Below are 56,355 nucleotides of genomic sequence, written 5' to 3'. Positions count from 1 at the left end.
CATCGAGTCCCAGTGGGCGCAGCAGGCGCCCCCGCCGCCGGCCTACCCGTCCGCTCCGGCGCCCGCGTGGGGCGCCCCGCAGCACCACGGCGGGCACCACGGCCACTACCGGCAGAAGAGCTTCGGCCGCATGCTCTTCTCCTCCTGACCGGGGGAGCACGACGAAGCCCCGGTCGCCGAGACGACCGGGGCTTCATGACAGTGCGCGATACTGGGATTGAACCAGTGACCTCTTCCGTGTCAGGGAAGCGCTCTCCCGCTGAGCTAATCGCGCAGGTGAACCTGCGTGTACTGCGTGCGCGATACTGGGATTGAACCAGTGACCTCTTCCGTGTCAGGGAAGCGCTCTCCCGCTGAGCTAATCGCGCGGGGATCCTTGCGGACCGATGATCCTTGCGGATCAGTGGACGATACTGGGATTGAACCAGTGACCTCTTCCGTGTCAGGGAAGCGCTCTCCCGCTGAGCTAATCGTCCTTGGAGGTGGAGACGGGATTTGAACCCGTGTAGACGGCTTTGCAGGCCGTTGCCTCGCCTCTCGGCCACTCCACCAGGGGCGGGAGTTCCGGAAGATCCCCCACCTTCTGCGAGCGGACGACCAGGTTCGAACTGGCGACCTCAACCTTGGCAAGGTTGCGCTCTACCAACTGAGCTACGTCCGCTTGTCGTTTCCGGTTTACTCGCGTGTCCCGGCGACGTGTTGAACTCTAGCGGATTCCGGGGCCAGTACAAAAACGCGTTTGTGCAGCGTGCTGAGGTGCACCGCCCCGACGCAGGTCACCGCGCGCCGTCCTAGACTCGCGAACGTGCACGACCTCGCTCCCATGGCCCGCTTCGGCGGCCTCGTCGCCTCCGGTCTACGGGATGTGACCAGTGATCCCGCCGCCCTCGGTTCCTCCGGCTTCTGGGCCGTGTGTGCCGGTTTCGAGGGCTCCTTCCTCTGCGCCCGCTTCGACACCGTACGCACCGCCGAGGTGCCCGCCCCGGTGCCCGGCGCCTGGCACGGCCCGGCGACCGGGGACTGGACCTCCTCGCTCGACCGCGCCGCGTACACGGCGGGCGTGCGGGGCATCCGCGCGTACATCGCGGCCGGCGAGGTCTACCAGGCCAACCTCTGCCGCGTGCTGAGCGCCCCGCTGCCCGACCCGGCCAGGGCGGACGTGGACGCCCTCACCGCCCTGCTGGCGCGCGGCAACCCCGCCCCGTACGCAGGAACGATCCGCCTCCCGGCGTACGGCGTCGAGATCGCCACCGCGTCCCCCGAGCTGTTCCTGCGCAGGCACGGCCGCACCATCGAGTCCGGGCCGATCAAGGGCACCGGACGCACCGAGGCGGACCTGCTGGAGAAGGACCACGCAGAGAACGTGATGATCGTCGACCTGGTCCGCAACGACCTGGGCCGGATCTGCGCCACCGGATCGGTCAGCGTCCCCGACCTGTGCGCGGTCGAGAAGCACCCCGGCCTCGTCCACCTCGTCTCCACCGTGCGCGGCCGCCTCGCCGACGACGCCGGCTGGCCGGAGATCCTCGCCGCCGCCTTCCCGCCCGGCTCGGTCACCGGCGCCCCCAAGTCCAGCGCGCTGCGGATCATCCGCGAACTGGAGACCGCCCCGCGCGGCCCGTACTGCGGTGGCATCGGCTGGGTGGACGCCGACCGGGCCACCGCCTCGCTCGCCGTAGGCATCCGGACCTTCTGGACCGACCGCACCGGACCCGCCCCCCTCCTGCGCTTCGGCACCGGGGCCGGCATCACCTGGGGCTCCGATCCGGAACGCGAATGGGCGGAGACCGAACTGAAGGCGTCCAGGCTGCTCGCGGTAGCGTCGGGCACCTACGAAGCGACCGGAAGGACCGCACCATGAGGATCTGGGTCAACGGCGAGCTGCGCCCCGCCGACGACGCCCGGCTGTCCGTGCTCGACCACGGGCTCACCGTCGGCGACGGCGTCTTCGAGACGCTCCGGGTCTCCCAGGGCCGGCCCTTCGCCCTCACCCGGCACCTGGACCGCCTCACCCGCTCCGCCCGGGGCCTCGGCCTGACCGCCCCCGACCTGGACGAGGTGCGCCGCGCCTGCACCGCCGTCATCGAGGCCAACCCGGTGGAGCTGGGCCGGCTGCGCATCACCTTCACCGGCGGCGTCTCGCCCCTCGGCTCCGACCGGGGCACCGACGGGCCCGGCCTCTTCGTCGCCCTCGGCGAGGTGAAGCGCCGCCCCGACACCACGGCGGTCGTCACCGTGCCGTGGACGCGCAACGAACGCGGCGCCCTCACCGGCCTCAAGACCACCTCGTACGCGGAGAACGTCGTCGCCCTCGCCCGCGCCCACGAGCAGGGCGCGTCCGAGGCCCTGTTCGCCAACACCGCCGACCGGCTCTGCGAGGGCACCGGGTCGAACGTCTTCGTCGTCCTGGACGGACAGCTCCACACCCCGCCCGTCGCCTCCGGCTGCCTGGCCGGGATCACCCGGGCGCTGGCGGTGGAGTGGACCGGCGCGCAGGAGACCGACCTGCCGTTCGACGTCCTGGACCGGGCCGAGGAGATCTTCCTGACCTCCACCCTGCGTGACGTCCAGGCCGTCCACCGGGTCGACGGGCGCGATCTGCCGGGTGCGCCGGGGCCGGTGACCGCCAAGGCGATGCGCGTGTTCGACGAGCGGGCCGCGGACGACATCGATCCGTGACGGTGGCGTCCGCAGCCCGGTCCACGGGCGCAAAAGAGGGTGACGGGCCCGTGCGCAGGGGGTAGAAACCCTCTGATGACGACGACACTGCGGCCGTCCGGGCCGATCCGGTCAGGCGCCGACGGCGCACAGCGGCGCGCGTACGACGTGTGCGACAACGGCCGCCCCGTCGGCTCCGTCGCGCTCGCCGTCGAACCGGGGGCGGGCGGTGCCACGGGGGTGGTCAAGGACCTGCGCGTCGACGAGGCCGTCCGCCGGCGGGGCAGGGGCACCATCGCCGCGCTGGCCGCGGAGGAGATCCTGCGCGGGTGGGGCTGCTCCCAGGTGTGTACGGAGGTGGTCGCCGGTGACACCGCCGGGCAGCGGCTGGCCGCCGCACTCGGCTACACCGAGCGCAGCAGGCACATGGTCAAGACGCTGCCCGAGCGGCCGCCGGCCCTGGCGGACGGGCTCACCGCGCGCCCGATGACGCCGCAGGAGTTCGGCGCCTGGAAGGACGGGGCGCTCGCCTCGTACGCGGAGAGCCTGGTCAGCCGCAGCGTCCCGCAGGAGGCGGCGCTGCACAGGGCCCGCGACTCCTTCGCCCGGTACCTGCCGGACGGCCTCGCCACCGAGGGGGCGCGGCTGGAGTACCTGTTCCACGAGGACGAGACGGTGGGCTACGTCTGGGTGTCACCGTTCGAGATGCACCCCGGTCTGCCGGTCGGCTACGTGTTCGACGTGGAGGTGCAGGAGGGGCACCGGGGCCGGGGCTACGGGCGGGCGCTGATGCTCCAGGCCGAGCGGATCGCCCTCGCGGCGGGCGAGACGCGGATCGGCCTGCACGTCGTCACGGCCAACACCCCGGCCGTGCGGCTGTACGAGTCGCTCGGCTACGCACCGACCAAGTGCTATCTGGACAAACCGCTGTAGCGCCGCCCGCGCGCCCTCAGCCCTGCTCGGCGAGCAGCCGGTCGGCGATCTCCTCGATCCGCTCGCGCAGCCCCTCCTGGCTCTTGCCGCCGTCCAGCCGCTCCCCGCCGATGACGTACGTCGGCGTGCCGGTCACTCCGATCGCCTTGCCCTCGGCCTGGTCCGCGTCCACGATCAGCATGTGCCGGCCGTCGATCAGCGCGGTGTCGAACTCCTCGGCGTCAAGATCCAGTTCCCGGGCCACCTCGACCAGCAGCTTCTCGCCGCCGCCCGCCAGATCGGCGGTGCGGGCGAGAACCGCCTCGATGTACGGCCGGCCGCTGCCCTGGGCCACGGCCTCCTCGGCGGCCTGGGCGGCGGCGTAGGCGTGCCGGTTCTTCTCCAGGGGGAAGTGCCGGAGCCGCACGTCGATCCGGTCCCCGTACCTGGCCCGCAGGGCGTGGACATCGGTGAGGGCGCGGTGGCAGTCGGGGCACTGGAGGTCGCACCAGACGTCGAGGACGACCGGTGCCGCGGAGGAGGAATCGCTCATGGGGCCAGTCTCGCAGGGTGCGCGGCACGGCCGCCGCCCGGCACCTGGGGAGGACTCCGGCCCCTGAGATGTCCCTGATGTGAGCCCGGGGCGTGGCCGCCCACCCGGTGGCCGGTGCAGGATGGAAGGGACGTTTCCCCTGCGCCTGGAGGCCCGATGCTTGCCGAGACCATCTGTTCCGCGGTGTCCGCGGCGGGCCTGGGCATCGCCGCCGTTACCGCGTACCGCAAGCGGTTCCTCACCGCGACGAGGATCGCCGCCTACTCGCTGGTGCCGGTCGGCCTGGTGCTGACGGGTGTCGTGAAGTGGGTGTCGGACATCGCCTTCAAGCCGAGCGTCTGGCTGGGCTTCGGCATCCTGGGCCTGGCCTGGCTGCTGTTCATGATCACCCGCGCGATCGAACGCCGGGGCGGCGGCAGCCGCAAGGAGCGCAAGGCGGCCGCCCGGGCCGCGCAGGGCGAGGCCGTGGCCCCGGCCGCGTCGCCCCACTCGCTGGCCGCCGGCTCCTCGGCCGGCGACGCGCGCTCGCGGCGCAAGCCGGACAAGCAGTCCGCGTCCGCCGGAGCCGGTGACGACTTCAGCGACATCGAGGCCATCCTGAAGAAGCACGGCATCTGACACCAGAAGGCGTCTTTGCCCCTCAGCCCCGCCGCGTGCACGCGGCGGGGCTCGCGTTCCGTCGGCCGCTGAATCGATTCCTCCAAGATCCCTTGCCCCTGCCCGGCGAGGCCGCATAACGTCCCGATGGGCTGTGGGCCTGTGCGGTCAGGCACTCAGCACCAGGGGGCGGGACGCGTGGCGCGTGCTGCTCCTTTCGCCTGCCCGAAACGGAGAAGCCATGGCCCTGTTCGACCTGCCCCTGGACCAGCTGCGCGCGTACCGCCCGGACCCCGACGAGCCGGAGGACTTCGACGCCTTCTGGGAGCGCTCCCTCGACGAGGCTGCCGCCCACCCGCTCGACGCGGAGTTCATCCCCTACGACGCCGCGATGACCGCGGTCGACTCCTACGACGTGTCGTTCGCCGGCTGGGGAGGGCACCGCATATCCGCCTGGCTGAACGTGCCCGCGGGCGCCGAAGGGCCCCTGCCGGCCGTCGTCCACTACCTCGGCTACGGCGGCGGACGCGGACTGCCGCTCGACCACCTGGTGTGGCCCGCCGCCGGCTGGGCCACGCTGCTCGTGGACACCCGGGGCCAGGGCGCGGTCAACCACCACTCGGCGGGCTCCACCCCCGACCCGCACGGTGCCGCCAACCCGCAGTCGCCCGGGTTCATGACCAACGGCATCCTCGATCCCGAGACGTACTACTACCGCCGGGTCTTCACCGACGCGGTCCGCGCCGTCGAGGTCGCCCGCAGCCACCCGTCCGTCGACCCCGCCCGCATCGTCGTGAACGGCGCCAGCCAGGGCGGCGGCATCGCCCAGGCCGTCGCGGCCCTCAGCCCGCACGTGAAGGCCGCGTTCGTCGACGTACCGTTCCTGACGCACTACCGGCGGGCCGTCGAGATCACCGACGAGGACCCCTACCAGGAGATCGTCCGCTTCCTGGCCACTCAGCACGGCACGCAGTCCCAGGTGTTCCGGACCCTGTCGTACTTCGACGGCGTCAGCTTCGCCGCCCGCGCCCCCGTGCCCGCGCTCTACTCGGTCGCCCTGATGGACTCCATCTGCCCGCCCTCCACGGTCTTCGCCGCGTACAACCACTGGGCCGGTCCCAAGGAGATCGAGGTCTACCCCTGGAACGGCCACGAGGGCGGCACCGGCGTCCACCGCCAGGCGCAGCTGAGGATGCTGCGCGACCTGGCCTGATCCGGCGGGTTCGGCAGGGGGAGCGGGGGAGTGGGCGAAGAGTTTCGAAAACATGCTGGGCGCTCGGACGCCGGAGCGATTACGACCGCCCCCATGACGGGTGAACTCCCGTCATGAAAAGCGATGTTGGTACGCGGCACGGCCCGGACTGCGTCATGATCGTCCCGAAATGGTGGACACCTCCCGGGGCGACGCCCCCGCACCCCCTGGCGAAGAGCCGCGCGGCTGCCTCTTCGCGCTTTCCCAGCCCCCTCTGATGATCTTCCTCACGGTCATCGGCAGCCTGCTGCTGATGGCCGCGTTGCACGATCTCTTCGTGCTGTGAGCGGTCAGCCGGCCGCTTCCCTGCGGCGCGCCCGGTACGCGGCCACGTGCAGGCGGTTACCGCAGGTGCGGCTGGAGCAGTAGCGGCGGGAGCGGTTGCGCGAGAGGTCGACGAAGGCGTGCCGGCAGCCCGGCGCCTCGCACCGCCGCAGCCGCTCCGTCTCGCCCGCCACGATGATGAAGGCGAGGGCCATGCCGCAGTCGGCCGCCAGGTGGTCGGCGAGCGAGGCGTCCGGCGAGAAGTAGTGCACGTGCCAGTCGTAGCCGTCGTGGTCGCTGAGCTGCGGCGTGGTGCCCGCGGCGGCCACCAGGGCGTTCACGAGGGCGGCGGCGGTCCGGGCGTCCGGCGCGGCGAACACCTCGGCGAACCGGGCGCGTACGTCGTGCACGGCCCGCAGGTCCTTCTCGTCCAGTTCGCCGACCCCGCTCACCCGGTGGCGCGCGGCGAACGTGTGGAGCGCCGCGATGTCGCCGAGCCCGTCGGCCGGGGCCCCGCCCCCTTCCGGCTCGCTCTCCGGCGCGGTGTTCACCAGATCGACCACTACGTCGAGGGCGATCCGGGTGTCGTGGGGGATCAGCACGCTTTCGCTCCCTGGCCTCCGGCGGGCGGGCGCCCGCCGATGCCGCTCGACTCTACTGGCTCGGCGGGGGCGCACCGGGGCGTACGGGGGCGTGCGGGGCACACCGACGCGCACCGGCGCCGGTCACCACGGTGGATTCCGTGATCACCGGCGCCGGTGCCAGCCGTATGAGGTTGTCCGCGCGACGCCGTCTCCCCGAGTCGGACGGCGCCGTGCAGCTCTCGGCCTGGCTCAGCTCTCGGCCAGGATGTGGGAGAGCTCCGTATCGAGGTCGAAGTGGCGGTGTTCGGTGCCCGGCGGAACCGCGGCGTCGGTCCTCTTCAGGAACGACTCCAGGGCCCTTGCCGGGGCCTCGAGCAGTGCTTCGCCCTCTGGGGAGCTCAGCGCGATACAGACGACGCCCTGGCCGTGACTACGGGATGGCCAGACGCGGACGTCTCCGGTGCCGGTGGGCCGGTGCAGCCCCTCGGCAAGGAGGTCACGGGCGAATACCCACTCGACCGTCTCCTCCGCTCCGGTGTGGAAGGTGGCGTGCACGGCATACGGATCGGCCGTGTCATACCGCAGGCCCGCGGGTACAGGCAGTGAGGACTCGCTCGACACAACGAGGCGCAGGTGCAGCTCGCAGCTGACCGTGGTGTTCATAAGCGCCAGGGCCTTTCGCTCAGTGTGCGCTCGGGGATTCGCACGTCGGCGAAATCGACATGCCACCTACGGTGGCGTTGTAAACCCCTCTGACCGTTTTGTGGCCCTTCAGGTAGCTCGTACAGCGGTGTGTAACTTTGGGTCATACGGCCATTCCAGTGACGGAGGGCGGTCCGGTAGGTTGACCTCATGAATGCGGAGAGTGACGAGCGGGACGGGAGCGCCGCCACGGCCGAACCGCTTCCCGCGGCGGGGGAAGCGCCCCGTGACGCGACGGGGGACGTCATACCGGAAGTGGCCAAGGAGGACCCGGCGCTCGGCTCCAGAGCGCCCGGCTTCATCAAGTCCTCCAGAGCGCTGCACCTGAGCTGGCAGGTCGGCGTCTTCGTGGTCGGCCTCGCCGTGGTGGTGGCCGGCATCATCATGCTGCCGCTGCCGGGCCCCGGCTGGCTGGTGATCTTCGGCGGCATGGCGATCTGGGCGACGGAGTTCGTCTGGGCCCAGCTGGTGCTGCGCTGGACCCGGCGCAAGGTCACCGAGGCCGCCCAGCGGGCGCTCGACCCCAAGGTCCGGCGGCGCAACATCATCCTCACGGCGACCGGCCTCGTCATCATCGCGGTGCTGGTCGGGATCTATGTGTGGAAGTTCGGGATCGTCATGCCGTGGAAGATCCACGAGTGACCCGGTGATGGTCGTGGGGCGCCGCTGACATGGGGTAATGTTTGGCGTGCGCCCGGGCGATTAGCTCAGTGGGAGAGCGCTTCGTTCACACCGAAGAGGTCACTGGTTCGAACCCAGTATCGCCCACCCCGGACCGACGGCCCGGAAGCTTCCAGAGCTTCCGGGCCGTCGGCGTTCCTGGGGGGTGTCTTGTCGATCAGGGCCGGATCACGCCGCGGACCCGGCCAAGATCGGCAAGACACCCCCCAGGCCACCTCACCGCATCCGCCCCAGCGCCTCCTTCAGCCGCCGGGCGTCCCGCAGCCGCTTCTCGTACGTCGCTCCCACCGCCAGCAGCAGCACCCCGGCCAGCGCCGGCGCCACCCAGCGCGGCAGCGCGCCCGCCACCTGCACCACGTACGGCGCCAGCTCGTGCAGCGCGTCCAGCGCCAGCACCGCCCCGCCCAGCACCAGCAGCGCCTGGAGCCGCAGCCGCGCCCCCAGCAGCGTGATCACCAGCGCCGCGGCCCCCAGCAGCAGCGGCCGGAGCCAGTGCGGGTCCGTCCAGGCCGCGAAGAGCGACGGCACCAGCGTCACCGCCAGCCCGGCCCCGTACGCCGTCCACGACGACGCCGAGGCATCGCGGCGCCGCCGCAGCACCCCGATCACGAGCGCTGGCACGGTCACCGGCAGGGTGTACGCCTCCGGGGCGGACACCCCGGACACCGAGAGCCGCACCCAGGCCGCCAGCACGAACAGCCCGGTCGCCAGATACCCGGCGAGCGGACGCCGCTCCGGGCGCAGTGCCGTCCCCGAGGCCAGCACCCCGCACAGCGCCAGCACCAGGGCCAGGAACCGCGCGTCGCCCAGCGCCATGGCCACGGCCACCGGACCCGCCGCCGCACCGGTCACCTCGACCGGCAGCGCCACCGGGTGGCCCTTCAGCCGGGCGCCCAGCAGCGCCGTCACCGCCGGGACGGCCAGCAGCAGCGGAGCCGTCTCGTGCACCGCGAGCCCCAGTGAGGCACCCAGCGCGGCCGTCGGAACCAGCGCGCACCCCACGGCCGCACACGCGGACGCCGCCCGCACCGCCACCGGCCCCGGCGTCCGCGCCCCGGCCGCCCGCGCCTCCAGGGCGACCGCGACGGCCGTGAACACCACCACCAGCAGACCGAACGCCGTGTACGTGGCCGCCTCCGTCGCCAGCGACAGCAGCCCCGCCCCGACCGCACCGGCCGACCCGGTCACCCCGGCCGTCAGCGCCACGCCCGACGCGCCGACCCGAAGCCCGCCCACGGCGACGGCGAACGCCGCCACCACCAGCACGAGCTGCCCCGCGAGGGCCGCCGCGAAGGACAGGTCGAGCGCGGCCGGCAGCACCGTGAGCCCCGCCCAGGCCAGCGCCACCGCCGCCGAACCCGCGGCACCCCGCCACGCGGGCCGGGCACCGAGGCCGGCCCACCGCACCAGGTCCTCCCACCACCGGTACGCCGCCCCGAGCGCCACGGCCACCAGCAGCAGCACCACCGGGGCCGCCACCATCTCCCGCCACGGCAGCTCGCCCGCGCCCACCGCCTCCCGGGCACTGTCCGGAACGCCGGACCACACGCCGCCCAGCCGCGTCACCGGGCCCGCCGCCACCACCGTCACCGGCGGCAACGAGACCAGCACCGCACCCGCCGTCACCACCCCGGAGGCCCGGACCAGCCCCCGAGCCGCCGCACGCCCCAGCGGAGCCCGCACACCGGCGAGCAGCGCCCCACCGCACAGCAGGTACACCAGCACCGGCCAGCCGTCCGGCACCCCGGCGGCCGCCACCCCGCCCACCGCCGCCACGGCCGCCAGACCGGCCACCGTGCCGCCGGCCGCCCCGAACGGCTCCGGAGCGGTACGGGCCCCCGCCAGCGCGAGCCCCGCCCCGGCCAGCAGCAGCGCCCCCGGCGCCACCGCGCCCGCGGGCCCACCCGCCGTCAGCGACTCCACCAGGGCCACCAGCAGCCCCGCCCCGCCCGTCACGCACAGACCGACGCACGCCGTGATCCGTACCGAGGCCCGCCCGAGCCGCAGGGCGAGCGCGCCGTCCAGCGCGGCCGTCACCAGCAGCGCCCCGGCGAACCACAGCGGCCCCGCCCCCTCGGCCCACGCCCACAGCACCAGCGGCAGCTGCGCGGTGCACACCGCGAGCGGCAGCGGCAGCCGCAGCCGGTCCAGGAGCAGACCGTAGGCCGCCCACAGCACCGCCAGCACCGCCGATGCGGTCGCCGCGTAACCGGCCCCGTCCGCCTCCGGCACCGCCACCTCGTACACCGCGTACGCGTCGAGCACCATCAGTACCGAGGCCAGCCCCGCGAGCGCCTCGGCCGTCGAGGACAGCCCCCGGCGAAGCAGCGCGGCCGGCGCGACGAGCGCCCCGGCCGTCACCGCCGTCAGCACCGCGCTGCGGCCGCCGATCCCCATGTCCCCCCAGCTCACCAGCGTGAACGCGAGCGCGGCGACCGTCAGCAGCAGGCCGCCGAGGACGAGCAGCACGTTCTGCGCGCTGTGGGCGCGCGGTGCGGAGGCCGGCGGACCGAACGCCGGAGCCGGCTGCCCCGGGGCCGGACCCCAGGGCGCGACCGGGGCCGGACCCCAGGGCGCGACCGGGGCCCGCCCCCGGGGCGGACCCCACGGACCGGGAGCGGGGGCCGGCGCGGCGCCGGCGGTCCCCAGCACACTCAGCAACCAGGTGCGACGCGTCAGCAGCTGGGACCGGCGGGCGTCCAGCCGGGCCAGTTCACGGTCGAGGAGCACCAATTCCTCGGCGGGTGGCGGCACATGTTCCATGAACGGGAGTGTGCTGCGCGCCACGCCGGGCGGACATGCGCACACGTACTCAGATCTCCCGCTGAGTACGTGTGCCGCACCCTTCGCGGACGGGCGTCCGAAGCCGCGCCGCAAGCGGTTTGAACCACAGCCGCCGAGCCCTGTATGGTTCAATCCGTTCCCGGGCGATTAGCTCAGTGGGAGAGCGCTTCGTTCACACCGAAGAGGTCACTGGTTCGAACCCAGTATCGCCCACCCCGACAGAGGCCGGTCCGTCAGCACCACCGACGGACCGGCCTCTGCGTCTCCTCGCGCGGCGGTACCCAGCTCCGGGCGCAGCGGCCAGGCCGGGTCCACCGTCTCCGGGGTCCCGCTCCGCGCGAACCATGCCTGAAGTCCCCGCGCCTGGGCGGCATGCCAGACCGCCTGGAGCGTGTGCAGCTCCGCCGGCGTCAGCCGCTCCAGCCGGGTCGCGAACCTGCGCCCCACCGCCCGGACCAGCTCCAGCGACGCCGTGGCGTCCGCCGCCGCGTCGTGCGCCCCGTCCAGCACCACCTCGTACAGCGCGCACAGATCCGTGAGCGTGCGCCGGCCCTTGCGGTAGCGGTCCAGATGCTTGTCCAGCACCCGGGGGTCCAGCACGCACAGCGGCGATCGCTCCAGACAGGCGCCCAGCGACGACGCCCGGTGCCGCTTCAGCTCCCGGTCCAGGAGCGTCAGGTCGAACGGCGCGTTCATCACGACCAGCGGCCGGCCCGCCGCACTCTGCCCGGCCAGAGCCCGGGCCATCTCCTCCACCGCGGGCGCCGGCCACCGCCCGTTGCGCCGCAGGTGGTCGTCGGTCAGGCCGTGGATCTCGGTCGCCCCCTCGGGCACCGGCACCCCCGGATTCACCAGCCAGCGCGTGACCCGCACCGGACCGCCCGCCCTGTCCTGGACCACGAGGGCGGCCGACACGATCCGGTCCTCCTCGACGTCCACACCCGTCGTCTCCGTGTCGAAAGCGGCCAGCGGCCCTTCGTACCAATGAGTCATCCCCGAACTCCTCGTGCCCGCACGGCAGATGGCGTGATTCCCCTGCCCGGTTCGGTGATACCCGCACCCTTTGCCTGATACGCCGTTTGCGGACCGCCCCGTGCGGTGACAGCACAGGCACCAGGGCCGGGAGTTGACGGCCCGGCACCCGGAGATCCCCATCGGTACGGCCCGGAAGGTCCAGGGAGCCATGGCGCTCGCCCAGCCCGAACCGAGCGGGCTGCTGCCCCAGCGGGCCGCCCCGCTGCGCGGCGCACTCGCCACCACCGCCTGCATGGAGACCCTCCAGGTGGGCTACCTGCACGCGGTCGCCGCCGCGGCGGGCTGCTCGCTGTCGCAGCCCTTCCCCGACAACGGCATCGACTGGCACGTCAGCCACGGGGCCCCCGGCCATGTCGTCGACGACGAGGTGACCATCAAGGTCCAGCTGAAATGCACCTACCGGATACCGGCCCGGCCGCCCGGCCCGGCCTTCTCCTTCACCCTCGACAACGCCCACCTCGTCAAGCTCGCCCGGACGCCCGTCTCGGTGCACAAGATCCTGGTCGTGATGCTCGTGCCGCGCAGCCGGGACGACTGGCTGCGGGCCGGGCCCGACAGCCTCGACCTGCGGCACCGCTGTTACTGGACCAACCCGGCCGGCCACCCCGTGACAGGCCGCCACCGGACCACCGTGCGGCTCCTGACCTCGCGCATCTTCGACGACCGGGCGCTCTGCGAGATCATGACCCGCGTCGGGGCAGGAGGGAGACCCTGATGCACCGGCCCATGGACGAGCCCGTCACCCGCGCCGGCGAAGCCGCCGCGCACCCCTGGCCCCTGCCCGACCCCGCCCGCGTCGATCCGGCGGTGCTCGGCGCCCTGCTCGCCCGGCACGGCTGGCACCGGCGCGGCGGGGGCGCCGGACCGTACAGCCGCTGGGCACCACCAGCCTGCTCCTGCCCCGCACCACCGCCTTCTGTGACAGCGAGGACCTGCTGGGCGAGGCACTGACCGCCCTCGCCCGCACCGCCACCCCCGCCGCCCGCGAGATTTTGATCGCCCTCACCGTCCCCAGCGACGAGATCCGCTGGTGGCGCGAGGTCCCGGAACCCGCCGCCGGAGCGGCCGGCTGGCTCGGCGCGGAACGGCTGCACGGCGCCGCCCGGCAGATCCTGCTGGCCGGCGCGCTCGCCGCCCGGGGCAGGGCCGGCCACCACGGCGCCCGCCACCGCCGCCGCGCCCTCGCCGCCCTAGGCCCCGTCGGAAGCCTTCGACACCGCCGTCGCGGCGGGTGTCAGCCGCGAACTGACCGAGGCGCTCGTCGCCCTCGTCCGGGGCTCGGAGGAGCCGGGATAGCACTGGACTGGGCGCCCGCCGCAGGTACCCCTGACGGCTGCCCCGCCCGCCCCGAGCCCGTGGAGTTCTCCCCGGGCGGCCTGCCCGCCCTGCGCCGCGCGGGCGCCCGCTACCTCCGCGACGAACCCGCCGTCACCGTACGGATCACCGGCGCCGTCGTCCGCCTGCGCCGCTCGGGGCCGCGCGGCGCCGGGATCGTACGGCTGCGGGTGCTCGCCGGGGCCGAGGTGCCGCACGTCCGGATCGAGTTGGACGAGGAGGCGTACCGGATCGCGGGCCAGGCCCACCTCGTGGGGCTGCCGGTCCGGGTGGAGGGCAGGCTGGAGAACCGGGGCGGCTTCCGGCGGCTGACCGGCGCCTCGCAGGTCGTCCCGGTGCAGGTGGACGACGAGGAGCGGGACCGGTTGATGAAGTCGCTCCAGGAGAACGTGGACTCCTTCGAGGAGGCGTGCGCGGGGGAGTAGGCCGGAAACCGGCCCTTTCGCAATGGGGGCCGTCGGCTCGGTACGATTCCTTCTGCACGCGCTAGAGGAATGCGGTGCGCCCCCTGAGTCAGGAGAGACCGGTGTCAGACGTCCGTGTGACCATCCAACGCGATTCCGAGCGGGAAGAGCGCGTGGTGACGACGGGCACTACGGCAGCCGAGCTCTTCCCCGGCGAGCGCACCGTCGTCGCCGCCCGTGTCGCCGGAGAGCTGAAGGACCTCGCCTACGAGCTCAAGGACGGCGAGACCGTCGAGCCCGTCCTGATTTCCTCCGAGGACGGCCTCAACATCCTGCGGCACTCCACCGCCCACGTGATGGCCCAGGCCGTGCAGGAGCTGCACCCCGAGGCCAAGCTCGGCATCGGCCCGCCGGTCAAGGACGGCTTCTACTACGACTTCGACGTCGAGAAGCCGTTCACGCCCGAGGACCTCAAGGCCATCGAGAAGCGGATGCAGGAGATCCAGAAGCGGGGCCAGAAGTTCTCCCGCCGGGTCGTGACGGACGAGGCTGCCCGCGAGGAGCTGGCCGACGAGCCGTACAAGCTGGAGCTCATCGGCATCAAGGGCTCCGCCTCCTCGGACGACGGCGCGGACGTCGAGGTGGGCGGCGGCGAGCTGACCATCTACGACAACCTCGACCCGAAGACCGGCGAGCTGTGCTGGAAGGACCTCTGCCGGGGTCCGCACCTGCCGACGACCCGGTTCATCCCGGCGTTCAAGCTGATGCGGAACGCCGCCGCGTACTGGCGGGGCAGCGAGCGCAACCCGATGCTCCAGCGCATCTACGGCACCGCCTGGCCGACCAAGGACGAGCTCAAGGCGCACCTGGAGTTCCTGGAGGAGGCCGCCAAGCGCGACCACCGCCGCCTGGGCGCCGAGCTGGACCTCTTCTCCTTCCCCGACGAGATCGGCCCCGGCCTCGCCGTCTTCCACCCCAAGGGCGGCGTCATCCGCCGGGCCATGGAGGACTACTCGCGCCGCCGGCACGAGGAGGAGGGCTACGAGTTCGTCTACTCGCCGCACGCCACCAAGGGCAAGCTCTTCGAGAAGTCCGGCCACCTGGACTGGTACGCCGACGGCATGTACCCGCCCATGCAGCTCGACGACGGGGTGGACTACTACCTCAAGCCGATGAACTGCCCGATGCACAACCTGATCTTCGACGCGCGCGGCCGTTCGTACCGTGAACTGCCCTTGAGGTTGTTTGAGTTCGGCACCGTGTACCGGTACGAGAAGTCGGGCGTCGTGCACGGCCTGACCCGCTCGCGCGGCTTCACGCAGGACGACGCGCACATCTACTGCACCCGTGAGCAGATGGCGGAGGAGCTGGACCGGACGCTCACCTTCGTCCTGAACCTGCTCCGCGACTACGGGCTCACCGACTTCTACCTGGAGCTCTCCACCAAGGACGAGACCAAGTTCGTCGGGTCGGACGAGACCTGGGAAGAGGCCACCGAGACGCTGCGCCAGGTCGCCGAGAAGCAGGGCCTGCCCCTGGTCCCGGACCCGGGCGGTGCCGCGTTCTACGGCCCGAAGATCTCGGTGCAGGCGCGGGACGCCATCGGGCGGACCTGGCAGATGTCGACCATTCAGCTCGACTTCAACCTGCCGGAGCGGTTCGACCTGGAGTACACCGGTCCGGACGGCTCCAAGCAGCGCCCGGTCATGATCCACCGCGCGCTGTTCGGCTCCATCGAGCGCTTCTTCGCGGTGCTCCTGGAGCACTACGCGGGCGCGTTCCCGGTGTGGCTGGCCCCGGTCCAGGCGGTCGGCATCCCGATCGGCGACACCCACATCCCGTACCTCCAGGAGTTCGCGGCGGAGGCCCGGAAGAAGGGCCTGCGCGTCGACGTGGACGCGTCGTCGGACCGGATGCAGAAGAAGATCAGGAACCACCAGCGCGCCAAGGTGCCGTTCATGATCATCGTGGGCGACGACGACATGAACGCGGGCACGGTGTCGTTCCGGTACCGCGACGGGTCGCAGGAGAACGGCATTGCCCGTGACGAAGCGATCGCCAAGCTCGTTGACGTGGTGGAGCGTCGCGTTCAGGTGTGATGCGGTCCCCGCGCGAGCGGGGATGACCCGCGGGATCACCGCAAGCTTGGCAACGAGCTTGACCACTGCCCGCGCAAGCGGGGATGAGCCCCCGGCCGAGCTACCCGCTCGCCGGGGGCTCCTTCTCGTCCTCCCGGCGGAACACCTGGATCAGCCACGACGAGAACGCGCCCGTCACCGCCCCCAGCAGCCCGAGGCCGCACACCATCAGCCCCGCCGCGATGACCCGGCCGCCCGCCGTCACCGGCACGGCATCCCCGTACCCCACCGTCGTCAGCGTCGCGCACGCCCACCAGACGGCGTCACCGAACGTGCGGATCGAGGCGCCCTGGGCGGCGTGCTCCCAGCGGTACAGCGCACGCTCATGGGCTCAGCATCGCGGTGCGTGAACGGGATCGGCCCCGGCGACACGCTCCGCACAGGTGAAGCAATATGCTGATCGGCATGACGAGTGAGCCGGAGCAGCAGATCGGAGTGGGGACGCCCGACGCGTTCCAGCGCCTGTGGACGCCCCACCGGATGGCGTACATCCAGGGCGAGAACAAGCCGACCGGCCCGGAGGCCGGGGACGGCTGTCCGTTCTGCGGCATTCCGGCGCTGTCGGACGAGGACGGGCTCGTCGTGGCGCGCGGTGAGAAGGTCTACGCCGTGCTGAATCTGTACCCGTACAACGGCGGGCACCTGATGGTGGTGCCGTACCGGCATGTCGCGGACTACACCGAGCTGGACGGTCCGGAGACTTTGGAGCTGGCCGATTTCACCAAGCGGGCGATGGCCGCCCTGCGGGCGGCCTCGGGGGCGCACGGCTTCAACATCGGGATGAACCAGGGTGCGGTGGCGGGGGCCGGGATCGCCGCGCATCTGCATCAGCACCTGGTGCCCCGGTGGGGTGGTGACGCCAACTTCATGCCGGTGGTGGGGCACACCCGGGTGCTGCCGCAGCTGCTGGCGGACACGCGGAAGATGCTGGCCGACGCCTGGCCGGCCGCCGCTGCCTGATCGCAGGGCTCACCGTGCGGGGCACACCGGAACGTTCCGGTGTGCCCCGCACGCGTATGTGCGTGGTCACGCGTCGTACAGGTCGGCCTTGCGGGGAGAGGGGTCCTGGACGAGGCCGCTCAGTATCGAGGAGCGGTTGGTGAAGCGTTCGGTGTCGACGCCGTTCTCGTCCAGGACCTTCACGGCGGCGTTGTGCACGACGCGCAGGACGGGGGCGGCGGCGCGCATGGCGTCGTCGGCCATGAAGCGGTGGCGCCACGGCTTCTCGGCCCAGGCGTGCCGCAGGCCGAAGGGCTCGGGGAGGGCGATCTTGCCGCCGAGGTAGTCCAGCAGCGGCGGGTACCAGGTGAAGGGGGCGCGCAGGGCGAGGCGGGTGACTTCGTGGGCGTCGACCAGGGAGAGGGTGATGTCGCGGGTCTCCCAGAACCTGACGGTCTTGTTGACCGTCCTGGTCTTGGCGGCGGGCTTGCTGGTGAAGAGGGAGTGGACGGGGCCGAGGGCGTGTCCGGTGACCTCGATGCGCAGGGTCTCGAAGAGGACGGTGACGGTGATCATCATGGTGATGACGAGCTGGCCGTCCCAGAGGGTGAACTGCACGCCGAGGTAGTGCCGGTCGCCGCCGCCGAACTGCTGGTGGTTGCAGATGCGCTGTATCTCGTGGGGCTTGATCTGGAAGGTGGCGACGTCCTCGCCCTCGCGGCGGGTGACGGAGTCGGCGTTCTCACCGACGGGCGAGACGATCCAGTGGGTGACCGAGGGGGTGGGGAATCCGCCGGTGTTCAGCGGGCCGCGCTCCAGCATCTTGAGCTGGTCGTGCATGACGCGGATCAGGTCCCAGCTGCGGAACTGGTGGAATTCCTTCCCGGGGTCCTTGGCGACGAGGTCCTCGGCGAGCTGCCAGCTGCCCCAGCGGGTGCCCATGCCGAGGATGCCCTTGGGGCCGGCGTAGAACACGGAGTTGGACTGCTGTTCGGCGGAGAGCTTCTCCAGGCCCTGGCGCAGCGCCTCGCGGGAGGTCTCGCTGGGGTTCTTCGGGACCGCTTCGGGGATCTTGGCGGTGACACCGCCCCCGGAGAGCAGGCCCTCCCATCGGGTGCGCAGGTCCTGGGCGGATTTCTCCGCGATCCGTTTGGCGAGGAACCAGCCGATGACCGGGGCGACGACCATGGCGCGAAGGTAGAGCCCTAGGAATCCGGTCAGCGGGAGCTTGATCAGGAGGAAGATCACGCCGATGCCGACGAGGGGCAGCAGGCTGTTGCCGAGGGTGGTGAGGAGCTTGTCCTTGGTCTTGGCGAAGCTGTCGCGCACACGGAAGGCGATGACCCACATCAGCATGCCGGGCAGGAACACGAACCCGAACAGGGCGGTGATGGCGGTGAGTTTGGTGTCGCGGGCCTTGCGCAGGCGGGACGCGGACAGGCAGTGCTCCACGACGGTCTGCGGGTCGCTGCCGAAGGACTGGATGAGGGCTTTGCGCGCCCCGCCCAGCATGCGTTCCTGGACGGCGCGGGAGAACGCCTCGCCGAGGTTGGGCTTGAAGTAGTCCGACTTCAGGAATTTCGAACGGCCCGCCTTCACCTCGGACTTGTGCCACTCGCTGTTGGCTTTGAGGATGTCCTCCACCGGGCTGTCGCGATACGCCGCGGAGGCGAGGGCGTTGGTCGCCACCGCCGCGCCTGCCGACCCCTGGAGCGGAATCTGCGCTCCGGGAGAGAAATCGAATCCGTTGCTGGCCACTGTCGCCCCCACTCGCCACCGAGGAACCGCTCCTGCGGCTGTTTCCCAACTGCCGTGCCCGGCACACTTTCTGAGCTGGGGTCCCAGCGTATCGTCCGGATACGTACGCCGTCCGGCCCTGTGGACAACGCGCGGGGGAGCGGTCCTTTCCGGTCACCCGTCCTGGGCGCGGACGCGGTCGGCGAGCTGCGCGGGCATGGATGCGTGGCCGGCGACGCCCCGGGGGCCTGGGCGCGGCGCGAGCGCCTCGACGAGGGTGGTCTTGCCGGACCCGCTGTGGCCGACCAGTGCCACGTTGCGCAGGGTGCGGGGGGTGGCCGGCCACCGTCGTTCCTCCGGCGGCTCCGGCGGCTCCGGCGTGTGCGTGTGCCTTGTCGCCCATGGTTCGTGCCTTCCATCGGCCGGCGCACGGGCACGGGGGGAGCCGCGGCGGCGCCCGCGGGGCCCTGGGCCACGCGCACGCGCGCGGGCCGGGGAGCCCGGGCGGTAGGGGGCCTCGGGCGTGACTACGATGGGCTCGGAGGGTGCTGAAGGCCCTGGCTGGGCTCGCGGCGTCCGGCACGCGCGTCTGCGGCGTTGCCGAAACGCCGTCATGGCTCAGCCATGGTGACGCTCCGGCGCCTCGCAGCCGCACGCACCGGACGCCGCTCCCTGATCCGGCCGGGACCTTCAGCACCCTCCAGCCGGTGGCCGATGGGGCCACGCGGCCCACCGACCCCTCGGGAAGGCCATGCTGAACAAGTACGCGCGTGCCTTTTTCACGCGTGTCCTCACGCCGTTCGCCGCACTGCTCCTCCGCCTCGGCGTGAGCCCCGACGCGGTCACCCTGATCGGGACGGCCGGGGTGATGGCCGGTGCGCTGGTCTTCTTCCCGATGGGGGAGTTCTTCTGGGGCACGATCGTCATCACGATCTTCGTGTTCTCCGACCTCGTCGACGGGAACATGGCGCGCCAGGCCGGTATCTCCAGCCGGTGGGGGGCGTTCCTCGACTCCACGCTGGACCGGGTGGCGGACGGGGCGATCTTCGCCGGCTTCGCCCTCTGGTACGCGGGCAGCGGCGACGACACCATCCTGTGCGCGGTCGCGATCTTCTGCCTGGCGAGCGGTCAGGTGGTCTCGTACACCAAGGCGCGCGGTGAGTCGATCGGGCTGCCGGTGGCGGTCAACGGGCTGGTGGAGCGCGCCGAGCGCCTGGTGATCTCGCTGGTCGCCGCCGGTCTCGCGGGTCTGCACAAGTTCGGTGTGCCGGGCATCCAGGTGCTGCTGCCGATCGCGCTGTGGATCGTCGCGGCGGGCAGCCTCGTGACGCTGGTGCAGCGGGTCGTCACCGTGCGCCGCGAGTCCGCCGAGGCCGACGCGGCCGCGCAGTGAGCGGCGCCCGCGGGGAGGCGGAGCCCGGCCCCGGGGAGCGGCTGAGCGACGCGCTGTACGGGCTGGGCTGGGCCGCCGTCAAGACGCTCCCCGAACCGGCCGCCCGGGCCCTGTTCCGTACCCTCGCCGACCAGGTGTGGAAGCGCCGCGGCAAGAGCGTGCTGCGTCTGGAGGCCAACCTCGCGCGGGTCGTGCCGGACGCCGGCCCGGCCAGGCTCGCCGCCCTGTCGCGGGCCGGGATGCGCTCGTACATGCGCTACTGGATGGAGTCGTTCCGGCTGCCCACCTGGAGCCCGGAGCGCATCAAGGCGTCCATCGACGTGACGGACGCGCACCGGCTGACGGAAGGGCTCGACGCGGGGCACGGGGTCGTCCTCGCCCTGCCGCACCTGGGGAACTGGGACCTGGCCGGGGCGTGGGTGACCACGGACCTGAAGGTGCCGTTCACCACGGTCGCCGAGCGCCTGAAGCCCGAATCGCTGTACGACCGGTTCGTCGCCTACCGCGAGGGACTGGGCATGGAGGTGCTGCCGCACAACGGCGGGGCCGCGTTCGGGACGCTGGCGCGCCGGCTGCGGGCGGGCGGTCTGGTCTGCCTGGTCGCCGACCGCGATCTGTCGTCGTCGGGCATCGAGGTGTCGTTCTTCGGCGACACGGCCCGGATGCCGGCGGGCCCCGCGCTGCTGGCCCAGCAGACCGGTGCGCTGCTGCTGCCGGTGACCCTCTCGTACGACGACACGCCGGTGATGAAGGCGCGAGTCCACCCGCCCGTCGAGGTGCCGGAGTCAGGTGACCGGGCCGTGCGGACGTCTGTGATGACACAGGCCCTCGCCGACGCGTTCGCCGTGGGCATCGCCGAGCACCCGGAGGACTGGCACATGCTGCAACGGCTCTGGCTCGCCGACCTCGAACCCCGCGGAGACCAGAAGTGAAGATCGGCATCGTCTGCCCCTACTCCTGGGACGTACCGGGCGGTGTGCAGTTCCACATCCGCGACCTGGCCGAGCACCTGATCCGGCTCGGCCACCAGGTGTCCGTGCTGGCGCCCGCCGACGACGAGACGCCGCTGCCGCCGTACGTCGTCTCCGCGGGCCGGGCCGTGCCCGTCCCGTACAACGGCTCGGTGGCCCGGCTGAACTTCGGCTTCCTGTCGGCGGCGCGGGTGCGGCGCTGGCTGCACGAGGGCACCTTCGACGTCATCCACATCCACGAGCCGACCTCGCCGTCGCTCGGGCTGCTGACGTGCTGGGCGGCGCAGGGCCCGATCGTCGCCACGTTCCACACGTCCAACCCGCGCTCCCGGGCGATGATCGCCGCGTACCCGATCCTGCAGCCCGCCCTGGAGAAGATCAGCGCGCGCATCGCGGTCAGCGAGTACGCGCGCCGGACCCTGGTCGAGCACCTGGGCGGCGACGCCGTGGTCATCCCGAACGGCGTGGACGTCGACTTCTTCGCCGGCGCCGAGCCCCGGCCCGAGTGGCAGGGCGGCACGATCGGCTTCATCGGGCGCATCGACGAGCCCCGCAAGGGCCTGCCCGTGCTGATGCGGGCGCTGCCCGCGGTCCTGGCCGCCCGCCCGCAGGCCCGGCTGCTGGTGGCCGGCCGGGGCGACGAGGAGGAGGCCGTCGCCTCGCTGCCCGAACCGATGCGCTCACGCGTGGAGTTCCTCGGCATGGTCAGCGACGAGGACAAGGCGCGGCTGCTGCGCAGCGTCGATGTGTACGTGGCGCCCAACACCGGGGGCGAGAGCTTCGGCATCATCCTGGTCGAGGCGATGTCGGCGGGCGCCCCGGTCCTCGCCAGCGATCTGGACGCCTTCGCGCAGGTCCTGGACCAGGGCGAGGCGGGCGAGCTGTTCGCCAACGAGAACGCCGAGGCGCTGGCCGCCGCGGCGGTCCGCCTGCTGGGCGACCCGGAACGGCGCACGCAGCTGCGGGAGCGCGGCAGCGCCCATGTCCGGCGCTTCGACTGGTCGACGGTCGGAGCGGACATCCTCGCCGTGTACGAGACGGTGACGGACGGCGCCGCCTCGGTCGCGGCGGACGAACGCACGGGACTGCGCGCCCGGTTCGGGCTGGCCCGGGAGTAGGCCGGGGCTCGGCCGGAGGGCGGGCGTTCCCCCGGTAGCCTTGCCGCCCGTGACCGTAACCCTCATCATCTGGGCCGTCGTCGTGCTCGTCGCGATCGGCCTGTACCTCAGCTGGACCGCCGGCCGGCTCGACCGGCTGCACACCCGTATCGACGCGGCCCGGGCCGCGCTCGACGCCCAACTGCTGCGCCGCGCCTCGGTCACCCAGGAGCTCGCCACCTCCGGGGTCCTCGACCCGGCCGCGTCCATCGTGCTGTACGAGGCGGCGCACGCCGCGCGCCAGTCGCCCGAGGACCATCGCGAGGTCGCCGAGAGCGAGTTGAGTACGGCGCTGCGCGCGGTGTTCGGCGAGAGCGCGCAGGTGGAGGCGGTGAAGGAGATCCCGGGGGGCCAGGACGCGGCGTCCGAGCTGGCGGCGGCCGTGCGGCGAGTGCCGATGGCGCGCAGGTTCCACAACGACGCGGTGCGGGCGGCGCGGGCGCTGCGCCGCCACCGCACGGTGCGCTGGTTCCGGCTGGCCGGGCACGCCCCGTTCCCGCTGGCCTTCGAGATGGACGACGAGCCACCGGTGGCCCTGGCGGACCGCCCTGGGAGCTGAAACGGGCGGTCCGGGCGGGTGCGGCCCGCTCGTGCGGCGGGCCGGTGCGGGCCAAAACGATCCACCGGCCTCTCATTGGCCCTTGCTGTGGACTGGTGCGGGGGAGTTTGCTCGGCGGTGCGCCATTGAGCACGTTCCGCATCCCTTTCCCGCAGTGAGGTCATCCGTGTCCACGCTTCCCAGCACCCCGCAGTCCGCCGACACCCCCGCCACCGGCACCGCTCGCGTCAAGCGCGGCATGGCCGAGCAGCTCAAGGGCGGCGTGATCATGGACGTCGTCAACGCCGAGCAGGCGAAGATCGCCGAGGACGCGGGCGCCGTGGCCGTCATGGCCCTGGAGCGGGTGCCGGCCGACATCCGCAAGGACGGCGGCGTGGCCCGGATGTCCGACCCGAACATGATCGAGGAGATCATCGAGTCGGTGTCCATCCCGGTGATGGCCAAGTCCCGCATCGGGCACTTCGTCGAGGCGCAGGTCCTGCAGTCCCTCGGCGTCGACTACATCGACGAGTCCGAGGTCCTCACCCCGGCCGACGAGGTCAACCACAGCGACAAGTTCGCCTTCACCACCCCGTTCGTCTGCGGCGCGACCAACCTGGGCGAGGCCCTGCGCCGCATCGCCGAGGGCGCGGCCATGATCCGTTCCAAGGGCGAGGCCGGCACGGGCAACGTCGTCGAGGCCGTCCGCCACCTGCGTCAGATCAAGAACGAGATCGCCCGGCTGCGCGGCTACGACAACAACGAGCTGTACGCCGCCGCCAAGGACCTGCGCGCCCCCTACGAGCTGGTCAAGGAGGTCGCCGAGCTCGGCAAGCTGCCCGTCGTCCTGTTCTCCGCGGGCGGCGTGGCCACCCCGGCGGACGCGGCGCTGATGCGCCAGCTCGGCGCCGAGGGCGTCTTCGTCGGCTCCGGCATCTTCAAGTCGGGCGACCCGGCCAAGCGTGCCGCCGCCATCGTGAAGGCCACCACCTTCTACGACGACCCGAAGATCATCGCGGACGCCTCCCGGAACCTGGGCGAGGCCATGGTCGGCATCAACTGCGACACCCTGCCCGAGGCCGAGCGCTACGCCAACCGCGGCTGGTAGTCACCGATGAGCGACACCCCTGTGATCGGCGTCCTGGCCCTCCAGGGCGACGTACGGGAGCACCTGATCGCCCTGGCCTCGGCGGACGCCCTGGCCAGGCCGGTCCGGCGGCCCGAGGAGCTCGCCGAGGTGGACGGCCTGGTCGTTCCCGGCGGGGAGTCCACCACCATCTCCAAGCTGGCCGCCCTGTTCGGCCTGCTGGAGCCGCTGCGGGAGCGGATACGGGCGGGGATGCCGGTCTACGGCACCTGCGCCGGGATGATCCTGCTCGCCGACAAGATCCTCGACCCCCGCTCGGGCCAGGAGACGCTGGGCGGCATCGACATGATCGTGCGCCGTAACGCTTTCGGGCGGCAGAACGAGTCGTTCGAGGCGGCCGTCGAGGTCGCCGGGATCGACGGCGGACCGGTCGAGGGCGTCTTCATCCGCGCCCCTTGGGTCGAGTCGGTGGGCGCAGGCGCCCGGGTGATCGCCGAGCACGGCGGCCACATCGTGGCGGTACGGCAGCAAAACGCCCTCGCCACGTCATTCCACCCGGAACTGACCGGAGACCACCGGATCCACGCCTACTTCGCCGAGATGGTGCGCGCCGTGGGGTGACTCGATCCCGGTAGGATCTCTCGGGTTCGTACGGAATTTGGTGACGCGAAGGAGAAGGCAGATGTCCGGCCACTCTAAATGGGCTACGACGAAGCACAAGAAGGCCGTGATTGACGCCAAGCGCGGCAAGCTCTTCGCGAAGCTGATCAAGAACATCGAGGTCGCGGCCCGCACCGGTGGTGTGGATCCCGAGGGCAACCCGACCCTCGTGGACGCGATTCAGAAGGCGAAGAAGAGTTCGGTCCCGAACAAGAACATCGACTCCGCGGTCAAGCGCGGCGGCGGTCTTGAAGCGGGCGGCGTCGATTATCAGACGATCATGTACGAGGGTTACGGCCCGAATGGTGTCGCGGTGCTCATCGAGTGCCTCACCGACAACCGCAACCGCGCCGCCTCCGACGTACGTGTCGCCATGACCCGCAACGGCGGCTCGATGGCCGACCCGGGCTCGGTCTCGTACCTGTTCAACCGCAAGGGCGTCGTCATCGTCCCCAAGGGCGAGCTGACCGAGGACGACGTGCTCGGCGCGGTCCTGGAGGCGGGCGCCGAGGAGGTCAACGACCTCGGCGACACCTACGAGGTCGTCAGCGAGGCCACCGACATGGTCGCGGTCCGCACCGCGCTCCAGGAGGCGGGCATCGACTACGACTCGGCCGAGGCCAACTTCCTGCCCACCATGCAGGTCGACCTCGACGAGGAGGGCGCCCGCAAGATCTTCAAGCTGATCGACGCGCTGGAGGACAGCGACGACGTGCAGAACGTCTTCGCCAACTTCGACGTCTCCGACGAGGTCATGGAGAAGGTCGACGCCTGAGCCGCGCCCCGCGCGCAGCTGTCGTGGACGGGCCGACGGGGACACACCCCGTCGGCCCGCCGCATTGTCGGTGCCGCCCGATAGCCTGCTGGAACAAGTGACCGATCGGCAGGGAGGGGCGGACCGTGCGGGTACTCGGCGTGGACCCGGGACTGACCAGGTGCGGGGTCGGCGTCGTCGAAGGCGTCGCGGGCCGGCCGCTGACCATGCTCGGCGTGGGCGTCGTGCGCACCTCCGCCGACGCGGAGCCCGGCCACCGCCTGGTGGCCATCGAGCGGGGCATCGAGGAATGGCTCGACACGCACCGCCCCGACTGCGTCGCCGTGGAACGGGTCTTCGCCCAGCACAACGTGCGTACGGTCATGGGTACCGCCCAGGCCAGCGCGGTCGCGATGCTCTGCGCCTCCCGGCGCGGCCTCCCGGTCGCCCTGCACACGCCCAGCGAGGTCAAGGCCGCCGTCTCCGGCAGCGGGCGCGCCGACAAGGCGCAGGTGGGGGCCATGGTGACCCGGCTGCTGCGGCTCGACGCCCCGCCGAAACCGGCCGACGCCGCCGACGCGCTGGCGCTCGCCATCTGCCACATCTGGCGCGCCCCCGCGCTCAACCGCCTCCAGCAGGCGCACGCGGCGGCCGCCGCCCGCCCCGCGCGCGTCCCGCGCACCGCAGCCGTTCCCGTCCGGAAGGTCCCCCGATGATCGCCTTCGTCAGCGGCCCCGTCGCCGCGCTCGCCCCGACCACGGCCGTCATCGAGGTCGGCGGCATCGGCATGGCCGTCCAGTGCGCGCCGGGCACCCTGGCCGGCCTGCGCATCGGCCAGGAGGCCAGGCTCGCCACCTCCCTCGTCGTACGCGAGGACTCGCTGACGCTCTACGGCTTCGCCGACGACGACGAACGGCAGGTCTTCGAGCTCCTCCAGACCGCCAGCGGCGTCGGCCCCCGGCTCGCCCAGGCGATGCTGGCCACGCACACCCCCGACGCCCTGCGCCTCGCCGTGGCCACCGGCGACGAGAAGGCCCTCACCGCCGTCTCCGGCATCGGCAAGAAGGGCGCCCAGAAGCTTCTGCTCGAACTGAAGGACCGGCTCGGCGAACCGGTCGGCACCCACACCGCCGCACAGGGCGTCGGCACCCCCGTGTCCGCCTCCTGGCGCGACCAGCTCCACGCCGCCCTGATCGGCCTCGGCTACGCCACCCGCGAGGCGGACGAGGCGGTCGCCGCCGTGGCACCGCAGGCCGAGGAAGCCCTCGCCGCCGGCGGCCGGCCGCCCGTGCCGCAGCTGCTGCGCGCCGCCCTGCAGACCCTCAACCGCGCGCGCTGAGCGGGCCCGGGTCCATCCTTCACATCCGGCCGGGCACCGTACGGCCGCGCACCGAGACATCCGAGGCGGGACAGACGAGATGAACTGGGACGACACCGGAGCCGACACCGGCGAGCGGTTCGACGACCGGCTGGTCGACGCCGGCGCGGACGGCGAGGACACCGCGGTCGAGGCGGCGCTGCGCCCCAAGGACCTGGAGGAGTTCGTCGGCCAGGAGAAGGTCCGCGAACAGCTCGACCTGGTCCTCAAGGCCGCCCGCGCCCGCGGCGCCACCGCCGACCACGTGCTGCTCTCCGGCGCCCCCGGCCTCGGCAAGACCACCCTCTCGATGATCATCGCGGCGGAGATGAACGCCCCGATCCGGATCACCTCCGGCCCCGCCATCCAGCACGCCGGCGACCTCGCGGCGATCCTGTCCTCGCTCCAGGAGGGCGAGGTCCTCTTCCTGGACGAGATCCACCGCATGTCCCGGCCCGCCGAGGAGATGCTCTACATGGCGATGGAGGACTTCCGGGTCGACGTGATCGTCGGCAAGGGCCCCGGCGCCACCGCCATCCCGCTGGAGCTGCCGCCCTTCACCCTGGTCGGCGCCACCACCCGGGCCGGCCTCCTGCCGCCCCCGCTGCGCGACCGGTTCGGCTTCACCGGGCACATGGAGTTCTACGCCCCCGCTGAACTGGAACGGGTGATTCACCGCTCGGCCCGGCTGCTCGACGTCGAGCTGGACGTCGAGGGCGCCGCGGAGATCGCCGGACGCTCCCGCGGCACCCCCCGCATCGCCAACCGGCTGCTGCGCCGGGTGCGGGACTACGCCCAGGTCAAGGCGGACGGCAGGATCGACCGCGAGATCGCCGCGGCGGCCCTCAGGGTCTACGAGGTCGACGCCCGGGGCCTGGACCGGCTGGACCGGGCGGTGCTCGGCGCCCTGCTGAAGCTCTTCGGCGGCGGCCCGGTCGGCCTGTCCACGCTCGCCGTCGCCGTGGGGGAGGAACGCGAGACGGTCGAGGAGGTCGCCGAGCCCTTCCTCGTACGCGAAGGACTGCTGGCCAGGACGCCGCGCGGGCGGGTCGCGACACCGGCCGCCTGGGCCCACCTCGGGCTCGTACCTCCGCAGCACGGCGGAAAGGGACAACAGGGCCTGTTCGGGGCGTGATGCGTCACAGGTTGACCCGAAGCGGAACCACGGTGCCATGCTGGGCGTTGTTCCATCGATGCGGACTCGCTTAGACTCCGCCGATGCCGCCCTTAAGGGCCGGTGTACCCACCCCCGTAGACCAGGCCGCAGTCCTCTGTGGTCGTGCGAAGGAAACTCGTCCCGTGAATCCCGTGACTCTCCTCCCCTTCATCGTGCTCATCGGGGCCATGTTCCTGATGACGCGGTCCGCCAAGAAGAAGCAGGCGGCGGCTGCGAACATGCGCAATGAAATGCAGCCCGGCACCGGCGTCCGGACGATCGGGGGCATGTACGCCACCGTCAAGGAGCTTCACGACGACACGGTCACCCTCGAAGTCGCCCCCGGCGTGCACGCCATCTACGCCAAGAACGCCATCGGTGCCGTCCTCGACGACGCGGAGTACAACCGCATCGTCCACGGCGACGAGCCGGAGCTCGACGTCGACGGCGCCATCGTGCCCGACGACGCCTCCTCGCTGACCGAGCTCGACACCGCCGACGAGGCGAAGACCGACCTGGTCAAGAAGACCGGCTCGGACGAGGGCGGCGAGCCGGCCGAGGCCCAGGACGACAAGAAGCCCGAGGGCAAGGGCGACGGCGAGACCGACGCGAAGTAGCACACGACCCGGGGGTGCCGTGAGTCCGCAGGCATCCGGCCATCCCCGGTCCGTGCGCTCCTTCACGGGGGCGGGTCCCCACTAAACTTCGTGGCCGCTTGGGCGCATACCCGGCGCGGGGCGGTTGGACTAGGGAGAAACGACAAGGTGGCAGCACCGAAGAAGGGCCGGGGAGCGACCGGCGGTCAGGGGAGGCCGGGGCGTTCCCTGGCTCTGATCCTGATCGCCATGGTCGCCCTCACCGGCGGGATGTTCCTGGCCCACCAGCCGACGCCGCGACTCGGCATCGACCTGGCGGGCGGCACGTCCATCACGCTGGAGGCGAAGGCCGAGCCGGGCCAGGAAAAGGCGATCAACAAGACCAACATGGACACCGCGGTCGAGATCATGGAGCGCCGCGTCAATGGTCTTGGTGTCTCCGAGGCCGAGGTCCAGACCCAGGGCGCTCGCAACATCATCGTCAACATCCCCAAGGGCACGAACTCCGCCCAGGCCCGTGAGCAGGTCGGTACGACCGCCAAGCTCTACTTCCGGCCGGTGTTGACCGTCGCCCAGGGCACGCCCACCCCCGAGCCCAGCGCCTCGTCCACCGGCAAGGCCAGCTCCTCCCCGTCGCCGAGCGCCTCGGCCTCCGAGAAGGCGACGGGCGACAAGGCCACCGGCTCCACCCCGTCGCCGAGCGCGAGCGCCACCACCCAGGGCCGCGCGGTCACCGGCGCCCTGAAGGCCGACTCCTCGCCGTCGCCCGGGGCGAGCAGCTCCGCCTCCGCGGAGGACGAGGCAGCCGCTGCGAAGCTGCAGAAGCAGTTCGAGGAGCTCGACTGCTCCACCAAGGCATCCCGCTCCAAGGCGGCCCAGGGCTCCAAGGCCACCGACACGGTGGTCGCGTGCGAGCAGGACGGCTCCGCCAAGTACGTGCTCGGCCCGGCCGAGGTGGACGGCACGGACGTGGACAGCGCCAAGGCGGCCATCGACCAGAACGGTCAGTGGATCGTCCAGATGGAGTTCACCGGCGGCGGCGCCAAGAAGTTCCAGAAGATCACCGGCAAGCTCGCCGCGCAGCAGTCGCCGCAGAACCAGTTCGCCATCGCGCTCGACAACGAGGTCGTCTCGGCTCCCTCCGTCCGTACGGCGCTGAGCGCCAACGCGGAGATCTCCGGCAGCTTCGACCAGCAGTCCGCCGAGGACCTGGCCAACGTGCTCTCCTACGGTGCGCTCCCGCTCTCCTTCAAGGAGCAGAGCGTCACCACCGTCACCGCCGCGCTCGGCGGCGAGCAGCTGCGGGCCGGCCTCATCGCCGGCGCCATCGGCCTGGCGCTCGTGGTCATCTACCTGGTGGCCTACTACCGCGGTCTGGCGTTCATCGCCCTGCTCAGCCTCCTGGTCTCCGGCATCCTGAGCTACACGATCATGGCGCTGCTCGGCCCGGCCATCGGCTTCGCGCTGAACCTGCCGGCCGTCTGCGGTGCCATCGTGGCGATCGGTATCACCGCGGACTCGTTCATCGTGTACTTCGAACGCATCCGTGACGAGATCCGCGAGGGCCGCACGCTCCGCCCGGCCGTCGAGCGGGCCTGGCCGCGCGCCCGGCGCACCATCCTGGTCTCCGACTTCGTGTCGTTCCTGGCCGCGGCCGTGCTCTTCGTGGTCACCGTCGGCAAGGTCCAGGGCTTCGCGTTCACGCTGGGGCTCACCACCCTGCTCGACGTCGTCGTGGTCTTCCTCTTCACCAAGCCGCTCATGACGATCATGGCCCGCAAGAAGTTCTTCGCGAGTGGTCACCCGTGGTCCGGACTGGACCCGAAGCGGCTCGGCGCCAAGCCGCCGCTGCGTCGTTCGCGCCGTGTCAACGCTCCCACCGACCCGAAGGAGGCGTGAGATGTCGCGACTCGGCAATCTCGGCGCCCGTCTCTACCGCGGAGAGGTCGGCTACGACTTCATCGGCAAGCGCAAGATCTGGTACGGCGTCTCCGTCCTGATCACCATCACGGCCATCGTCAGCCTCGCGGTCAGCGGCCTGAACATGGGCATCGAGTTCAAGGGCGGTGCCGTCTTCACCACCCCGAAGACGAGCGTGTCCGTGGCCGAGGCCGAGGACCTGGCGACGGAGGCATCCGGGCACCAGGCGATCGTCCAGAGGCTCGGCAACGGTGGCATGCGCATCCAGATCACCGAGGTCGACACCGCGAAGTCGGACGAGATCAAGGCCAAGCTCTCCGAGGACCTGTCCGTCCCCTCGGAGAAGATCGCCGCCGACCTGGTCGGCCCCAGCTGGGGTGAGCAGATCGCCAACAAGGCGTGGACCGGCCTCGGCGTCTTCATGGTCCTGGTGGTCATCTACCTGGCCATCGCCTTCGAGTGGCGGATGGCCATCGCGGCCCTCATCGCGCTGATCCACGACATCACCATCACGGTCGGCGTCTACGCCCTGGTCGGCTTCGAGGTCACCCCGGGCACCGTGATCGGTCTGCTGACCATCCTCGGTTACTCCCTCTACGACACGGTCGTCGTCTTCGACAGCCTCAAGGAGGGCACGAAGGGGATCACCAAGCAGACCCGGTGGACCTACAGCGACGTGGCCAACCGCTCCATCAACAGCACGCTGGTCCGCTCGATCAACACCACCGTCGTCGCCCTGCTCCCGGTCGCCGGCCTGCTGTTCATCGGCGGCGGCGTCCTCGGCGCCGGCATGCTGAACGACATCTCGCTCGCCCTGTTCGTCGGCCTCGCGGCCGGTGCCTACTCCTCGATCTTCATCGCCACCCCGCTGGTCGCCGACCTCAAGGAACACGACCCGCAGATGAAGGCCCTGAAGAAGCGGGTCCTCGCCAAGCGCGCGGCGGCCGCCGCCAAGGGCGAGGCCACCGAGGCCGAGCAGGCCGAGCAGGGCGACCAGGGCCAGGACCCCGAGGACGCCGCACCCGCCGGCGCGGTCGTCGGTCAGCGACAGCAGCCCCCCAGGGGCCACGGCCGGACCCAGGGAAGGCGCTGATGACCAGCACCACCGAGAGCACGAGGGAACTCCTGCTCAGCCGCATCCGTGACGTGGCCGACTACCCGAAGCCGGGCGTGATGTTCAAGGACATCACCCCGCTGCTCGCGGACCCGGTCGCGTTCACGGCCCTCACCGACGCCCTCGCGGAGCTGTGCCTGCGGCACGGCGCCACCAAGATCGTCGGCCTGGAGGCCCGCGGCTTCATCCTGGCCGCGCCCGTCGCGGTCCGGGCCGGCCTCGGCTTCGTACCCGTCCGCAAGGCCGGGAAGCTGCCGGGGGCCACGCTCAGCCAGGCGTACGAGCTGGAGTACGGCACCGCGGAGGTCGAGATCCACGCGGAGGACCTGTCCGCCGACGACCGGATCATGGTCATCGACGACGTCCTGGCCACCGGCGGCACCGCCGGCGCCTCCCTGGAGCTCATCCGCAGGGCCGGCGCCCAGGTCGCCGGGGTCGCCGTCCTCATGGAACTGGGTTTCCTGGACGGCCGGGACCGTCTGAAGGAGAGCCTGCGGGGCGCTCCGCTGGAGGCCCTGATCACCGTCTGAACGCCTGCCGTGCCATAGCCGGCACAGCGACACGTGCACCGAAGAGGGCACCCGGAGCCATCCGGGTGCCCTCTTCGCGTGCCTTTGGGTGCGGAATCGCTTTTCGGTCGATTTCCGCCCCACGCACCCCGGCGGCGCGACGGTGGAACCGCAGCCTGATTGGATCTTGGTGGTGCCGCTGACCAGGCATCCCGACCGAAGGATCTCGATGAGAATCTCACGCACGTGCGCCCTGGGAGCGGTCACCGCACTCTCCTTCGCCGCCCTCGCCATGGGCGCGGCGCCTGCCGGGGCGGCCGCCGCGGCTCCGGCCGGTGCCGGGGCCAAGGGCATCTGCTCGGGCTGGAAGAACGCCGGGGGACTTCAGGGGAAGTGGACGACCGTCGACGACGGCTGCTCCCACTTCGGCGCCACGGGCATGAAGATGGCCTACGGCTGGAAGGTCTTCAAGGGCGGCAGCGTCTGCGTGAAGGTCAAGGGCTTCAACGCCGTGGGGAAGAAGACCTGGTACGACGCCGGCTGCGGAAAGACCGGATCGGTCGAGGCACCGTGGGGGAACGTGGCCGCCAAGAAGGAGATGCGGATCAAGGGCGGCGCGCTGCTCCGCTGGAACTGAGAGACGAGCCGCACCGGGGCCGGCCGGCGGGCACCGGGAACAACCCGGTGCCCGCCGGCGTTGTGAGGGCTCTCACGGTCCCCGGGGGAGGACCTGCCGTCGGGTCGTTACGATGGCCCTTCCGGGTGTGTCCGGATCCGCACGAGGAGCGCTCTTGCCAGACGAGGCCCAGCCAGTCGCCGCCCCGCAGCCCGACAAGCCCGCGGCGGCCCCAGCCACGCCCGCGAAGCAGCAGCCCGCGGAGAAGCCGAAGCCTCCGGCCCCCGAGCCCGGCACGGGACCGGCGCCCGCCGAGGCGAACGGTCCCGCGCCCGCTTCCCCCGCCCAGCCGGCCGCGCCCGCCCCGACCGCCCCGAAGCCGCCGGCGAAGCCCTCGGCCGGAGCCGTCGTGCCCAGCGGTTCGGTGTCCCGCTCCGCAGGCTCCTCCAACCGCGTCCGGGCCCGGCTCGCCCGTCTCGGCGTCCAGCGCTCCAGCCCGTACAACCCGGTCCTCGAACCGCTGCTGCGCACCGTGCGGAGCAATGACGCCAAGATCGAGACCTCCACGCTCCGCCAGATCGAGCGGGCCTACCAGGTCGCCGAGCGCTGGCACCGGGGCCAGAAGCGCAAGAGCGGCGACCCGTACATCACGCACCCGCTCGCGGTGACGACGATCCTCGCCGAGCTGGGCATGGATCCGGCCACGCTGATGGCCGGGCTCCTGCACGACACGGTCGAGGACACCGAATACGGCCTGGACACCCTGCGCCGCGACTTCGGCGACCAGGTCGCCCTCCTGGTCGACGGCGTCACCAAGCTCGACAAGGTCAAGTTCGGCGAGGCCGCGCAGGCCGAGACCGTGCGCAAGATGGTCGTCGCCATGGCCAAGGACCCGCGCGTCCTGGTCATCAAGCTCGCCGACCGGCTGCACAACATGCGCACCATGCGCTACCTCAAGCGGGAGAAGCAGGAGAAGAAGGCCCGCGAGACGCTGGAGATCTACGCCCCGCTCGCCCACCGACTGGGCATGAACACCATCAAGTGGGAGCTGGAGGACCTCGCCTTCGCGATCCTCTACCCGAAGATGTACGACGAGATCGTCCGCCTCGTCGCCGAGCGGGCTCCCAAGCGCGACGAATACCTCGCCATAGTGACCGACGAGGTCCAGTCCGACCTGCGCGCCGCCCGCATCAAGGCCACCGTCACCGGCCGGCCGAAGCACTACTACAGCGTCTACCAGAAGATGATCGTGCGGGGCCGCGACTTCGCCGAGATCTACGACCTGGTGGGCATCCGGGTGCTGGTCGACACCGTCCGCGACTGCTACGCGGCGCTCGGCACCGTCCACGCGCGATGGAATCCGGTCCCCGGCCGGTTCAAGGACTACATCGCGATGCCCAAGTTCAACATGTACCAGTCACTGCACACCACGGTGATCGGCCCCAGCGGCAAGCCCGTCGAGCTCCAGATCCGTACGTTCGACATGCACCGCCGCGCCGAGTACGGCATCGCCGCGCACTGGAAGTACAAGCAGGAGGCCGTCGCGGGCGCCTCCAAGGTGCGCACCGACGTCCCCAAGAACACCGGCCGCGGCCAGGACACCGTCAACGACATGGCGTGGCTGCGCCAGCTCCTGGACTGGCAGAAGGAGACCGAGGACCCCAGTGAGTTCCTGGAGTCGCTGCGCTTCGACCTCTCGCGCAACGAGGTCTTCGTCTTCACGCCCAAGGGCGACGTCATAGCGCTTCCGGCCGGCGCCACCCCCGTCGACTTCGCGTACGCCGTCCACACGGAGGTCGGCCACCGGACCATAGGGGCACGGGTCAACGGCCGGCTCGTACCGCTGGAGTCGACGCTCGACAACGGCGACCTGGTGGAGGTGTTCACCTCCAAGGCGGCCGGCGCCGGGCCCTCCCGCGACTGGCTGGGCTTCGTCAAGTCGCCCCGGGCCCGCAACAAGATCCGCGCCTGGTTCTCCAAGGAGCGCCGCGACGAGGCGATCGAACAGGGCAAGGACGCCATCGCGCGGGCCATGCGCAAGCAGAACCTGCCGATCCAGCGCATCCTGACCGGCGACTCGCTGGTCACCCTCGCCCACGAGATGCGCTACCCCGACATCTCGTCCCTGTACGCCGCGATCGGCGAGGGCCATGTCGCCGCAGCGGGCGTCGTGCAGAAGCTGGTCCAGGCGCTCGGCGGCGAGGACGCGGCCAACGAGGACCTGGAAGAGAGCACCCCGCCCTCGCGCAGCCGCAACAAACGCCGCTCCAACGCCGACCCCGGAGTCGTCGTCAAGGGCGTCGAGGACGTCTGGGTGAAGCTCGCCCGCTGTTGTACGCCCGTGCCCGGAGACCCCGTCATCGGCTTCGTCACCCGCGGCAGCGGGGTCTCCGTGCACCGGGCCGACTGCGTCAACGTCGACTCGCTCTCCCAGCAACCGGAACGCATCCTGGAGGTCGAGTGGGCGCCCACCCAGTCCTCCGTCTTCCTGGTCGCCATCCAGGTCGAGGCCCTGGACCGCTCCCGGCTCCTGTCGGACGTCACCCGCGTCCTGTCCGACCAGCACGTCAACATCCTGTCCGCCGCCGTGCAGACCTCCCGGGACCGGGTCGCCACCTCGCGCTTCACCTTCGAGATGGGCGACCCCAAGCACCTCGGGCACGTCCTGAAGGCGGTACGGGGCGTGGAAGGCGTCTACGACGTGTACCGGGTGACCTCGGCCCGCCGGCCGTAGGAGTCCCGGAGTCCGGGTCGGCGACAAGGCGCGCGAGAGCGACGCGGACGTCGTCGTCGGACATCTCCCGTCCACCGGGATGTCGTTGGCGTGGCCCGCACCGCCCCCGGTACGCAGAAGGGGCCTTCCCGCGCGAACACGGAAAGGCCCCTGCGGCGTACGAGTGGACCGCGTCAGCCGCCGAACTCCTCCAGGCCCTTGAGCGCCTGGTCCAGCAGCGCCTGCCGCCCCTCCAGCTCGCGGGCCAGCTTGTCCGCGCGGGCGTTGTTGCCCGAGGCACGGGCCGTGTCGATCTGCCCGCGCAGCTTGTCCACGGCCGCCTGGAGCTGCCCGGTCAGACCCGCGGCGCGGGCACGCGCCTCCGGGTTCGTCCGGCGCCAGTCGGCCTCCTCGGCCTCCTGGAGCGCCCGCTCCACCGCCTGCATCCGCCCCTCGACCTTCGGGCGGGCGTCACGCGGTACGTGGCCGATGGCCTCCCAGCGCTCGTTGAGGCCCCGGAACGCGGCCCTGGCCGCCTTCAGGTCCTTCACCGGCACCAGCTTCTCGGCCTCGTCGGCGAGCTCCTCCTTCAGCTTGAGGTTCTCGCCCTGCTCCGCGTCACGCTCCGCGAAGACCTCGCCGCGGGCGGCGAAGAAGACGTCCTGGGCGCCGCGGAAACGGTTCCACAGTTCGTCCTCGGCCTCGCGCTGGGCGCGGCCCGCCGCCTTCCACTGCGTCATCAGATCGCGGTAGCGGGCGGCCGTGGTGCCCCAGTCCGTGGACCCGGACAGCGCCTCGGCCTCGGCGACCAGCTTCTCCTTGGCCTTGCGGGCCTCCTCGCGCTGGGCGTCCAGCGAGGCGAAGTGGGCCTTGCGGCGCTTGGAGAACGCCGAGCGGGCGTGCGAGAAGCGGTGCCACAGCTCGTCGTCGGACTTGCGGTCGAGCCGCGGCAGGCCCTTCCACGTGTCCACGAGGGCCCGGAGCCGCTCGCCCGCGGAGCGCCACTGCTCGCTCTGCGCCAGCTCCTCGGCCTCGGCGACCAGGGCCTCCTTGGCGTGCTTCGCCTCGTCGGCCTGCTTCGCCTTCTGCGCCTTGCGCTCCTCACGTCGCGAATCGACCGTCGCGACCAGCGCGTCCAGCCGCTTGCGCAGCGCGTCCAGGTCGCCGACGGCGTGGTGCTCGTCGACCTGGCCACGCAGATGCTCGATGGCGGTCGTCGCGTCCTTCGCGGACAGATCGGTGGTCTTCACCCGCCGTTCGAGGAGGCCGATCTCGACCACAATGCCCTCGTACTTGCGCTCGAAGTAGGCCAGGGCCTCCTCCGGTGAACCGGCCTGCCACGATCCGACGACCTGCTCGCCGTCGGCTGTACGCACGTACACGGTGCCCGTCTCATCGACTCGGCCCCACGGGTCGCTGCTCACAGCGCCTCCTCCACCTGATGCCCGCGAGGGGATCACCCCCCTGGCATCGTCCACAGTTTCCTGGGGCGGGCAGCGCCCGCCCTGCACGACGCCAATCTAGGCGACGGGCCGCCCGGCTGTCCGCACTCAGCGCGGCCGGATTTATTCGGCCGCGCCACGTGCCCGCCCCCGGGAATCACGCCCGGCCCGCCGGGGTCACACCTTGTCGACGGTCAGCTTCGAGATGTTCACGGCCTTCTTCGGCGCACCGTCGGCTCCGCCGCCGTCCACCCCGGCCTTGCCGATGGCCTCGACGGCCTTCAGCGACTTCTCGTCCATCGTGCCGAACGGCGTGTAGCTGGGCGGCAGCTTGCTGTCCTTGTAGACGAGGAAGAACTGGCTGCCGCCGGTGTGCGGCTGGCCGGTGTTGGCCATCGCCACCGTGCCCGCCGGGTACGTCACCGTGCCGTCCGTGCCCGCCTTGCCGAGCGCGGTCAGGTTCTCGTCGGGGATCGTGTACTCGGGGCCGCCGGTGCCGTCGCCCTTCGGGTCGCCGCACTGCAGGACGTAGATGCCGTCCGTGGTCAGCCGGTGGCACTTCGTCCCGTCGAAGAACTTCTTGTCGGCCAGCGACTTGAAGGAGTTCGTCGTGTGCGGGGTCTTCGACGCGTCCATCGTGAACGCGATGTCGCCCTGGCTCGTCTTGAGCGACATCGTGTACGTGGCCTTCTTGTCGATCTTCATCGCCGGCTCGGGCGGCTCGCTCTTCGTCGGCGTGGGCGAAGCCTCGGCGGACGGGCTCTGGCTCGCGGCCGCGTCCGTCTTGTCCTTGTCGTCGTCCCCGCTGGTGGCCAAGTACATGGCGCCGCCGATGATGGCCACCACGGCCACCGCGGAGGTGATGACGAGCGTCAGCCGCCGCGTCCGGCGCCGGGCTTCCTCCCGCCGCTGCTGCTGCCGCTCGTACTTCTCCCTGGCGAGCTGCCGCCGCCGCTGATCGTTGCTGACCACCGGGTGATCTCCTTGTACGTCGTGTGATCGGGCCTGGGCTGCCCCGTACGGTATATGGGTTAGCTGTGGAATGAGGAGCGCCGGTAGGCTCTGAACTGCTGCGACCTCGCAGCCGCCTTCCCCCGTAGGACGACCATTAAGGACGATCGTGCTGATTGCCGGGTTCCCCGCCGGGGCCTGGGGGACCAACTGCTACCTGGTCGCCCCCGCCGCAGGTGAGGAGTGCGTGATCATCGACCCGGGCCACCAGGCGGCCCCCGGCGTCGAGGAAGCGCTGAAGAAGCATCGGCTCAAGCCCGTCGCCGTCGTCCTCACCCACGGCCACATCGACCACGTCGCTTCGGTCGTCCCGGTGTGCGGCGCGCACGACGTCCCCGCCTGGATCCACCCCGAGGACCGCTACATGATGAGCGACCCGGAGAAGGCCCTCGGCCGCTCCATCGGGATGCCGCTCATGGGCGAGCTGACGGTGGGGGAACCGGACGACGTCAAGGAGCTGAGCGACGGCGCCCGGCTGCTGCTCGCGGGCATGGAATTCGGCGTCTCGCATGCGCCCGGCCATACCAAGGGGTCGGTGACGTTCAGGATGCCCGAGACCCGGGAGGTCCCCCAGGTCCTCTTCTCGGGCGACCTGCTCTTCGCCGGCTCCGTCGGACGCACCGACCTGCCCGGCGGCGACCACGCCGAGCTCCTCGAGTCGCTGGCCCGTGTGTGCCTGCCGCTCGACGACTCGACCGTGGTGCTGTCCGGGCACGGCCCCCAGACGACCATCGGCCGCGAGCGCGCCACCAACCCGTACCTGAGCGGTATGGCCGGTACGGACGCGCCCCGACGAGGAATGTGACGAGAGCGAAATCGTGAGCACCTTCAAGGCCCCCAAGGGCACGTACGACCTGACCCCGCCGGACTCCGCGAAGTACCTGGCGGTGCGCGAGGCGATCGCCGCCCCGCTGCGGAACTCCGGCTACGGCTACATCGAGACCCCCGGCTTCGAGGACGTGGCCCTCTTCTCCCGCGGCGTCGGCGAGTCCACCGACATCGTCACCAAGGAGATGTACACCCTCACCACCAAGGGCGGCTCCGAGCTGGCCCTGCGCCCCGAGGGCACCGCATCCGTGCTGCGCGCCGCCCTGGAGGCCAACCTCCACAAGCTCGGCAACCTGCCGGTCAAGCTCTGGTACTCCGGCTCGTACTACCGCTACGAGCGCCCGCAGAAGGGCCGCTACCGGCACTTCTCGCAGGTCGGGGCCGAGGCCATCGGCGCCGAGGACCCGGTGCTCGACGCCGAGCTGATCATCCTGGCCGACCAGGCGTACCGCGCGCTGGGCCTGCGTGAGTTCCGCATCCTGCTGAACTCGCTGGGTGACAAGGAGTGCCGTCCCGTCTACCGCGACGCGCTCCAGGGCTTCCTGCGCGAACTCGACCTGGACGAGGAGACCCGCCGGCGCATCGAGATCAACCCGCTGCGCGTCCTCGACGACAAGCGCCCCGAGGTCCGGGCGCAGCTGGCCGGCGCCCCCGTGCTGCGCGACTACCTGTGCGACGCCTGCAAGGCGTACCACGAGGAGGTCCGCGACCTGCTCAACGAGGCGGGTGTGGTCTTCGAGGACGACGAGAAGCTCGTCCGCGGCCTGGACTACTACACGCGCACCACCTTCGAGTTCGTCCACGACGGCCTCGGCTCGCAGTCCGCGGTGGGCGGCGGCGGCCGCTACGACGGCCTCTCCGAGATGATCGGCGGCCCGGCGCTCCCGTCGGTCGGCTGGGCGCTCGGCGTGGACCGCACCGTCCTCGCCCTGGAGGCCGAGGGCATCGAGCTCGAACTGCCCTCCACCACCAGCGTCTTCGCCGTCCCGCTGGGCGAGGAGGCGCGGCGGGTCCTGTTCGGCGTCGTCACGCGGCTGCGCCGCGAAGGGGTGGCGGCGGACTTCGCGTTCGGCGGCCGGGGGCTGAAGGGCGCGATGAAGAGCGCCAACCGCTCGGGCGCCCGGTTCACGATCGTGGCCGGCGAGCGCGACCTGGCCGAGGGGCACGTCCAGCTCAAGGACATGGAGTCCGGCGAGCAGACGCCCGTGCCCGTCTCCGACGTGGTCGAGGCGGTCCGCGCGCGGCTCGTGTGACGTCTGCCCGGAGGGGGGCGGGCCGCGTGTCCGCCCGCCTCCGGGGCCTCGCGTCAACACGATGGGCGCGGATTCATTCCGAACGGTGATTCCGCCCCGGAAGGCCGGTCGCGCCCCGGGGGCGCCCGAGAAGGCGCAACGCCCCTCGTCGTAGCTGCGGAGCCGCATTCCGCTCCCTCACCGGGGCCTGTCGGTGCGCACACTTTTATGTGCATCGAACGGAAGAGCGGCCGAGCCGTACGGCACAATGACCGTGCCCCAGCAGGCTACTCAGTGACGGAAACGGCGATATGACGACTGCAGCGGTTGACCATCCCTCCTCCGACCAGGACGAGAGCGGCGGGACGCGCACCATCGGGGGCAGCCGCGCGCTGGCCATCCTGCTGGTGATCACGGGCGCTGCCGGAACGCTCGCCGCATGGGTCATCACGCTCGACAAGCTCAAGATGATGGAGGACCCCTCCTTCATCCCGGGCTGCAGTCTCAACCCGGTCGTGGCCTGCGGCAACATCATGAAGAGCGAACAGGCATCCGCCTTCGGCTTCCCCAACCCCTGGCTCGGGATGGTCACTTACCCGGTGATCATCGGGATCGGCCTGGCCCTGCTCGCGGGCGCCCGCTTCCGCAACTGGTACTGGCTCGGCATGAACGCGGGCACGCTGTTCGGCGTCGGTTTCTGCACCTGGCTCCAGTACCAGTCGCTGTACAACATCAACTCGCTGTGCCTGTGGTGCTGCCTGGCCTGGGTCGCCACCATCTTCATGTTCTGCTACGTCACCACGCACAACATCCGGCACGGGATCATCCCCGCGCCCGCCTGGCTGCGCAACGGGCTCAGCGAGTTCCACTGGGTGCCCCCGGTGCTGTGGATCGGCATCATCGGCATGCTGATCCTGACGCGCTGGTGGGACTTCTGGACCAGCTGACCGGCCGCGTCCCGCACCGGCGCCCCGGCCGGGTTGTCAGTGCGGTGACATAGGCTTCAAAACGTGGAGCCCGACCTCTTTACCGCAGCTGCCGAAGACCGCCAGGAGAAGGACCCGTCCAGCAGTCCCCTCGCTGTCCGGATGCGTCCGCGTACGCTCGACGAGGTCGTGGGCCAGCAGCATCTGCTCAAGCCGGGCTCGCCCCTGCGGCGCCTCGTCGGCGAGTCGAGCGGGGGACCGGCGGGCCCCTCCTCGGTGATCCTCTGGGGCCCGCCCGGCATCGGCAAGACGACGCTCGCCTACGTGGTCAGCAAGGCCACGAACAAACGATTCGTCGAGCTGTCCGCGATCACCGCGGGCGTCAAGGAGGTCCGCGCCGTCATCGACGGCGCCCGCCGCGCCACCGGGGGCTACGGCAAGGAGACCGTCCTCTTCCTGGACGAGATCCACCGCTTCTCCAAGGCCCAGCAGGACTCGCTCCTGCCCGCCGTCGAGAACCGCTGGGTCACCCTGATCGCCGCGACCACCGAGAATCCGTACTTCTCGATCATCTCCCCGCTGCTCTCGCGTTCGCTGCTGCTGACGCTGGAGTCCCTGACCGACGACGACCTGCGCGGCCTGCTGCGCCGCGCGCTGACCGACGAGCGCGGGCTCGGCGGAGCGGTGACGCTGCCCGAGGACGCCGAAGAGCACCTGCTGCGCATCGCGGGGGGTGACGCGCGCCGGGCGCTGACGGCCCTGGAGGCCGCGGCCGGGGCCGCGCTGTCCAAGCAGGAGGAGGAGATCACCCTCCTCACCCTGGAGGAGACCGTCGACCGGGCGGCCGTGACGTACGACCGGGACGGCGACCAGCACTACGACGTGGCGAGCGCCCTGATCAAGTCGATCCGCGGCTCGGACGTCGACGCGGCCCTGCACTACCTGGCCCGGATGATCGAGGCGGGGGAGGACCCGCGGTTCATCGCCCGGCGCCTGATGATCTCGGCCAGCGAGGACATCGGCCTCGCCGACCCGACGGCGCTGCCCACCGCGGTGGCGGCGGCCCAGGCGGTGGCCCTGATCGGCTTCCCGGAGGCGGCTCTCACCCTCAGCCACGCCACCATCGCCCTCGCGCTCGCCCCGAAGTCCAACGCGGCCACGCTGGCGATCTCCGCGGCCCGGGAGGACGTGCGCAAGGGGCTGGCCGGCCCGGTCCCGGCCCATCTGCGCGACGGCCACTACAAGGGCGCGGCCAAGCTGGGCCACGCCCAGGGCTACGTCTACCCGCACGACGTGCCCGGCGGCATCGCCGCCCAGCAGTACGCCCCGGACGCCGTGCGCGACAAGCACTACTACCGCCCCACCCGCTACGGCGCCGAGGCGCGTTACGCGGACGTGGTGGACCGGGTCAGGGAACGGCTCGGCCGGACGGCCGCGGAGGACGGGCCGGACCGGGCCTGATCCGGGCGGCCGGCCCCGGCCGCAGCCTGTCCGTATCCCGGCCGTTCCTCAGTGTGCGGCCGCCTCGAACAGCGTGTGCATGGCGTGGCTCAGTTCCACCACGTCGCGCACCGGCTCGGGGAAGTCGAAGCGGGCGTCGAAGCAGCCGCCGTCCCGCTCGCAGAAGCGCACCCGCAGCCCGAGCCGGTCCAGCGCCAGGGGCACCACGGCCGGCCGGTGCGCGGCGCAGGTGCAGGCCGCCCGCTCGCCGAGCAGCCCGCACAGGGCCGCCAGCTGGTCGCCGTGCGCCGAGTGGAGGTGCTGGAGCAGGTCCGCCTCGTGGGCGGCGAGGGGATCGGGGAGCGCGTCGCGGAAGTCCTCAGCGTCGACGCCCTCCTCCCCCCACAGGTCGTCGATGTGCGCCTCGCCCGTCTCCAGCCGCAGCAGCATCCGGCCGGGGCCCGCCATGCCGGGCACCGAGGTCAGCCAGCCGCCGACCCGGGCCCGGCCGCGGATACGGTGGGGCACGGAGACGGGGGCGACGTCCGTGATCTCCAGCACGGCCGACAGCTCGTCGTCCTGGGCGTGCGTCGCGGCCCGTACGACCGGGGATTCGGCGGGGAACTCCAGGAACAGGTCCCCGTCCGGGCCCACGCCGCGGGAGAGCGGCATGAGCTGGTCCGAGCCCGCCCGTTCGAGCCCGGGAACGAGCAGTACCGCCGAGCAGGTACTCTGTACGAGAGTTCGTGTGCGCTCGGCTGCTGACGGCATCCGTGTGTTTTCAAGCCCGCTGGGACGCGGCTGACCACGATCTGATCGGTCCTCCGTCGTTTCGACGCCTTCAGGCGCGTCGATGCTGTCTGTGCTGTCCGTGACGTGTGTGGTGTTCCCAGGGCGAGACATGCGATCTCCTTGAGTAAGGTGAGCCTAACCTAACCTACAACGGAGGTCTGGAGAACGTGCCTAATCAGTCGCGTCCCAAGGTCAAGAAGAGCCGTGCGCTCGGCATCGCGCTGACGCCGAAGGCGGTCAAGTACTTCGAGGCCCGCCCCTACCCGCCGGGCGAGCACGGCCGCGGCCGCAAGCAGAACTCGGACTACAAGGTCCGTCTGCTCGAGAAGCAGCGTCTGCGTGCGCAGTACGACATCAGCGAGCGCCAGATGGCGCGTGCCTACGACCGCGCCAAGAAGGCCGAGGGCAAGACGGGCGAGGCGCTCGTCGTCGAGCTCGAGCGCCGCCTCGACGCGCTGGTCCTGCGCTCCGGTATCGCCAAGACGATCTACCAGGCGCGCCAGATGGTCGTCCACGGCCACATCGAGGTCAACGGCGGCAAGGTCGACAAGCCGTCGTTCCGCGTCCGCCCGGACGACATCGTCATGGTCCGTGAGCGCAGCCGCGACAAGCACCCCTTCCAGGTTGCGCGCGAGGGTGGTTACGACACCGACGGTGAGACCCCGCGCTACCTGCAGGTGAACCTGAAGGCCCTGGCCTTCCGCCTTGACCGGGACCCGAACCGCAAGGAAATCCCCGTGATCTGCGACGAGCAGCTCGTCGTCGAGTACTACGCCCGCTGATCCAGGCGTAGCCGCTCGTCACCGGCGCTCAGGCCCGCCCCTTCCCGATGCCGGGGAGGCGGCGGGCTTTCGCGTTCTGCCGGGCGCGGGCACGGCGGCCCCGGCCGGCTCGTCGGCGCCCGGCTCCGCCCGCTCCCGCCCGCCCGGCCGCCCCGTGAGCGCCCGGCCGACCGCCGCGTCCGGCCCCAGCTCCCCGCCCGCCCGCAGGGCGCTCGCGTACCGCGTCCCGCCCAGCTCGCGCAGGGCCAGCTCCGCGCAGCGGGCCCGGGGCACCCCGTAATGCGCCGAGCCGAACAGCGGCAGGCCCACCGATGGCCAGATCCGGTCGGCGGCCCCCTGGAGCAGCGCCGCCTCGGCCGCGTCGCCCTCGGTCACCGTGACCAGCGCCAGCAGCTCCAGGGACAGGACGGTGCCCAGCAGGTCGTGGAAGGCGTGGCTGATGGACAGCGACTCCTCCAGCAGCTGCCGGGCCCGCTCCGGGCGCCCGCGCTGCAAGGTGGCGTAGGCCAGGACGTACAGCGCGTAACTCAGGGCCCACCGCTCGCCGTGGTCCTCGCAGATGTCCCGGACCTCCTCGCAGATCGCCGAGGCCCGCTCCAGATCCCCCAGGAATCCGGTGGACATGGCCAGTTCGACCTGGGCCATCAGGACGTTGCTGTTCAGCTCGCCCAGTTCGCGGTAGCGGCCGAGCGCGTCGCCCAGCAGCTCCCGGGCGCGCTCCATGTCGTCGGTGACCAGGGCCAGGCAGCCGGTGCGGTGCACGGCGTACGCGACAGCCGTGGCGTCGCCCGCCGCCTCCGCCTCCTGGCGGCACTCGGTGAGGGCGGAGATCGCCCCGACCGGGTCGCCCTGGAGCACCGCGACGTACCCCAGCACCCACAGCGCCTTCAGCCGCGAGGCGTCGTACGGGGTCTCCTCCTCCAGGACGTGGTCCAGCCAGTGCCGGCCCTCGGACAGCCGACCGCAGCCGACCCACAGGAACCAGAGCGTGCCCGCCAGGTACTGGGCGAGGTGCGCCTCCTGCGGGGACTCCAGCGAACACTCCATGGCCCGCCGCAGATTGGGCAGCTCGCTCTCCACCCGGGCGGCCACCTCCGCCTGCCGTGGGCTGAACCAGTCCAGCTCGCACCAGGTCGCGAGCCCGAGGAACCAGTCCCGGTGCCGCCGGCGCAGCCGCTCGGTGTCCCCGGTGGCCGCCAGCCACTCGGCGCCGTACTCGCGCACGGTGTCCAGCATCCGGTAGCGGGTGCCCACGGGGGAGTCCTCGCGCAGCACCACGGACTGCGCGAGCAGCCCGGTGAGCACGTCGAGCACCGAGTCGGCGGGCAGGCCGGGGCCGCTGCAGATGTACTCGACCGCCTCCAGGTCGAACTGCCCGGCGAAGACCGAGAGCCGGGCCCACAGCAACCGCTGCGGCGGGGCGCACAGTTCATGGCTCCAGCCGATGGCCGTACGCAGCGTCTGGTGCCGGTCCAGCGCGCTGCGGCTGCCGCCGGTCAGCAGCCGGAAGCGGTCGTCCAGCCGTTGCAGCACCTGCTCGGTCGACAGGGCGCGCAGCCGTCCGGCCGCGAGTTCGAGGGCCAGCGGGATCCCGTCCAGCCGGCGGCACAGCTCCCGGGCCGGGCCGCGGCTGCGCTCGGTCAGCCGGAAGTCCGGCCGCACCCCGGCGGCCCGCTCGGCGAAGAGCCGCAGCGCGTCCTCGTCCGTCATGGTGGCGAGCGGGTAGACGGCCTCGCCCGCCAGTTCCAGCGGCAGCCGGCCGGCCGCGAGCACGCGCAGCCCCGGGGCGCGGCGCAGCAGTTCCCGTACCAGCGCGGCGCAGTCGTCCACCAGGTGCTCGAAGCCGTCGAGGACCAGCAGGAGGCGGCGTTCGGCGCAGTGCTCGATCAGGGCCGTTCGGGGCGGCCGGCTGGTGTGATCGGTGAGGCCGAGCGCGTCGGCGACGGCGTGTTCCAGCAGCCCGGCGTCGTGGACGGCGGACAGCTCCACCAGCCACACCCCGTCGCAGTACCGTTTCTCCAGGAGCGCCGCGGCTCTTGTGGCCAGCCGGGTCTTGCCCACGCCGCCCACTCCGATGACGGTGACGAGCCGGGAGTCCTCCAGCGACCGGGCGACATCGGCCAACTCGCTCTCGCGTCCCACGAAGTGGTTCAGCTCCGCCGGGAGGTTCCCCGGCAGCGGGTGCGCGCCGGCGTCCCCGGCGGCGGCCGGGGACCCGGAATCGTCGGCGGGCGGCAAAGGGCGCTGAGGGCGTCGCATGAAACACGCAGAGTACTGGCTTGAAAGCTCTCCGTACAATCTCGTCGCCCGAACTCCCGCGGCTCCACCGGTCATGCGGTACGGGGCGTGAGCCCCGGCGCGATAGGCTCGGGGGACGGCGACCGGCCGCCACGGCGGCCCCCGCCGCGGAGCAGAACAAGACAGAGACAGACGACAAGCCAGAGAGCGCGGTGCACTGTGTCCGGTGGTGAGGTGGCCGGGATTCTGGTGGCCGTCTTCTGGGCGATCCTGGTTTCGTTCCTCGCCGTCGTGCTGGTGAGGCTCGCCCAGACGCTCAGAGCGACCACGAAACTCGTGGCGGACGTGACCGAACAGGCCGTCCCCCTGCTCGCGGACGCCTCCGCGACCGTGCGCTCGGCGCAGACCCAGCTCGACAAGGTCGACGCGATCGCCACGGACGTGCAGGAGGTCACCTCCAACGCCTCGGCGCTCTCGACCACCGTCGCCTCCACCTTCGGCGGCCCGCTGGTCAAGGTCGCGGCGTTCGGCTACGGGGTCCGGCAGGCCATCGGCCGCAAGTCCGCCCCCGAACCGGAGGCGCGCTCCCGGCGCTCGGTGATCGTCGGCCGGACCGTGCCGTCGGCGCGTGGCAGGAAGCGCAACGGCAGAAATTCCCGCGGATCTAAGGACTGACGCAGCGATGTTCCGCCGTACGTTCTGGTTCACCGCCGGCGCAGCCGCCGGGGTGTGGGCCACCACCAAGGTCAACCGGAAGATCAAGCAGCTGACCCCCGAGAGCCTTGCGGCGCAGGCCGCCGACAAGGCCGTCGTCGCCGGTCACAAGCTCAGGGACTTCGCGCTGGACGTCCGCGAGGGCATGGTCAGGCGCGAGGCCGAACTGGGCGAGGCGCTGGGCCTGGAAGCACCGGCAGGACCCGAGCTCCCCGTGCGGCGCAACCTCGCCGTCGAGGCGGCCGAGCCGGACGCGCACCCGGCCCCCGCCACCTACCGCAAGCTCCCCTACCACTCGTACAACCGGAATGAGGACCACTGATGGAGTCGGCAGAAATTCGTCGCCGCTGGCTGAGCTTCTACGAGGAGCGCGGTCACACCGTTGTCCCTTCGGCGTCGCTCATCGCGGACGACCCGACTCTGCTGCTGGTCCCCGCGGGCATGGTCCCCTTCAAGCCCTACTTCCTCGGTGAGGTCAAGCCGCCCGCCCCGCGCGTCACCAGTGTGCAGAAGTGCGTGCGCACACCGGACATCGAAGAGGTCGGCAAGACCACCCGGCACGGCACCTTCTTCCAGATGTGCGGCAACTTCTCCTTCGGCGACTACTTCAAGGAAGGCGCCATCGCGTACGCCTGGGAGCTGCTGACGGGTTCCGTGGCGGACGGCGGGTTCGGGCTCGACCCCGAGCGCCTGTGGATCACCGTCTACCTGGACGACGACGAGGCCGAGGCCATCTGGCGCGACAAGATCGGCGTCCCCGCCGAGCGCATCCAGCGCCTGGGCAAGAAGGACAACTTCTGGTCCATGGGCGTCCCCGGCCCGTGCGGCCCCTGTTCCGAGATCAACTACGACCGCGGCCCGGACTTCGGCGTCGAGGGCGGCCCGGCCGTCAACGACGAGCGGTACGTGGAGATCTGGAACCTGGTCTTCATGCAGTACGAGCGCGGCGCCGGCGACGGCAAGGACGACTTCCCGATCCTCGGCGACCTGCCGTCCAAGAACATCGACACCGGCCTCGGCCTCGAACGCCTCGCGATGATCCTGCAGGGCGTGCGGAACATGTACGAGACCGACACCCTGCGCGTCGTCATGGACCGGGCCACCGAGCTCACCGGCGTGCGCTACGGCGCGGCCGACGCCACCGACGTCTCGCTGCGCGTGGTCGCCGACCACATCCGCACCTCGGTCATGCTCATCGGCGACGGCGTCACCCCCGGCAACGAGGGCCGCGGCTACGTGCTGCGCCGCATCATGCGCCGCGCGATCCGCAACATGCGGCTGATGGGTGCCACCGGCTCCGTCGTGAACGAGCTGGTCGACGTCGTGATCAACACGATGGGGCAGCAGTACCCGGAGCTGATCACCGACCGCAAGCGCATCGAGACCGTCGCGCTCGCCGAGGAAGCCGCCTTCCTCAAGGCCCTCAAGGGCGGCACCAACATCCTGGAGACCGCCGTCACCGAGACCAAGGCCGCCGGCGGCCGGGTCCTCGCCGGCGACAAGGCGTTCCTGCTCCACGACACCTGGGGCTTCCCGATCGACCTCACCCTGGAGATGGCCGCCGAACAGGGCCTGTCCGTGGACGAGGACGGCTTCCGCCGCCTCATGCAGGAGCAGCGCGCCAAGGCCAAGGCCGACGCCAAGGCGAAGAAGACCGGCCACGCCGACCTGTCCGCCTACCGCGAGGTCGCCGACAACTCCGGCGTCACCGAGTTCACCGGCTACACCATGACCGAGGGCGAGTCGACGATCGTCGGTCTCCTCGTCGACGGCGTCCCCTCGCCCGCCGCCACCGAGGGCGACGAGGTCGAGGTCGTCCTCGACCGCACCCCGTTCTACGCCGAGGGCGGTGGGCAGCTCGCCGACCAGGGCCGCATCCGGCTCGACAGCGGCGCCGTCATCGTGGTGCGCGACGTCCAGCAGCCGGTCCCGGGCGTCTCCGTCCACAAGGGCTCGGTCCAGGTCGGCGAGGTGACGGTCGGCGCCTCCGCCTACGCCGCCATCGACTCCACCCGCCGCCGCGCCATCGCCCGCGCCCACAGCGCCACCCACCTCACCCACCAGGCGCTGCGCGACGCGCTCGGCCCGACGGCCGCGCAGGCCGGTTCGGAGAACTCCCCGGGCCGGTTCCGCTTCGACTTCGGCTCGCCCGCCGCCGTCCCCGGCACGGTCCTCACCGACGTCGAGCAGAAGATCAACGAGGTCCTGGCCCGCGAGCTCGACGTGCAGGCCGAGGTCATGTCGATCGACGAGGCGAAGAAGCAGGGCGCCATCGCCGAGTTCGGCGAGAAGTACGGCGAGCGGGTCCGCGTCGTCACCATCGGCGACTTCTCCAAGGAGCTGTGCGGCGGCACCCACGTGCACAACACCGCCCAGCTCGGCCTGGTCAAGCTGCTCGGCGAGTCGTCCATCGGCTCCGGCGTGCGCCGTATCGAGGCCCTTGTCGGTGTCGACGCGTACAACTTCCTCGCCAAGGAGCACACGGTCGTCGCCCAGCTCCAGGAGCTGGTCAAGGGCCGCTCCGAGGAGCTTCCGGAGAAGATCGCGGGCATGCTCGGCAAGCTGAAGGACGCCGAGAAGGAGATCGAGAAGTTCCGCGCGGAGAAGGTCCTCGCGGCCGCCGCGGGACTGGTCGAATCCGCGAAGGACGTACGGGGCGTCGCCCTGGTCACCGGCCAGGTCCCCGACGGCACCTCGGCCGACGACCTGCGCAAGCTCGTCCTCGACGTGCGCGGGCGCATCCAGGGCGGCCGCCCGGCCGTGGTCGCCCTGTTCGCGACGGCCAACGGGCGCCCGCTGACCGTCATCGCGACCAACGAGGCGGCCCGTGAGCGCGGCCTCAAGGCCGGCGACCTGGTCCGCACCGCCGCCAAGACCCTCGGCGGCGGGGGCGGCGGCAAGCCGGACGTCGCCCAGGGCGGCGGTCAGAACCCGGACGCGATCGGTGACGCCGTCGCCGCCGTCGAACGCCTCGTCACCGAGACGGCGTGACGCCGGACATGCCGCAGATGCGCCGCGGTCGCCGACTGGCGATCGACGTCGGGGACGCCCGGATCGGGGTCGCCTCCTGCGACCCCGACGGCATCCTCGCGACGCCGGTGGAGACCGTGCCGGGACGCGATGTCCCGGCCGCCCACCGGCGGCTCGGCCAGATCGTCGCGGAGTACGAGCCGATCGAGGTCGTCGTCGGCCTCCCGCGCTCCCTGGGCGGCGGAGAGGGGCCGGCCGCCGTCAAGGTCCGCGCGTTCGCCGACGTGCTCGCCCGTGCGGTTGCACCCATTCCGGTGCGATTGGTGGACGAGAGGATGACCACAGTGACGGCGAGTCAGGGGCTGCGCGCCTCGGGCGTGAAGTCCAAAAAAGGCCGTTCCGTCATCGATCAGGCTGCCGCTGTGGTGATCCTTCAGAACGCTCTGGAGTCCGAGCGGGCGTCAGGCAATCCGCCCGGCGAGGGCGTCGAAGTGGTTGTCTGATCGCATTACGGTAACGTTCCGCGCGATGCGGCGGTGGTCGGACAGACACCGCACAGCAAAGAGACGGAACATCGTCTCGCGGCTCAAGGGGATCGATGACTGAGTATGGCCGGGGCCCCGGCTCCGAACCGTGGCATCCCGAGGACCCCTTGTACGGGGACCAGGGATGGGGCGGCCAGCAGCCTGCCCAGGGCCAGGCCCAGTACGACGGCCAGGCGCAGTACGACGGCCAGAACCAGTACGACGGCCAGAACCAGTACGGCGGGCAGCAGCAGTACGACGGCCAGAACCAGTACGACCCGTATCAGCAGCAGCCGCACGATCCCTACACGCAGCAGCAGGACCCGTACGCCCAGCAGCAGTACCAGCAGCAGGCGTACGGGAACCAGCACGACCCGTACAACCAGCAGCAGCCCGCCTACGACCCCTCCTGGGAGACGGGCCAGGCGGCCGCGATGCCGCCGTACGAGGGCCAGCCCGTCGCCGCGTACGGCTACGGCGAGACGAACGACTACTACGGCACCCCTGACGCCTACCCGCCCCCGCAGCCCCCGGGCCGCCGCGAGGCCGCCCCCGCCGAGCCCTCCGAGCCGCACCCGGACTGGGACCCGGAGGAACAGCCGGAGGAGACCCACCCCTTCTTCACGGGCGTGGACGAGAAGGACGGCAAAGGCCCCAAGGACGACGACTACGACGACGAGGACGACGAGGACTCCCGCGATTCCCGCCGCGGGGACGGGGGCGAGCGCCGCGGCAAGGGCAAGAAGAAGAAAGGCCGCAGCGGCTGCGCCTGCCTGGTCGTCTCCCTCGTCCTGGTCGGCGGCGTCGGCGGGGCTGGCTACTACGGCTACTCCTTCTACAAGGACAGGTTCGGCGCCGCCCCCGACTACTCGGGCAGCGGCTCGGGCTCGGTCGAGGTGGAGATCCCCAAGGGCGCGTACGGGTACGACATCGGCAACATCCTGAAGAAGCTGGGTGTCGTCAAGAGCGTCGACGCGTTCGTCTCCGCGCAGAACGAGAACCCCAAGGGGAAGTCGATCCAAGCGGGTGTCTATCTCCTGCATGAAAAGATGTCGGCGGCCGAAGCCGTGAAGATGATGGTCGACCCGAAGAGCCAGAATCTTTTGGTGATTCCGGAGGGCACGCGCAACGCGAAGATCTATGCCTTGATCGACACGCGGCTCGGCCTCAAGAAGGGCACCACCGAGGACGTGGCGGCGGACAAGAGCGGAAGCCTCGGGCTGCCGGGCTGGGCGAAGGGCCACGCGAAGATCAAGGACCCGCTTGAGGGGTTCCTCTACCCGGCGGCCTATCCAGTCACCAAGGGGATGAAGCCGGAGGCCGTCCTGAAGAAGATGGTCGCCCGCGCCGACGAGGAGTACAAGAAGCTCGATCTGACGGGCACTGCCAAGAAGTACGACTTGGACGGCCCGTGGCAGGTCATCACCACGGCCAGTCTCGTCCAGGCCGAGGGCAAGACGCACGACGACTTCCGAAAGATGGCGGAGGTCATTTACAACCGTCTCAAGCCGGACAACACGCAGACCAACCAAATGCTCCAGTTCGACTCCTCCTACAACTATTTGAGGAAGCAGAGCGAAATCAACATCACTATCGAAGAGGTTCGCAAGAATCCGGACCCGTACAACACGTACAAATACCCCGGACTCACCCCCGGACCCATCGGTAACCCCGGTGACGAGGCCCTGGCTGCCACTCTGAGCCCGACGAAGGACGGCTGGCTCTATTTCGTGGCCACCGACGGACAGCACAAGACCGAGTTCGCCAAGACGTACGAAGAATTCCTCACGCTCAAGGCCAAGTTCGATGCCAAGAATTGACGGGCGCCACCGCGCAGCCGTCCTCGGCTCGCCCATCGCCCACTCGCTCTCCCCGGTCCTGCACCGGGCCGCGTACGCCGAGCTCGGCCTCGACGGCTGGTCGTACGACCGGTTCGAGATCGACGAGCGGGCGCTGCCCGGCTTCATCGAGGGGCTGGACGGGACCTGGGCCGGGCTCTCGCTCACCATGCCGCTGAAGCGAGCGGTCATCCCGTTGCTGGACGAGATCAGCGAGACCGCCGCCTCCGTGGAGGCCGTGAACACCGTGGTGTTCGGCGAGGACGGCCGCCGCACCGGGGACAACACCGACATCCCCGGCATGGTCGCCGCCCTGCGCGAACGCGGCGTCGAGAAGGTCGAGTCCGCCGCGATCCTCGGCGCCGGCGCCACCGCCTCCTCCGCGCTGGCCGCCCTCGCCGAAATCTGCGCCGGACCCGTCACCGCCTACGTCCGCAGCGCGGCCCGCGCCGAGGAGATGCGCGGCTGGGGCGAACGCCTCGGCGTCGACGTCCGGATCGCCGACTGGGCCGAGGCCGATCGGGCGCTGGCGTCCCCCCTCGCCATCGCCACCACCCCGGCCGGGGCGGCCGACGTGCTGGCCGGTGCCGTGCCGGAGCGTCCGGGCACGCTGTTCGACGTGCTGTACGAGCCGTGGCCCACCCGCCTCGCCGCCGCCTGGACCGAGCGCGGGGGAGCAGTCGTCGGAGGTCTCGATCTCCTGGTGCATCAGGCCGTCCTCCAGGTCGAGCAGATGACCGGCCGCTCGCCGGCGCCGCCGGCCGCCATGCGGAAGGCCGGGGAACAGGCGCTGGCCGCCCGCTGACGCCCGCCCGGCCCCGCCTCCCGTCCGTCTGCTGGACCGGCGGCGGGCCGGGGCCCCCGGCCGTGGGAGGATCGGGGGCGGCGGGCCAGGGCCGCGCACCCGGTCGCGCCGTTGGATTTCAGGCGCGAGCATGAGGAGCACCGTTGAGCAGGTTGCGCTGGCTGACCGCGGGGGAGTCGCACGGCCCCGCACTGGTGGCGACGCTGGAGGGTCTTCCCGCCGGTGTCCCGGTCACCACGGAGATGGTTGCGGACGCGCTCGCCCGGCGGCGGCTCGGTTACGGCCGCGGCGCGCGCATGAAGTTCGAGCGGGACGAGGTCACGTTCCTCGGCGGCGTCCGGCACGGGCTCACCATGGGCTCCCCGGTCGCCGTGATGGTGGGCAACACCGAGTGGCCCAAGTGGGAGCAGGTCATGTCGGCCGACCCGGTCGACCCCCAGGCGCTGGCCGAGCAGGCCCGTAACGCCCCGCTGACCCGCCCCCGGCCCGGCCACGCCGACCTCGCCGGCATGCAGAAGTACGGCTTCGACGAGGCCCGGCCGGTCCTGGAGCGCGCCAGCGCCCGGGAGACCGCCGCCCGCGTCGCCCTCGGCGCCGTCGCCCGGTCCTACCTCAAGGAGACCGCCGGCATCGAGATCGTCAGCCACGTCGTGGAGCTGGCCGCCGCCAAGGCGCCGTACGGCGTCTACCCCGTTCCCGCCGACGTCGACAAGCTCGACGCCGACCCGGTGCGCTGCCTCGACGCCGACGCGAGCAAGCGGATGGTCGCCGAGATCGACCAGGCGCACAAGGACGGCGACACCCTCGGCGGTGTCGTCGAGGTGCTGGCGTACGGAGTGCCGGTCGGCCTCGGCTCGCACGTGCACTGGGACCGCCGCCTCGACGCCCGCCTCGCGGGCGCGCTCATGGGCATCCAGGCCATCAAGGGCGTCGAGGTCGGCGACGGCTTCGACCTCGCCCGGGTGCCCGGGTCCAAGGCGCACGACGAGATCCTGGTGACCGAGGACGGCATCAAGCGCGCCTCCGGCCGGGCCGGCGGCACCGAGGGCGGGCTCACCACCGGCGAGCTGCTGCGCGTCCGCGCCGCGATGAAGCCGATCGCGACCGTGCCGCGCGCCCTGGCCACCGTCGACGTGGTGACCGGCGAGCCCGCCAAGGCCCACCACCAGCGCTCCGATGTCTGCGCCGTCCCGGCGGCCGGCATCGTCGCCGAGGCGATGGTCGCCCTGGTCCTGGCCGACGCCGTCGCGGAGAAGTTCGGCGGCGACAGCGTCCCCGAGACCCACCGCAACGTGCAGTCGTACCTCGACCACCTCCAGATCCGATGAGCGCTCCGCTGATCGTCCTGGTCGGACCGATGGGCGTCGGCAAGTCCACCGTCGGTGAACTGCTCGCCGCCCGCCTCGGCACGGGCTACCGGGACACCGACGCCGACGTCGTCGCCACGGCCGGCAAGCCCATCGCGGAGATCTTCTACGACGAGGGCGAGGAGCACTTCCGCGCGCTGGAGCGGGAGGCCGTACGGGCCGCCGTCGCCGAGCACGCGGGCGTCCTCTCGCTCGGCGGCGGGGCCGTCCTGGACGAGCGGACGCGCGCCCTGCTCGCCGGCCACCCGGTCGTCTACCTCTCGATGGACGTCGACGAGGCGGTCAAGCGGGTCGGCCTCAACACCGCCCGCCCGCTGCTCGCGGTCAACCCGCGCCGGCAGTGGCGCGAGCTGATGGAGGCCCGCCGCCACCTCTACACGGAGGTCGCCCGCACGATCGTCGCCACCGACGAGCGCACACCCGAAGAGGTCGCACAGGCGGTCCTCGACGCACTGGAACTGCCGGACGCACCCCCGTCCGGCCGGGAGAACACACGCATGACGCAGCAGGCACCCACCCGCGTCCAGATCGCCGGCAGCGCGGGCACCGACCCGTACGAGGTGCTGATCGGCCGGCAGCTCCTCGGCGAGCTGCCCGCGCTCATCGGCGAGCGCGCCAAGCGCGTCGCGGTCCTCCACCCCGAGGCGCTCGCCGAGACCGGCGAGGCGGTCCGCCAGGACCTCGCCGACCAGGGCTACGAGGCCATCGCGATCCAGCTGCCCAACGCCGAGGAGGCCAAGACCGTCGAGGTCGCCGCCTACTGCTGGAAGGCGCTCGGCCAGACCGGCTTCACCCGCACCGACGTCATCGTCGGCATCGGCGGCGGCGCCACCACCGACGTCGCGGGCTTCGTCGCCGCCTCCTGGCTGCGCGGGGTGCGCTGGATCGCCGTACCGACGACCGTGCTCGGCATGGTCGACGCGGCAGTCGGCGGCAAGACCGGCATCAACACCGCCGAGGGCAAGAACCTCGTCGGCGCCTTCCACCCGCCGGCCGGGGTGCTCTGCGACCTGGCCGCCCTGGACTCGCTGCCGGTCAACGACTACGTCTCCGGCATGGCCGAGATCATCAAGGCCGGCTTCATCGCCGACCCGGCGATCCTCGACCTGATCGAGGCCGACCCGCAGGCCGCACGCACCCCCGAGGGGCCGCACACCGCCGAGCTGATCGAGCGTTCCATCCGGGTCAAGGCCGAGGTCGTCTCCAGCGACCTCAAGGAGTCCGGACTCCGCGAGATCCTCAACTACGGCCACACGCTGGGCCACGCGATCGAGAAGAACGAGCGCTACAAGTGGCGCCACGGCGCCGCCGTCTCGGTCGGCATGGTCTTCGCCGCCGAACTCGGCCGCCTCGCCGGCCGCCTCGACGACGCCACCGCCGACCGGCACCGCGCGATCCTGGAGTCCGTCGGGTTGCCGCTCACCTACCGGGGCGACCAGTGGCCCAAGCTGCTGGAGAACATGAAGGTCGACAAGAAGTCCCGCGGCGACCTGCTGCGCTTCATCGTCCTGGACGGCCTCGGCAAGCCCACCGTCCTGGAGGGCCCCGACCCGGCCGTGCTGCTCGCCGCCTACGGGGAGGTCTCGGCATGACCCGCCGGGTCCTCGTGCTCAACGGCCCCAACCTCGGCCGGCTCGGCTCCCGCGAACCCGACGTCTACGGCTCCACCTCGTACGCCGGGCTCGTCGAAGCCTGCCGCACCCTCGGCAAGGAGCTCGGCTTCGACGTGGACGTCCGCGAGACCAACGACGAGGGCGAGCTGATCCGCTGGCTGCACGAGGCGGCGGACGGTTCGATTCCGGTCGTTCTCAACCCCGGTGCCTTCACGCACTACTCGTACGGAATGCGGGACGCGGCCTCCCAGCGCACCGCCCCGCTGATCGAGGTGCACATCTCGAACCCGTACGCGCGCGAGGAATTCCGCCACCACTCGGTGGTCGCACCGGTCGCCACCGGCACCGTCGCCGGTTTCGGCATCGGCTCCTACCGGCTCGCCCTGCGCGCGCTGGCTGACGAGCTGACGGACTGACGCACCGCCCGCACCGGAAGGCCGACTGGCCGACGGGCACTGTGGACCCTCCCCGGCCGTTGTCCGTGTGGCGGCCGGGGAAGGTACGGTTGCCGTTGCACCAGCGCCAGTTGCCTGTACGAGACGGAGTTGCACCGGATGCAGCACGCAGTGGGGGCCCCGCTGCCTCCGCCCCAGGGTCCCGGAAACGGCCCCGTCGGCTGGTCGCACCAGGCCCAGCACCCCGGCCCGCCCCTCCCGCCCCCGGCCGGCCCGCCACCCCGGCCCCCGGCAGGCCACCCGGGACCGCCGCCCGCCGCCC

General features: G+C 71.6%; 51 protein-coding genes, 7 tRNA genes and 3 pseudogenes (1 of these 61 only partly in view). 44 read left to right on the top strand and 17 right to left on the bottom strand.

What is annotated here, in order from left to right; genetic code table 11:
* Window positions 1-148: the 3' portion of a zf-TFIIB domain-containing protein gene (locus tag E6R18_RS27910; RefSeq protein WP_136319658.1), read on the top strand. It extends 122 nt beyond the left edge of the window; only the last 148 of its 270 coding nucleotides appear in the window; its start codon lies off the left edge, out of view; it ends in the stop codon at window positions 146-148.
* A 54-nt stretch (window positions 149-202) separates the two neighbouring features.
* On the opposite strand, the gene E6R18_RS27905 is transcribed toward E6R18_RS27910, so the two are convergent.
* The 5 genes from E6R18_RS27905 to E6R18_RS27885 all read right to left on the bottom strand — a co-directional run bounded on the left by E6R18_RS27905 (window position 203) and on the right by E6R18_RS27885 (window position 661).
* Window positions 203-274, bottom strand: a tRNA-Val gene (locus tag E6R18_RS27905).
* A gap of 22 nt (window positions 275-296) precedes the next feature.
* Window positions 297-368: transfer RNA gene (locus E6R18_RS27900), tRNA-Val, on the bottom strand.
* A gap of 36 nt (window positions 369-404) precedes the next feature.
* Window positions 405-476 (bottom strand) — tRNA-Val (locus E6R18_RS27895).
* A 1-nt stretch (window position 477) separates the two neighbouring features.
* A tRNA-Cys gene (locus tag E6R18_RS27890) sits at window positions 478-551 on the bottom strand.
* A gap of 37 nt (window positions 552-588) precedes the next feature.
* A tRNA-Gly gene (locus tag E6R18_RS27885) sits at window positions 589-661 on the bottom strand.
* A gap of 162 nt (window positions 662-823) precedes the next feature.
* Between E6R18_RS27885 and E6R18_RS27880 the strand changes: the two genes are divergently transcribed.
* From E6R18_RS27880 to E6R18_RS27870, 3 genes are all read left to right on the top strand, one after another.
* Entirely contained in the window at window positions 824-1,861 is a 1,038-nt protein-coding gene (locus E6R18_RS27880) for a chorismate-binding protein (protein WP_136319664.1), read from the top strand.
* Window positions 1,858-2,679, top strand: a complete 822-nt coding sequence (locus tag E6R18_RS27875; RefSeq protein ID WP_136319657.1) for an aminodeoxychorismate lyase — start codon at window positions 1,858-1,860, stop codon at window positions 2,677-2,679. The genes E6R18_RS27880 and E6R18_RS27875 overlap by 4 nt, the downstream gene beginning before the upstream one ends.
* 75 nt (window positions 2,680-2,754) lie before the next feature.
* The gene (locus tag E6R18_RS27870; RefSeq protein ID WP_136319656.1) at window positions 2,755-3,591 is read left to right on the top strand and encodes a GNAT family N-acetyltransferase; all 837 of its coding nucleotides are present in this window, start codon (window positions 2,755-2,757) and stop codon (window positions 3,589-3,591) included.
* A gap of 16 nt (window positions 3,592-3,607) precedes the next feature.
* Here E6R18_RS27870 and E6R18_RS27865 read toward each other — a convergent pair whose 3' ends face one another.
* A complete protein-coding gene (locus E6R18_RS27865) occupies window positions 3,608-4,123 on the bottom strand; it encodes a DsbA family protein (RefSeq protein ID WP_136319655.1) in 516 nt (171 codons plus the stop codon).
* 156 nt (window positions 4,124-4,279) lie between these two features.
* Between E6R18_RS27865 and E6R18_RS27860 the strand changes: the two genes are divergently transcribed.
* The 3 genes from E6R18_RS27860 to E6R18_RS34205 all read left to right on the top strand — a co-directional run bounded on the left by E6R18_RS27860 (window position 4,280) and on the right by E6R18_RS34205 (window position 6,258).
* Window positions 4,280-4,741, top strand: a complete 462-nt coding sequence (locus tag E6R18_RS27860; RefSeq protein ID WP_168712455.1) for a hypothetical protein — start codon at window positions 4,280-4,282, stop codon at window positions 4,739-4,741.
* Window positions 4,742-4,961: 220 nt separating this feature from the next.
* Window positions 4,962-5,933 carry an acetylxylan esterase gene (locus E6R18_RS27855; protein ID WP_136319654.1) on the top strand — a complete coding sequence of 324 codons (972 nt, stop codon included), beginning with the start codon at window positions 4,962-4,964 and terminating at the stop codon, window positions 5,931-5,933.
* 169 nt (window positions 5,934-6,102) lie between these two features.
* Entirely contained in the window at window positions 6,103-6,258 is a 156-nt protein-coding gene (locus tag E6R18_RS34205; protein ID WP_018551415.1) for a hypothetical protein, read from the top strand.
* A 4-nt stretch (window positions 6,259-6,262) separates the two neighbouring features.
* On the opposite strand, the gene E6R18_RS27850 is transcribed toward E6R18_RS34205, so the two are convergent.
* Complete coding sequence (locus tag E6R18_RS27850) at window positions 6,263-6,838, bottom strand: CGNR zinc finger domain-containing protein (protein ID WP_136319653.1); 576 nt, start codon at window positions 6,836-6,838, stop codon at window positions 6,263-6,265.
* A gap of 231 nt (window positions 6,839-7,069) precedes the next feature.
* Window positions 7,070-7,483, bottom strand: coding sequence for an SsgA family sporulation/cell division regulator (locus E6R18_RS27845; protein WP_003959770.1), 414 nt, complete (start codon window positions 7,481-7,483; stop codon window positions 7,070-7,072).
* Window positions 7,484-7,672: 189 nt separating this feature from the next.
* Here E6R18_RS27845 and E6R18_RS27840 point away from each other — a divergent pair, with 189 nt between their 5' ends.
* Window positions 7,673-8,164, top strand: a complete 492-nt coding sequence (locus E6R18_RS27840; RefSeq protein WP_136319652.1) for a TIGR02611 family protein — start codon at window positions 7,673-7,675, stop codon at window positions 8,162-8,164.
* 54 nt (window positions 8,165-8,218) lie between these two features.
* Window positions 8,219-8,290 (top strand) — tRNA-Val (locus E6R18_RS27835).
* A 129-nt stretch (window positions 8,291-8,419) separates the two neighbouring features.
* Here E6R18_RS27835 and E6R18_RS27830 read toward each other — a convergent pair.
* A complete protein-coding gene (locus E6R18_RS27830) occupies window positions 8,420-10,966 on the bottom strand; it encodes a hypothetical protein (RefSeq protein WP_136319651.1) in 2,547 nt (848 codons plus the stop codon).
* 162 nt (window positions 10,967-11,128) lie between these two features.
* Here E6R18_RS27830 and E6R18_RS27825 point away from each other — a divergent pair.
* Window positions 11,129-11,200 (top strand) — tRNA-Val (locus E6R18_RS27825).
* Between the two features lie 57 nt (window positions 11,201-11,257).
* Here E6R18_RS27825 and E6R18_RS27820 read toward each other — a convergent pair.
* A pseudogene (locus E6R18_RS27820) lies at window positions 11,258-11,980 on the bottom strand (3'-5' exonuclease); the annotation flags it as partial.
* A 190-nt stretch (window positions 11,981-12,170) separates the two neighbouring features.
* On the opposite strand from E6R18_RS27820, the gene E6R18_RS27815 reads away from it, so the two are divergent.
* From E6R18_RS27815 to thrS, 3 genes and pseudogenes are all read left to right on the top strand, one after another.
* Window positions 12,171-12,737 carry a DUF4365 domain-containing protein gene (locus E6R18_RS27815; protein ID WP_136319649.1) on the top strand — a complete coding sequence of 189 codons (567 nt, stop codon included), beginning with the start codon at window positions 12,171-12,173 and terminating at the stop codon, window positions 12,735-12,737.
* Between the two features lie 11 nt (window positions 12,738-12,748).
* A pseudogene (locus tag E6R18_RS27810) lies at window positions 12,749-13,782 on the top strand (hypothetical protein).
* 101 nt (window positions 13,783-13,883) lie between these two features.
* Complete coding sequence (gene thrS / locus E6R18_RS27805; RefSeq protein ID WP_136319648.1) at window positions 13,884-15,860, top strand: threonine--tRNA ligase; 1,977 nt, start codon at window positions 13,884-13,886, stop codon at window positions 15,858-15,860.
* Window positions 15,861-15,960: 100 nt separating this feature from the next.
* Here the strand turns inward: thrS and E6R18_RS27800 are convergent.
* Window positions 15,961-16,218: pseudogene (locus E6R18_RS27800) on the bottom strand (potassium channel family protein); the annotation flags it as partial.
* A 74-nt stretch (window positions 16,219-16,292) separates the two neighbouring features.
* Between E6R18_RS27800 and E6R18_RS27795 the strand changes: the two are divergent.
* Complete coding sequence (locus tag E6R18_RS27795; RefSeq protein ID WP_136319647.1) at window positions 16,293-16,859, top strand: HIT domain-containing protein; 567 nt, start codon at window positions 16,293-16,295, stop codon at window positions 16,857-16,859.
* Between the two features lie 66 nt (window positions 16,860-16,925).
* On the opposite strand, the gene E6R18_RS27790 is transcribed toward E6R18_RS27795, so the two are convergent.
* Both E6R18_RS27790 and E6R18_RS34200 read right to left on the bottom strand, forming a co-directional pair.
* Window positions 16,926-18,596: a hypothetical protein gene (locus tag E6R18_RS27790; RefSeq protein ID WP_136319646.1), complete on the bottom strand. Its 1,671-nt coding sequence runs from the start codon at window positions 18,594-18,596 to the stop codon at window positions 16,926-16,928.
* Between the two features lie 153 nt (window positions 18,597-18,749).
* Window positions 18,750-18,890, bottom strand: coding sequence for a hypothetical protein (locus tag E6R18_RS34200; protein ID WP_168712454.1), 141 nt, complete (start codon window positions 18,888-18,890; stop codon window positions 18,750-18,752).
* A gap of 436 nt (window positions 18,891-19,326) precedes the next feature.
* On the opposite strand from E6R18_RS34200, the gene pgsA reads away from it, so the two are divergent.
* The 16 genes from pgsA (at window position 19,327) to E6R18_RS27710 (ending at window position 35,137) form a co-directional block, all read left to right on the top strand.
* A complete protein-coding gene (gene pgsA, locus E6R18_RS27785; protein ID WP_136319645.1) occupies window positions 19,327-19,968 on the top strand; it encodes a phosphatidylinositol phosphate synthase in 642 nt (213 codons plus the stop codon).
* The gene (locus E6R18_RS27780) at window positions 19,965-20,900 is read left to right on the top strand and encodes a phosphatidylinositol mannoside acyltransferase (RefSeq protein ID WP_136319644.1); all 936 of its coding nucleotides are present in this window, start codon (window positions 19,965-19,967) and stop codon (window positions 20,898-20,900) included. The genes pgsA and E6R18_RS27780 overlap by 4 nt, the downstream gene beginning before the upstream one ends.
* The gene (locus E6R18_RS27775; protein WP_136319643.1) at window positions 20,897-22,057 is read left to right on the top strand and encodes a glycosyltransferase family 4 protein; all 1,161 of its coding nucleotides are present in this window, start codon (window positions 20,897-20,899) and stop codon (window positions 22,055-22,057) included. Before E6R18_RS27780 ends, E6R18_RS27775 begins: the two co-directional genes overlap by 4 nt.
* Window positions 22,058-22,106: 49 nt before the next feature.
* Window positions 22,107-22,655, top strand: coding sequence for a LemA family protein (locus E6R18_RS27770; RefSeq protein WP_136319642.1), 549 nt, complete (start codon window positions 22,107-22,109; stop codon window positions 22,653-22,655).
* Window positions 22,656-22,821: 166 nt separating this feature from the next.
* Complete coding sequence (gene pdxS / locus E6R18_RS27765; protein ID WP_136319641.1) at window positions 22,822-23,742, top strand: pyridoxal 5'-phosphate synthase lyase subunit PdxS; 921 nt, start codon at window positions 22,822-22,824, stop codon at window positions 23,740-23,742.
* 6 nt (window positions 23,743-23,748) lie between these two features.
* Complete coding sequence (gene pdxT / locus E6R18_RS27760; protein WP_136319640.1) at window positions 23,749-24,342, top strand: pyridoxal 5'-phosphate synthase glutaminase subunit PdxT; 594 nt, start codon at window positions 23,749-23,751, stop codon at window positions 24,340-24,342.
* A 61-nt stretch (window positions 24,343-24,403) separates the two neighbouring features.
* On the top strand, window positions 24,404-25,156 hold the full coding sequence (locus tag E6R18_RS27755; RefSeq protein WP_136319639.1) for a YebC/PmpR family DNA-binding transcriptional regulator: 753 nt from the start codon (window positions 24,404-24,406) through the stop codon (window positions 25,154-25,156).
* A gap of 125 nt (window positions 25,157-25,281) precedes the next feature.
* Window positions 25,282-25,851: a crossover junction endodeoxyribonuclease RuvC gene (gene ruvC / locus E6R18_RS27750; protein WP_136319638.1), complete on the top strand. Its 570-nt coding sequence runs from the start codon at window positions 25,282-25,284 to the stop codon at window positions 25,849-25,851.
* Complete coding sequence (ruvA, locus tag E6R18_RS27745; protein WP_136319637.1) at window positions 25,848-26,474, top strand: Holliday junction branch migration protein RuvA; 627 nt, start codon at window positions 25,848-25,850, stop codon at window positions 26,472-26,474. Before ruvC ends, ruvA begins: the two co-directional genes overlap by 4 nt.
* A gap of 79 nt (window positions 26,475-26,553) precedes the next feature.
* Entirely contained in the window at window positions 26,554-27,627 is a 1,074-nt protein-coding gene (gene ruvB, locus E6R18_RS27740; protein WP_136319636.1) for a Holliday junction branch migration DNA helicase RuvB, read from the top strand.
* Between the two features lie 164 nt (window positions 27,628-27,791).
* Entirely contained in the window at window positions 27,792-28,265 is a 474-nt protein-coding gene (gene yajC / locus E6R18_RS27735; protein WP_136319635.1) for a preprotein translocase subunit YajC, read from the top strand.
* Between the two features lie 147 nt (window positions 28,266-28,412).
* A complete protein-coding gene (gene secD / locus E6R18_RS27730; RefSeq protein ID WP_136319634.1) occupies window positions 28,413-30,143 on the top strand; it encodes a protein translocase subunit SecD in 1,731 nt (576 codons plus the stop codon).
* Window position 30,144: 1 nt separating this feature from the next.
* Complete coding sequence (gene secF / locus E6R18_RS27725) at window positions 30,145-31,257, top strand: protein translocase subunit SecF (protein WP_136319633.1); 1,113 nt, start codon at window positions 30,145-30,147, stop codon at window positions 31,255-31,257.
* Window positions 31,257-31,808, top strand: a complete 552-nt coding sequence (locus E6R18_RS27720) for an adenine phosphoribosyltransferase (RefSeq protein ID WP_136319632.1) — start codon at window positions 31,257-31,259, stop codon at window positions 31,806-31,808. The genes secF and E6R18_RS27720 overlap by 1 nt, the downstream gene beginning before the upstream one ends.
* A gap of 208 nt (window positions 31,809-32,016) precedes the next feature.
* Window positions 32,017-32,424 carry a hypothetical protein gene (locus E6R18_RS27715; RefSeq protein ID WP_136319631.1) on the top strand — a complete coding sequence of 136 codons (408 nt, stop codon included), beginning with the start codon at window positions 32,017-32,019 and terminating at the stop codon, window positions 32,422-32,424.
* 154 nt (window positions 32,425-32,578) lie between these two features.
* Complete coding sequence (locus E6R18_RS27710; RefSeq protein WP_136319630.1) at window positions 32,579-35,137, top strand: bifunctional (p)ppGpp synthetase/guanosine-3',5'-bis(diphosphate) 3'-pyrophosphohydrolase; 2,559 nt, start codon at window positions 32,579-32,581, stop codon at window positions 35,135-35,137.
* A 173-nt stretch (window positions 35,138-35,310) separates the two neighbouring features.
* On the opposite strand, the gene E6R18_RS27705 is transcribed toward E6R18_RS27710, so the two are convergent.
* A complete protein-coding gene (locus tag E6R18_RS27705; RefSeq protein ID WP_136319629.1) occupies window positions 35,311-36,540 on the bottom strand; it encodes a DUF349 domain-containing protein in 1,230 nt (409 codons plus the stop codon).
* 195 nt (window positions 36,541-36,735) lie between these two features.
* Window positions 36,736-37,530 carry a peptidylprolyl isomerase gene (locus tag E6R18_RS27700; RefSeq protein WP_136319628.1) on the bottom strand — a complete coding sequence of 265 codons (795 nt, stop codon included), beginning with the start codon at window positions 37,528-37,530 and terminating at the stop codon, window positions 36,736-36,738.
* A gap of 148 nt (window positions 37,531-37,678) precedes the next feature.
* Here E6R18_RS27700 and E6R18_RS27695 point away from each other — a divergent pair, with 148 nt between their 5' ends.
* The 4 genes from E6R18_RS27695 (at window position 37,679) to E6R18_RS27680 (ending at window position 42,016) form a co-directional block, all read left to right on the top strand.
* On the top strand, window positions 37,679-38,374 hold the full coding sequence (locus E6R18_RS27695; protein WP_136319627.1) for an MBL fold metallo-hydrolase: 696 nt from the start codon (window positions 37,679-37,681) through the stop codon (window positions 38,372-38,374).
* Between the two features lie 13 nt (window positions 38,375-38,387).
* A complete protein-coding gene (gene hisS, locus E6R18_RS27690) occupies window positions 38,388-39,650 on the top strand; it encodes a histidine--tRNA ligase (RefSeq protein WP_136319626.1) in 1,263 nt (420 codons plus the stop codon).
* A 290-nt stretch (window positions 39,651-39,940) separates the two neighbouring features.
* Window positions 39,941-40,576 carry a vitamin K epoxide reductase family protein gene (locus E6R18_RS27685; protein WP_136319625.1) on the top strand — a complete coding sequence of 212 codons (636 nt, stop codon included), beginning with the start codon at window positions 39,941-39,943 and terminating at the stop codon, window positions 40,574-40,576.
* 63 nt (window positions 40,577-40,639) lie between these two features.
* Entirely contained in the window at window positions 40,640-42,016 is a 1,377-nt protein-coding gene (locus E6R18_RS27680; RefSeq protein WP_136319624.1) for a replication-associated recombination protein A, read from the top strand.
* A gap of 48 nt (window positions 42,017-42,064) precedes the next feature.
* Here the strand turns inward: E6R18_RS27680 and E6R18_RS27675 are convergent, their stop codons facing one another.
* Window positions 42,065-42,766, bottom strand: coding sequence for a DUF2470 domain-containing protein (locus E6R18_RS27675; RefSeq protein ID WP_206308444.1), 702 nt, complete (start codon window positions 42,764-42,766; stop codon window positions 42,065-42,067).
* 188 nt (window positions 42,767-42,954) lie between these two features.
* On the opposite strand from E6R18_RS27675, the gene rpsD reads away from it, so the two are divergent.
* A complete protein-coding gene (gene rpsD, locus E6R18_RS27670) occupies window positions 42,955-43,569 on the top strand; it encodes a 30S ribosomal protein S4 (RefSeq protein ID WP_018103888.1) in 615 nt (204 codons plus the stop codon).
* Window positions 43,570-43,587: 18 nt separating this feature from the next.
* Here rpsD and E6R18_RS27665 read toward each other — a convergent pair whose 3' ends face one another.
* Entirely contained in the window at window positions 43,588-45,828 is a 2,241-nt protein-coding gene (locus E6R18_RS27665; RefSeq protein ID WP_136319622.1) for a tetratricopeptide repeat protein, read from the bottom strand.
* 213 nt (window positions 45,829-46,041) lie between these two features.
* On the opposite strand from E6R18_RS27665, the gene E6R18_RS27660 reads away from it, so the two are divergent.
* The 9 genes from E6R18_RS27660 (at window position 46,042) to aroQ (ending at window position 56,054) form a co-directional block, all read left to right on the top strand.
* Window positions 46,042-46,482 (top strand): DUF948 domain-containing protein, encoded by a 441-nt coding sequence (locus E6R18_RS27660; protein WP_136319621.1) that lies wholly within the window; start codon window positions 46,042-46,044, stop codon window positions 46,480-46,482.
* A gap of 7 nt (window positions 46,483-46,489) precedes the next feature.
* Window positions 46,490-46,843: a DUF6167 family protein gene (locus E6R18_RS27655; protein WP_136319620.1), complete on the top strand. Its 354-nt coding sequence runs from the start codon at window positions 46,490-46,492 to the stop codon at window positions 46,841-46,843.
* The gene (alaS, locus tag E6R18_RS27650; protein ID WP_136319619.1) at window positions 46,843-49,512 is read left to right on the top strand and encodes an alanine--tRNA ligase; all 2,670 of its coding nucleotides are present in this window, start codon (window positions 46,843-46,845) and stop codon (window positions 49,510-49,512) included. Before E6R18_RS27655 ends, alaS begins: the two co-directional genes overlap by 1 nt.
* Before the next feature lie 8 nt (window positions 49,513-49,520).
* The gene (gene ruvX, locus E6R18_RS27645) at window positions 49,521-49,994 is read left to right on the top strand and encodes a Holliday junction resolvase RuvX (protein WP_206308445.1); all 474 of its coding nucleotides are present in this window, start codon (window positions 49,521-49,523) and stop codon (window positions 49,992-49,994) included.
* Window positions 49,995-50,089: 95 nt separating this feature from the next.
* Window positions 50,090-51,835 carry an endolytic transglycosylase MltG gene (gene mltG, locus E6R18_RS27640; protein ID WP_136319617.1) on the top strand — a complete coding sequence of 582 codons (1,746 nt, stop codon included), beginning with the start codon at window positions 50,090-50,092 and terminating at the stop codon, window positions 51,833-51,835.
* Window positions 51,822-52,658: a shikimate dehydrogenase gene (locus tag E6R18_RS27635; protein WP_136319616.1), complete on the top strand. Its 837-nt coding sequence runs from the start codon at window positions 51,822-51,824 to the stop codon at window positions 52,656-52,658. The genes mltG and E6R18_RS27635 overlap by 14 nt, the downstream gene beginning before the upstream one ends.
* A 143-nt stretch (window positions 52,659-52,801) precedes the next feature.
* Window positions 52,802-53,986 carry a chorismate synthase gene (gene aroC, locus E6R18_RS27630; protein WP_136319615.1) on the top strand — a complete coding sequence of 395 codons (1,185 nt, stop codon included), beginning with the start codon at window positions 52,802-52,804 and terminating at the stop codon, window positions 53,984-53,986.
* Entirely contained in the window at window positions 53,983-55,617 is a 1,635-nt protein-coding gene (aroB, locus tag E6R18_RS27625) for a 3-dehydroquinate synthase (RefSeq protein WP_136319614.1), read from the top strand. The genes aroC and aroB overlap by 4 nt, the downstream gene beginning before the upstream one ends.
* Complete coding sequence (gene aroQ, locus E6R18_RS27620) at window positions 55,614-56,054, top strand: type II 3-dehydroquinate dehydratase (protein WP_136319613.1); 441 nt, start codon at window positions 55,614-55,616, stop codon at window positions 56,052-56,054. Before aroB ends, aroQ begins: the two co-directional genes overlap by 4 nt.
* Window positions 56,055-56,355: the final 301 nt, after the last annotated feature.

This window comes from Streptomyces sp. A1277 (assembly GCF_004795015.1).
Classification (GTDB): domain Bacteria; phylum Actinomycetota; class Actinomycetes; order Streptomycetales; family Streptomycetaceae; genus Streptomyces.
The sequence above is the reverse complement of the archived record's forward strand: the minus strand, read 5'-3'. Positions and strand labels throughout refer to the sequence as shown.

Excerpts from the sequence above, each read along its gene's own strand:
- ruvX (WP_206308445.1), top strand. The coding sequence starts at position 49,521 with ATGCCGCAGATGCGCCGCGGTCGCCGACTGGCGATCGACGTCGGGGAC.
- E6R18_RS27755 (WP_136319639.1), top strand. The coding sequence starts at position 24,404 with ATGTCCGGCCACTCTAAATGGGCTACGACGAAGCACAAGAAGGCCGTG.
- E6R18_RS27830 (WP_136319651.1), bottom strand. The coding sequence starts at position 10,966 with ATGGAACATGTGCCGCCACCCGCCGAGGAATTGGTGCTCCTCGACCGT.
- mltG (WP_136319617.1), top strand. The coding sequence starts at position 50,090 with ATGACTGAGTATGGCCGGGGCCCCGGCTCCGAACCGTGGCATCCCGAG.
- E6R18_RS27675 (WP_206308444.1), bottom strand. The coding sequence starts at position 42,766 with ATGCCGTCAGCAGCCGAGCGCACACGAACTCTCGTACAGAGTACCTGC.
- E6R18_RS27860 (WP_168712455.1), top strand. The coding sequence starts at position 4,280 with ATGCTTGCCGAGACCATCTGTTCCGCGGTGTCCGCGGCGGGCCTGGGC.
- E6R18_RS27715 (WP_136319631.1), top strand. The coding sequence starts at position 32,017 with ATGAGAATCTCACGCACGTGCGCCCTGGGAGCGGTCACCGCACTCTCC.
- aroQ (WP_136319613.1), top strand. The coding sequence starts at position 55,614 with ATGACCCGCCGGGTCCTCGTGCTCAACGGCCCCAACCTCGGCCGGCTC.
- secF (WP_136319633.1), top strand. The coding sequence starts at position 30,145 with ATGTCGCGACTCGGCAATCTCGGCGCCCGTCTCTACCGCGGAGAGGTC.
- alaS (WP_136319619.1), top strand. The coding sequence starts at position 46,843 with ATGGAGTCGGCAGAAATTCGTCGCCGCTGGCTGAGCTTCTACGAGGAG.
- ruvA (WP_136319637.1), top strand. The coding sequence starts at position 25,848 with ATGATCGCCTTCGTCAGCGGCCCCGTCGCCGCGCTCGCCCCGACCACG.
- E6R18_RS27720 (WP_136319632.1), top strand. The coding sequence starts at position 31,257 with ATGACCAGCACCACCGAGAGCACGAGGGAACTCCTGCTCAGCCGCATC.
- E6R18_RS27665 (WP_136319622.1), bottom strand. The coding sequence starts at position 45,828 with ATGCGACGCCCTCAGCGCCCTTTGCCGCCCGCCGACGATTCCGGGTCC.
- E6R18_RS27795 (WP_136319647.1), top strand. The coding sequence starts at position 16,293 with ATGCTGATCGGCATGACGAGTGAGCCGGAGCAGCAGATCGGAGTGGGG.
- aroB (WP_136319614.1), top strand. The coding sequence starts at position 53,983 with ATGAGCGCTCCGCTGATCGTCCTGGTCGGACCGATGGGCGTCGGCAAG.
- pdxT (WP_136319640.1), top strand. The coding sequence starts at position 23,749 with ATGAGCGACACCCCTGTGATCGGCGTCCTGGCCCTCCAGGGCGACGTA.
- E6R18_RS27635 (WP_136319616.1), top strand. The coding sequence starts at position 51,822 with ATGCCAAGAATTGACGGGCGCCACCGCGCAGCCGTCCTCGGCTCGCCC.
- E6R18_RS27685 (WP_136319625.1), top strand. The coding sequence starts at position 39,941 with ATGACGACTGCAGCGGTTGACCATCCCTCCTCCGACCAGGACGAGAGC.
- E6R18_RS27855 (WP_136319654.1), top strand. The coding sequence starts at position 4,962 with ATGGCCCTGTTCGACCTGCCCCTGGACCAGCTGCGCGCGTACCGCCCG.
- E6R18_RS27875 (WP_136319657.1), top strand. The coding sequence starts at position 1,858 with ATGAGGATCTGGGTCAACGGCGAGCTGCGCCCCGCCGACGACGCCCGG.
- E6R18_RS27880 (WP_136319664.1), top strand. The coding sequence starts at position 824 with ATGGCCCGCTTCGGCGGCCTCGTCGCCTCCGGTCTACGGGATGTGACC.
- E6R18_RS27865 (WP_136319655.1), bottom strand. The coding sequence starts at position 4,123 with ATGAGCGATTCCTCCTCCGCGGCACCGGTCGTCCTCGACGTCTGGTGC.
- E6R18_RS27870 (WP_136319656.1), top strand. The coding sequence starts at position 2,755 with ATGACGACGACACTGCGGCCGTCCGGGCCGATCCGGTCAGGCGCCGAC.
- E6R18_RS27655 (WP_136319620.1), top strand. The coding sequence starts at position 46,490 with ATGTTCCGCCGTACGTTCTGGTTCACCGCCGGCGCAGCCGCCGGGGTG.
- E6R18_RS27840 (WP_136319652.1), top strand. The coding sequence starts at position 7,673 with ATGAATGCGGAGAGTGACGAGCGGGACGGGAGCGCCGCCACGGCCGAA.
- E6R18_RS34205 (WP_018551415.1), top strand. The coding sequence starts at position 6,103 with ATGGTGGACACCTCCCGGGGCGACGCCCCCGCACCCCCTGGCGAAGAG.
- E6R18_RS27815 (WP_136319649.1), top strand. The coding sequence starts at position 12,171 with ATGGCGCTCGCCCAGCCCGAACCGAGCGGGCTGCTGCCCCAGCGGGCC.
- ruvB (WP_136319636.1), top strand. The coding sequence starts at position 26,554 with ATGAACTGGGACGACACCGGAGCCGACACCGGCGAGCGGTTCGACGAC.
- E6R18_RS27845 (WP_003959770.1), bottom strand. The coding sequence starts at position 7,483 with ATGAACACCACGGTCAGCTGCGAGCTGCACCTGCGCCTCGTTGTGTCG.
- pgsA (WP_136319645.1), top strand. The coding sequence starts at position 19,327 with ATGCTGAACAAGTACGCGCGTGCCTTTTTCACGCGTGTCCTCACGCCG.